The following is a 55561-nucleotide window of genomic DNA, read 5'->3' on the forward strand; positions in this document are numbered from 1 at the left end:
CCCTCACCCGGATTGCCAACCGAATTGCGAAGGGCAATTCGGGGCAATCCGACCTCTCCCCGAGGGGAGAGGAGGTCGCCGGCGTTGACGCCAGCCTCTTCTCCCCAGCGGGGAGAAGGTGGCCGCGAAGCGGCCGGATGAGGGGGCCCCCCTATGCGATAGCCCTGCCGTTGGGGGGGAGATCGCTGCTTCGCCCATCAGCGCCCCCGCCCGCCTGCCTCCAGCTTCTGCTCGGCCGCAATCAGCATCTCGACAAACCTCGTCACCTTGGGCGGGCGGAAGCGGGCGGCGGGGTAGACTGTGTAGATGCCGCCGGAGGGCAGCCGCCACTCGGGCAGGATCTGCACCAGCCGCCCGGCGGCCAGTTCGTCCCGCACCAAAAAGTCTGGCAGCACCGAGAGGCCGGCGCCGGCGCGGACGGCCGCCAGCACTGCCGGCGTTGCGTCGATTGAAATCGTTGCCTGCATGCGCACGGCCTGCTGCTCGTCGCCGCGCGAAAATTGCCATAGCAGCGGTTCGCGCAGCGCCATGTTGGCGACGAAGGGCAGCCCGGCAAGGTCTTGCGGTTCGCCGGCGGTGAAGCGGCCTTCAAACCCGGCGCGGCACAGCATGAATTGTTGGAAGGTGCCGATGCGCCGCGCCTGCAGGCTGGAATCGGCCAGCCAGCCGACGCGGATCGCCACATCGATGTGGCCGGAAACCAGGTCGATCGTCTCGTCGCCCAGCGTCAGCTCCACCCGGCAGGCGGGATAGCGCGCGCTGAAGGCGGCGACCACCGGCACCACCGCCGACGTACCGTAGTCGTTGGACGCCGCGATGCGCAGCGTGCCGGTCGGCTCGGCGGCGGCCTGCGCGAGCTCGTCGAAGGCATCCTCGGCCTGCTGCAGAACCTGCAGGCAGCGGGCATGGAATGTTCGGCCGGCCTCGGTCGGATGGACGCGGCGCGTCGTGCGGATCAGCAGCGTCGTTCCGACATCGCGCTCCAGCCGCGCCACCTGCTGGCTGACCACCGCCTTGGTGATGCCCAGCCGCTCGGCGGCCCGCGTGAACGAGCCGGCATCGACCACCGCGGCGAAATAGGCCAGCCGGTTCAGGTTCATGCGTGGCTCATGGCAGATGCAGCCCCATTGTCAGGCGAAAGCATACATTACGTCTATTTTGTCGGCCTTCAATATGCATTCCGTTTTTGCCATCTTGCGGGCATCGAGGCCGCCGAATTCCGCATTCCCAGGAGACATCCATGTTCACACGGAGAAGCATCATGAAAACCACCCTCGCCGCCGGCGCTGCCGCGGTCTTTGCTCCCGCCGGGCTTGGCCATGCGGCCAGCGGGCTTTCCTGGAAGCATTTTCCCGCCGGCGAAAACGGCTTCTTCCGCGCCCCGGTGCTGGTCTCCGGCGCCACCGAAGCCGTGCTGATCGATTCCGGTTTCACCTACCCCGACGGCCGGGCCGTGGCCGAGGCGATCAAGGCGACCGGCAAGACGCTCACCACCATCTATGTCAGCCAGTCCGACCCCGACTATTATTTCGGCCTCAAGCGGATCAAGCAGACGTTCCCGCAGGCACGGGTGATCGCCGCAGCCGAGACGGTGGCCGCCATCAACGGCAATGTCGAAAAGAAGCTCGCCGTCTGGGGGCCGCAGCTGAAGGAAAATGGCCCGCAGGCGCTGGCCGACGTCGTCATCCCGGAAGCGTTCGACGGCAAGACGCTCAGCGTCGACGGCGAGAGCATCGAGATCGTCGCCGCGGAAGGCCTCGGCAACCGGCGCTATCTGTTCGTGCCGTCGCTGAACGCGGTGTTCGGCGGGGTGATGATCTTTGCCGGCGTGCATGTCTGGACCGCCGACACCCCGACCAGGGAACTGCGCGCCGCCTGGCTGGCCAACCTCGAAAAGATCGCGGCGCGCAAGCCGGCGATCGTCGTGCCTGGGCACATGACGCCTGGGGCGGCGACCGACCTTTCGGGCGTCGAGCACACAAAAACCTATCTCATCGCCTTCGAGGAAGAACTGGCCAAGGCCAAGGACGCTGCCGCGCTGAAGAGCGCCATGGAAGCCCGCTTCCCCGGCCTCGGCATGGGGGTTGCGCTCGACATCGGCTCCAAGGTCGCCACCGGCGAGATGAAGTGGGGCTGAGATTGGCGCCAATCTCGAGCTGATCCGCACCACTTACGAAGGATACGCTCATGGTCCAGCGGGCGTTGACGCCGGGCGCCTGACGGCTGTCATCCGCCGAGACGGTTGGTGCGCTTGCTGGCTTCGGCCTTGGCCCGCGCCTCGACCGCCCTTTCGATCTCGCGCTTCAGCTCGTCCTTGATCGCCACCGTCTCGGCCATCAGCGCCTCGACCTTCATGAAATCGAGCACGCGGTATTTCGACACCGCCGGCCGGATCAGGATGTCGGGCCGGCTCTGGTTCAGCTTACTGGCGATGATCGACTGCATCATCAGCTGCGTGGCGCCGAACATCAGGTCGACGGAGGTCGGGAATTTGCGCCCGGCCTCGGTCGGCGCGCCGACCACGTCGACGGCGATGACGATGTCGGCGTCGAGCTCGATCAGATCGAACGGCACGGGATTGTAGATGCCGCCGTCGATCAGCAGCCTGCCGTCGCGCATCACCGGGCGGAACACCGCCGGGATCGCCGCCGAAGCGGCCAGCGCCGAATGCAGCTCGCCTTCGTCGAGCACCGCGAGCTTGTGGCCATAAAAGTCCGTTGCCGTCACCTTCAGCGGTATTTTGAGTTCGGCGAAGGTCTCGGGGATGGCATCGGGCAGGAACGCCTTGAGGATGCGCTCGACATTGAACTGGCTGACCCGCAAGCCGCCCTGCAACGCTTCGGCAAAGGTGCCGGGCCGCGCCCGCCACATGCGCGTCGCCACTTCGGCGCGGCGGCCGAGGATCGAGCGCGTATAGTCGTGAATGTCCTTGCCGGTCATGCCCGAGGCCATGCCGGCGCCCATGATGGCGCCGATCGACGAGCCAGCGATTGCCGCCGGCCTTATGCCCAGTTCGTCCAGCACCTCGATGACGTGGATATGCGCCAGCCCACGCGCGCCGCCGCCGCCAAAGGCGATGCCGAAGCTAGGGCCGACCGCGGAGCCTTTGCTAGCCCCCATTTCTGACACTCGATGCGGCGGTGCTATCGAAATTGGGCAAATGCCCCGTCATCCGGATTGCCGGCGGTTTGTGGCCGTAGCGCGTCTTTCCTTCTCCCCTTGTGGGAGAAGGTGGATCGGCGCGTAGCGCCGAGACGGATGAGGGGTGTTGGACGGAGTGCCGCCGATGCCAAGCTGGAACACCCCTCATCCGTCGCCTTCGGCTCCCCCTTCTCCCACAAGGGGAGAAGGGGGAGCCGACCGGGGCGGCGCCAGCGCCTGGAAAACGCGGGCAACGGCTCATCCCTTGCTTCCCAGCTTCGGCCCGACCACCATGACGGCCGGCTCGGCGGAGAGCAGCTTTTTCGCCGCTGCCTTGACCTGGTCCAGCGTCACCGCGTTTATCAGCGCGGCGCGGCGCTGCATGTAGTCGATGCCGAGCTTGCCGAGCTGGATCTCGACCAGCGTTGCGGCGATCGCGCCGGAGGAATTCAGATTGTTGATGGCATAGGCGCCGATCATGTATTTCTTGGTCGCCGCCAGCTCGGCTTCGGTCGGCCCCTCCTCGGCCATGCGCTTGACCACGTCGCGCACCACGGCCAGCGTCTCGGCCGCCCTGTCGGCGCGGGTCGAGGTGGTGATGGAAAGCGCCTCGGAATGCTGGTGGTCGACGAGGTCGGAGCTGACGCTATAGGCCAGGCCGCGCTTCTCGCGCACCTCGTCGAACAGCCGCGAGGTGAAAGTGCCGCCACCGAGGATCTCGTTCATCAGCACCGCGGCGAAGAAATCCGGCGCGTTCCGCTTCACGCCGGGATAGGCGAGTTGCAGCGAGGCCTGCGGCTGGTCGTAAACGACCTCGAGCTGCTGGCCAAGTTTCAGGTCGATGTCGGGAACGGGCGTAAGCGCCTGCTTTTCCGGCAGGCTGCCGAATACCAGGTCGAGCTTCTGCTTCAGCGTCTCGGCGTCGATGGCGCCGACCACCGCGACATGCAGACCGTCGCGGGCGAAATTCGCCTTGTGGAAAGCGCTGAGATCGGACGGCGTGATCGTCGCGATGCTTTGCCTGGTGCCCTGGTCCGGCCGCGCATAGGGATGCCTGCCGTAGATCGCGTCCAGCCATTTGCGCTGGGCGAGCGTATCGGGATCGCGCTCGTTGGCGATGATGCCGGACAGGATTTGCGCGCGGATGCGGTCGATCGGCACCTGGTCGAAGCGCGGCTGGTTGACCGCCACGCGCAGCAGGTCGAAGGCGCCGTCGCGCTGCTCGGCCAGCATGCGCATCGAGCCGTAGATTCCGTCGCGCTGCGCATCGAAGCTCATCTCGGCGCCGACATCGTCAAGCTTGACCTGGAAGGCCTCGCTGTCGAGGTCGCCGGCGCCTTCGTCGAACAGACCGCTCATCAGGTTGGCAAGCCCTTCCTTACCGGGCGGATCCTGCGTCGCGCCGCCATCGAAGACGAAGCGGATGGCGACGATCGGCACCGAATAATCCTCCACCAGCCAGGCGGTGATGCCCTTCGACGAGGTCACCTCCTGGATGTTCATGGCAGCACGAGCCGAAAGCGCCGGCAGGATGAGGAAGACGAGGGAGAGGATGAGGGTCGCTAGAAGAGGGCCGGAGCGCGCGTGCTTCCCTTCTCCCCTTGTGGGAGAAGGTGGATCGGCGCGAAGCGCCGAGACGGTTGAGGGGTGTTGGACGGAGTGCCGTTGGTGCCAAGCTGGAACACCCCTCATCCGACCGAGCTTTGCTCGGCCACCTTCTCCCACAAGGGGAGAAGGGGAGGAGCCCGGGGGAGAAGGCAGAGCGGGACCGTGCTGGTTCATCATCAAATCAATTCCCAGCCTGGGTTTGCGGCAGAAGATAGCCGGTCGTTGCGTGGTCGAGATTGAGATAGCGGGCAGCGACCGCCTTGACCTGGTCGGCGGTGACCTTGCGGATGCGGTCGGGCCATTGCTGGACGTCCTGGACGTTGCCGCCGGTGGCGAGCGTCGAGCCGTAGATGTTGGCCATGTCCTCCTGCTTGTCGCGGGCAAAGATCATCGAGCGGACGAAACGGTCCTTGGATTTTTCCAGCTCATCGCTGGTGACGCCGTCTTTCGCGATGCGGGCGATCTCGACGTCGACCGCGGCCTCGACGTCTGCAAGCTTGGCATCGCCGCGCGGCGCGCCATAGACGGTGAAATTGCTGTCGTCGAGCATGGTGCCTTGGAAGAAGGCGCCGGCCGCGGCGGCTATCCCTTGCCTGACGACAAGCTCCTGGTAGAGCCGGCTGCGGTTGCCGCCGCCGAGGATTTCGGACAGCACGTCGAGCGCTTCGGCTTCGCCGGGCTTTGCCGTGTGATAGGACGGAACCACCCACTGCGTCGTAAAGCTCGGCACGCTGACGCGCCCGTCGGTCAGCGTCACCGTGCGCCTGGTGTTCTGCTCGGGCTCGATCGGGCGGATGCGCGGCGGCAGATCCGGGCCGCGCGCGATCTTGCCATAGGTCTTTTCGGCCAGCGTCTTGACCGTTTCCGGCTCAACATCGCCGGCCACCACCAGCACGGCGTTATTGGGCGTATAATATTTGTTGTAGAAGGCCATCGCGTCGGTGCGGTTCAGCTTCTCCATCTCCTGCATCCAGCCGATGACCGGGATGCGGTAGGGCTGGTTCTGCCACAGCGTGGCGTCGATCTCCTCGTCGAGCACCGCCTGCGGATTGGAGTCGATGCGCGAGCGGCGCTCCTCGAGGATGACGTCGCGCTCGGTCTTGATGACATCGTCGTTGAGGATGAGATTGCGCATGCGGTCGGCCTCGAAGCCCATCATCTCACCGAGCGCCTGCGGCACCACTGTCTCATGAAAAGCGGTGTAGTCGTAGGAGGTGAAGGCGTTGTCCGAGCCGCCGATGGCGGCGACGGCGCGATCGAGCTCGCCGGCCGCATGGTTGCTGGTCGCCTTGAACATCAAATGCTCGAAGAAATGGGCAATGCCGGATTTGCCCGGCGGCTCGTCGGCGCTGCCGATCTTGTACCAGACCATATGGGTGACGATCGGGGCGCGGTGGTCGGGGATGACGACGACCTCCATGCCGTTGTCGAGCAAGAAATCCGTCACTGCGCCGTCGTCGGGATTGTTGTCCGCCAGAGCCGGCTCGGCCATCACCAGGGCCAGTCCCAAGAGCGTTCCGCGCAGCCATTCAGCCTGAAATGTCATAGATGGCTCCGGTTTGGGGTGGAACGATAGGCGGGGTTGCTGGTCGAGGCAAAGCGAATTGTTCGTCATTTTGAAGGCGCGGCTTCCTCGCCAATTGCGGGGCCTCACCCAACCTCGATGAAGCGGATGACCGTCTCGCCATAGTTGCGCTCGTCGACAACCGAAAAGCCCGGCCCTGCCTCGAACGGCGCCGCCGCCGCTTCCTCGACTACGCAGAGCGCGCCGGGGGCGAGCCAGCCGCCGGCCTTGGCCGAGCGCAACGCGCGTTCGCCAAGGCTCTTGCCATAGGGCGGATCGGCAAAGACCAGGCCGAATGCAGCGATGGTGCCCGCCTCGCCCAAGGCCGTCGCGTCGCGACGGAATATCTTGGTGCGCCCAGTGAGGCCGAAAGCCTCGACATTGGTGCGGATCAGGCCGCGCCCTTCGGCGGATTCCTCGATGAAGACAGCATAGGCAGCGCCGCGCGACAGCGCTTCGAGGCCGAGCGCGCCGGTGCCGGCGAACAGGTCGAGCACGCGCGCGCCGTTCAGTTTTTCGGGAAAGCGATGCGCCAGCACGTTGAAGACCGCCTCACGCGTGCGGTCGGTCGTCGGGCGGATGGCAAAGGTGCGGGGCGTCGCCAGCGGACGCCCGCGAAGCTCACCGCCGACGATCCGCATTGCTTCCTTTCGGGCCGCCACGCGGCCGGTCGCCACCGCTATCCGAACGTTCGCCACGAGGCTTGCCGAACGGCTTTGCACCGCCGGGCTTGCCATAAGACGGCTTGAAAGCGGCCTTGCGCGCCTTGTTTTCCGCCGCCTTGGCGGCGTCTGCCTCCGCCCTGCCCTTGCCGATCGGCCGCGCCCCCGGCGCCATCCAGACATTGGCCTTGCGCTGGCCCGGCGGTTCGATCGGCCGCTGCTCGCGTTCGGATTTCTTGCCGCCGAAGCCGCCACGAGGCTTGTCGCCACGGGGTTTGTCCCCGAAGTCGCCGCGTTCAGGTTTGGCGCCACGCTCGCCAAAGCTCCTCTCCGGTTTTGTCGACAGCTTGCCGAGCGCTTCGTCGCGGCTGCCTTCGCGGCGCTTGCGGTTCTTGATCAGGCCGCCCTCGCCGATCGGACGGCGTTCGCCGTCACGGGTGAATTTCGGCCGCTCGGGCTCCTCCTCCCGCTCACGCCTGACCGGCTTGTTGGAAAACGGCTTGGCGATATCGGCGTCGAAATTGGCACCGGACTCTTCGACCAGGCGCTCGCCGAGCTGGTCGCGCAGCACGCGGCCCTTGATCTCCAACACATGGCCTTCCGGCAAATCGTCGAGCTGGAACGGCCCGTAGGAAATGCGGATAAGCCGCGTCACGTCGAGACCGAGCGAGCCCAGGATGTTCCTGACCTCACGGTTCTTGCCTTCCCGCAGGCCGAGCGTCAGCCAGGCATTCGAACCCTGCTCGCGGTCCAGCGTCGCCTCGATGGCGCCATAAAAGACACCGTCAACGGCAATGCCTTCGCGCAGGCCCGCGAGCGCGCTTTCCTCGACCTTGCCGTGGACGCGCACGCGGTAGCGCCGCAGCCAGCCGGTCGCCGGCAGTTCGAGCACGCGCGACAGGCCGCCATCATTGGTGAGCAGCAGCAGCCCTTCGGTGTTGATGTCGAGCCGGCCGATGGTCATCAGCCGCGGCAGCCCGGGGGGCAGCACGTCGAAGACGGTCTTGCGGCCTTCGGGATCGCGGTTGGTGGTGACCACGCCGGCCGGCTTGTTGAACAGGAACAGCCGCGTGCGCTCGATCGGCGGGATCTCCATGCCGTCGAGATGGATGATGTCGCCGGGCATCACGTTGAAGGCCGGCGAGGTCAGCGCCCTGCCGTTGACCTTGACGCGGCCGGCCGCGATCAGTTCCTCGGCATCGCGGCGCGAGGCCAGGCCGGCACGCGCCAGCCGCTTGGCAATGCGTTCGCCGGCTTCTTCCGTTGCCTCGACGCGACGCGGACGCGGCTTGAAGCCGCCCTCCGATGCCGCCTGTGCCCTTTGTGCCCCTTGCGGCCGATCGCCGCCAAAATCACGCTTAGGACGATCCCCGAAGTCACGCTTGGGACGGTCGAAGCGCTTTTCGCCGTGCTCGCCTTCGGCAGCGGCCGGCCGGTCGCCGCGCGGCGCGTAGGGCTTGCGCGGACCTTCGCGCTTCTCATAAGGCTTGCCCTCCGGACGCGGCCCTTTGCTGAATGGCCTCTCGCTGCCTTTGAAGTCGCGCTTCGGCCGCTCGCCTTCGGCAGCTGCTGGCCGGTCGCCGCGCGGTGCATAAGGCTTGCGTGGACCTTCGCGGTTCTCATAAGGCTTGCCTTCCGGACGCGGCCCTTTGCTGAACGGCCTGTCGCCTTCGCGCTTCGGCTTGAAGTCACGCTTCGGCCGTTCGCCTTCGGCCGCCGCCGGCCGATCGCCGCGCGGTGCATAAGGCTTGCGTGGACCTTCGCGCTTCTCATAAGGCTTGCCTTCCGGACGCGGCCCTTTGCCGAACGGCCGGTCGCCTTCGCGCTTCGGCTTGAAGTCGCGTTTCGGCCGTTCGCCTTCGGCCGCCGCCGGCCGATCGCCGCGCGGAGTGTAGGGTTTTTTGACGCCGAAGGACGGCTTGCCACCCTTGCCGGGAGCGCCATCGCGACCACGCGGCCCCGCCGGTTTCGGGCCGGCCTTGCGCGGGAATTTCTTGTTTTTGTCGTCCATGTGGCCTTTGCTCGTTTGCGCGGGTAGTAACAGGATCGCGCTCTAGTGGCGAGGAGATAATCGGAATGGAAACCGCGTGAGGCGGCAGGATTTCATGGCGCTGGCGCTGAAAGAAGCCGAAGCCGCCGCCCTGCGTGGCGAGGTGCCGGTTGGCGCGGTCGTCGTCGGCGGCGATACGGTCGTTGCGAGTGCCGGCAACCGCACCCGCGAGTTCGCCGATCCGACCGCCCATGCCGAGATGCTGGCGATCCGCGAGGCCTGCCGCAAGCTTTCCAGCGAGCGGCTCAGCGGCCACGATCTCTATGTGACGCTGGAGCCGTGCACCATGTGCGCCGGCGCCATCTCTTTCGCCAGGCTGCGCCGGCTCTATTTCGGCGTCGCCGACGAGAAGGGCGGCGCAGTCGTCAATGGCGTTCGCTTCTTCACGTCACCGACCTGCCATCATGTGCCCGACATCTATCCTGGCATGGCCGAGAACGCTGCAGCAGCATTGCTGAAGGACTTTTTTCGCGAGCGACGCGGACCCTGATTTTCCTGGTTCGGCAGACGGACCGAATCCAAGTCAGCCAATCCAGTTCAGCCAATCCAGTTCAGCCAATCCAGGCCAGAACGTCTCTGGCGCCGTCAGTCTACCAGGGCAGCCAGTCGAACATGCCGCTGCTCTTGCTCTTGGCGGCCGCCTCCCTTTTGAGGCGGCGTTCCTTCTTGTACTCGTCCTCGCCGAGGTCACCCTGCGGCGCAGTGTCGGCGGCAGCGCGGTATTGCACCGGCGGCTCGCTCAGATATCTGCGGGTGGTCGGGTCGCCCTGTTTGCCTTCAGCCCGGCGGCGCATGATTTCCGCGGCGCGGTCCTTGTCCGAATCGGCCGGAGTCCAGGCTGGCGGGTGGCTCGAGCCCGACTGCTTCAGCGCGGCCTTGACCGACGCCGGATCCGTCTGCACGTCATCGATGACCTGCGCCTGGTAGGCCGGGTCGTCCTGATGCAGGGTGGCATCGGCGCGCAGGCGGGCACGGCGCTGCTCCGGCGATTCGGGCCATTCGGCACTCGCCGTCTCGATGCTTTCCTGCGGCGGCGGCAAGACTTCCTTCTGCCCCGGCCCTGGCTTCACCAGCGTGGGGCGCGGCTTGTAGTCGATACTATCCTTGCGTTTGGGTGCGAAGGAAAAAGCCCCGGTGAGGTCGCCGGCAAGCTGCGCGCCCGCGGTCTTGTCGGTCCCGTAGGTGGGCGAGCCCATGCAGCCGGACAAGGCGAGGCTCGATACGACAAGCGGCGCCAGCAGCGCGACGCGCGCGTAAGTTCTCTCGGTCATGCCAAAAAGTCCCACTGTAGACAGCCTCTCGATTGCCGCCGGCCAAAGAAAGGTCCGGCCCCCATCGCCTATGCTCTTCCGACGGAATTCCGGCGACAATTTGTCGTCCGGAGTTTCGCGTGTTTACCTCAACCACTCGTTAAGGGCAACGCACGGGGGCCGATCGGCCGCCCGCCGTGGCAATTGTGCACCGCCTTAAAGGCGGCTCAAAGCCTTCAGCTCATGCAGGACAGCTGCGTCACGGGCCGAAACATCCGGGAATTCCGGATCTGAGCCGACATCGGCGGTGTAGCGCCAGGAGCGTGCGCATTTCACCAGGCCGCGGTCCTCCGCCTTCTCGACGACCACGGCGACGCCTTTGACATCGTCGAGGGTAAAGCCGCCCGCCGGCGCCTTGCCGTGCGCGATAACCAGATCGCTGGTGATCGCCATCTCGGCCATGTCGACATCGGCGATCGCCGCTTCGAGTAGGGCATCGTCGAGAGTGACGACCGGCACCGCTTCCAGCGAAGAGCCGATGACCTTCTGCGCGCGGGCGATCTCCAGCGCGCCGGTGACGACACGGCGGACCTGCCGCACCTTGCGCCACTTCTCCGCCAGCGCCTCGTCCTTCCAGTCCGCCGGGATCTCCGGGAACTGGTCGAGATGCACCGAGACGACATCCGGATGACGGTCGAGCCAAGCCTCTTCCATGGTGAAAGGCAGCATCGGCGCCAGCCATTTCACCAGACAGTCGAAGAGATGGCGCACCACCTGCACGGAAGCCTTGCGCTTCACGCTGGAAGGCGCTTCGCAGTAGAGCGCATCCTTGCGGATATCGAAATAGAAGGCCGACAGCTCGATCACCATGAAGTCGAGCAGCGCGCGGGTGATGCGCTTGAATTCGAAGGCGTCGTAGCCCGAGCGTACGACTTCATCGAGCTCGGCGAGCCGGTGCAGCATCAGCCGCTCCAGCTCCGGCATCTTGTCCAGCGGCACCTCCTCGCCATCGTCATGGGCGAGCGTGCCCAGCATCCAGCGGATGGTGTTGCGCAGCTTGCGGTAGGCGTCGATGTTGGTCTGCAGCACGTTTTTGCCGAGCCGCTGGTCTTCCCAATAATCGGTCGTCACCACCCACAGCCGCAAGATGTCGGCGCCGGACTGTTTGATGACGTCCTGCGGCACGACGGTGTTGCCGAGCGACTTCGACATTTTCCGCCCCTCCTCATCCATGGTGAAGCCATGGGTGACGACGGTTTCGTAGGGCGCCCTGCCCCTGGTGCCGCAGCTTTCGAGCAGCGAGGAGTGGAACCAGCCGCGATGCTGATCGGAGCCTTCGAGATAGACGTCGGCCGGCCATTTCAGGTCGGGCCGGTCCTCAAGCGTGAAGGCATGCGTCGAGCCTGAATCGAACCAGACATCGAGGATGTCCATCACCTGCTGCCATTTCGAGGCATCGTGATTGCCGAGGAAACGCTCCTTGGCGCCGGCGGCGAACCAGGCGTCGGCACCTTCCTTCTCGAAGGCGTCCATGATGCGCTGGTTGACTGCCTCGTCGCGCAGGACATTGCCGTCGGCATCGGCAAAGACGGCGATCGGCACGCCCCAGGCGCGCTGGCGCGACAGCACCCAGTCAGGGCGCTCCTCGATCATGGCGCGGATGCGGTTCTGGCCGGCGGCGGGTACGAAACGGGTATCGTCGATGGCTTTCAGGGCGCGGCTGCGCAGCGTCGTGCCGTCGCCAAGCTCCTTGTCCATATAGACGAACCATTGCGGCGTGTTGCGGAAGATGATCGGCTTCTTCGAGCGCCAGGAATGCGGATAGGAGTGCTTCAGCCAGCCGCGCGCGAACAGCGCGTTTCGCTTGATCAGCTCGTCGATGACGGCCTGGTTGGCGTTGCCCTTCTTGCCATCGTCGTCGATAACGCGCGCCGCTCCACCCTCGCGGTCCGGGCCGAAGCCCGGCGCGTCCTTGGTGAAGAAGCCGGCATCGTCGACGGTGAAGGGGATCGCGGTGTCGATGCCACGCTGGCGAAGATCAGAGGCGGCATCCATCCAGGCGTCGAAGTCTTCTCGGCCGTGTCCCGGCGCGGTGTGGACGAATCCGGTGCCCGCATCGTCGGTGACATGATCGCCGGCCAGCATCGGCACAGGGAATTCGTAGCCACCACCCAGACTTTTGAGGGGATGCGAAAGCGTAAGATTTTCAAGCTCTTCGGCGCCAACGCTGCGAAGACGATTCAGGGTGACGTTGGCCTTCGCGGCAGCGTCGTCTGCAAGTTTCTCGGCAAAGATCAGCTTTTCGCCGGGCTGGGGGCCAAAGGCGTTCTCGGCCGCCGTGACCTCGTAGAGACCATAGTTGATGCGCGGCGAGTAATTGACGGCGCGGTTGCCGGGGATGGTCCACGGCGTCGTGGTCCAGATGACGACGTTGGCATCAAGCAGATCGAGCGACGTCTGCGTCAGCTTGGGATCCAGGGCTGGCTGCCCATCATCGATGTTGATGACCTGGCGAGCGAGGCTGACGACCGGAAACTTCGCCCAGATCGTGTCCGACTCATAGTCCTGGTATTCGACCTCCGCCTCGGCCAGCGCGGTGCGCTCGACCACACTCCACATCACCGGCTTGGAGCCGCGATAGAGCTGGCCGGACATGGCGAATTTCAGCAGCTCGCCGGCGATGCGCGCCTCGGCGTGGAAAGCCATCGTCGTATAGGGATTGTCGAAGTCGCCGACGACGCCGAGGCGCTGGAATTCGGAACCCTGCACCTTGATCCAGTGCGCCGCAAACTCGCGGCATTCCTGCCGGAACTCGTTGACCGGCACCTCGTCCTTGTTCTTGCCCTTGGCGCGGTACTGCTCTTCGATCTTCCATTCGATCGGCAGGCCGTGGCAATCCCAACCGGGTACATAGTTCGAGTCATAGCCGCGCATCTGGAATGAGCGGGTGATGACGTCCTTGAGGATCTTGTTCAGCGCATGGCCGATATGAATGTTGCCATTGGCATAGGGCGGGCCGTCGTGCAGCACGTATTTTTCGCGGCCGGCTGCGTCTTCGCGCAGCTTGCGGTAAAGGTCCATATCCTGCCAGCGCTTGACCAGCAGCGGTTCCTTTTCCGGCAAACCGGCGCGCATCGGAAAATCCGTCTGCGGCAGGTAGAGCGTTTTGGAATAGTCGATCGTCTCGGCGGTCTCGGTATCAGTCATTCGTCTGCCATATGCGTTGCCCGTCGGCAAAAGAGCCCGGGCGTTGAACTATCATGATCTGGAAAAAGCGCGAGAGGCCGCGCGCAAGATTCCCGGCGGCTCCGGCGGCGGTCAAGCCGCCCGGAACACCGGGCCTGTAATTCGTATCGCAGTCGCGAGAAGGCGCGAAAAGCTCGTCATGGCTGGGCTTTTAACTGAGACAGGCGATGTTGAAAAGCCCGAACTCTGATGCTTCCGCTAGGAGCGTACACCAATTGCGCCTATGTTTGTCGGTAGATGGCGTCGAGAGACCAGCATCTTCGGTTTGCATTTCACAGTTTAGCGCGCTGGAAGGACGGAATGTGACCCTGACGACTACCGAGTCCGCCTTGCGACTTGAACGCATTTCAACGATGGCGAATCGCGTTTTTGGCAACCATGAAAAGGCGCAACGCTGGCTGCGTAAGCGAAGTCGGGTTCTCAACGACGCGCCCATCGATCTCCCTCAGTCTGCAACAGGTGCCACGCTTGTGGAAGAGGAACTCAACCGGATCGGCTACGGCATAGTCGTCTGAGCCTTGCGGCTCTCCGTCGTGCACAACCCGCCCGCTCACATCGAGAAATCGAAGCGATAGGTCGTCGACACGCCGATCATGAACTGATCCCTGGAGCCCCGCTCCTTGACCAGGCTGGAATCGGCGGCCGGGCCCATCAGGCGGGAATATTCGCCGAACAGACTGGCCGTCATCGGCTCGGTCACCTTCCATGTCACCGCGCCGCCCAGGCCCGCAGATTTCACCCCGCCGCCTGGATGATATTCGCTGAGCCCCGAGGCCAGTGACTCCTTGGCATCAACGCCATAATAGGCGTCGAAATAGTCCGATGAGGCGAATGAAACGCGCGGCCCGCCGGAAATCCTGACGTCGGGCGTCACATCGTAAAAGGCGTCGGCGGCGATGTCGGCGACAAAGCCGTTATGGGCGCGAATGCCGTGCCGCAATTCGGCGCGGGCACGCAGCCAATCCAAAGGATAGAATTCGAAGAAGCCGCCAGCCTCGCCGCCCCAGCGCACCGGGTCGAGACCCTTCAATTCGTCGGCGTCACCACCATCGCGGGAAAACAGGAACTTGCCTGTCAGGCCGGCGCGGACGCCGCCATCGTCGATCAATGCCAATGAGATATTGTCGTTGCGCGAGTTGAAGCGCGCCGCGGGACCAGCCTTGCCGAGCGAGATGATCGGCGAGGCGCTGAGCAGGTACTTCTTGCCGCCCTCGAAATTCGGCGCGACCATGCCGGTGGCGCCGACCGTCAGGTACCAGTCTCCGGACAGCCAGCCGAAGGTGCCCTCGCCGGCCTTGGCAACGCCGCAGGTGCCGAGCATGAATGCGGCCAAGACCGTCGGGATCGTCGGGACTGACCGCATCGTTACTCCATACGTCGAACGCATTGGCCGATACAACCAGCCTTCATCCAAGCCATGGCGCCATTTCGGTAAAATTTGACTTAATATCCGTAACATTGGCGGCGTTGGCCCTGTTTTCCGCATAGCAACGAATCGTATTGGCGCACCAAGATCCCAGATCAAGACGTCTGGAATGCGCCAGCAGTTGCCTCGGCAAGGGTTATAAATACTCGTGGACAAACATGCCCGCGCTGTGAAGAGCGCGGCGACCGGCACTCAACCGCGCATTCCAAACCGGCCAAGCGTGAATCATATGCGGCCAAATTTCGAGACGTACTTTGACGTCAGTCGCGCCAGCGGCTTCCGCGAGCCGAGTTGCGTCCGACAACAGCGTCTCGGCCGAACCGACTTGTATAAGCATTGGGGGAAATCCGCTCAGATCGGCGAACAACGGCGAGATCAGGGGATCGCGCCGACCAACGCCATTGGGAACATAGGCGGTTGCCAGTTCCTCCAAATACGCCCGGTGGATGATGGGGTCGATTGCGTCCTTGGTTGATAGTGTCGCGCCGGACATCGAAAGGTCCGTCCAGGGCGAAACCAGCCAAAGACATCGCGGCAACGGCTCGCCTGCCGCGCGCAATATACTGACCAGGCACAGGGTGAGGTTGCCGCCCGCACTGTCTCCGCCAACCACGATGCGATCCGGCGCGATCCCTTGCCGCCTCAGAAAGCGCCATGCGGTGAGTGCGTCTTCATGTTGCGCAGGGAAAGGATGTTCCGGTGCGCGTCGATAGTCGATCGCGAGAGTGCGCATTCCCATTGCCCGACCTGCCTCTGTCACCATTCGACGATGACTTTTAGGAGAGCCGGAGCAGTAGCCACCACCGTGGAAAAACAGCAGAACCTTATCCCTGTCACTCGCAGGCGCCAGGGACCACTCTCCCTCGAGGCCATCGAAAACCACATCCTCGCATCGGATGTCCTCGGCAATCGGCCACACCGAACCAACCTCGTCGAGCCGTGCCCGGCGTTCGTCCCAGCGGACCGTTCGTGGCTTTGAGGTCAACAACCTGCGGACGGCGTTGATCTCCGTCAGATCGAGGTGTTCGTCCACGTCGCCCATTTTGCTTCCCTAGCCTCATCAAGCGTAGAAAACGGCGTACAGCAGCACGTCATCGATAAAGGGCCAATGCCAGCGCTGGGGATTTTTCGTTACACTTGCGTCATGGCGAATACACGAGACGGCGGGTCGCCCCTAAACCCACTCGTCATCTTTAGCACTCCCCTCGCATATGGTCGAATATTCCATCTGATATTTGGCCTCTTCGGGACAAAGCGGAAGTGTGGCAAGCGGATCGCTCGGGGCGTGGCGCTCGCAGCCTGCTCGCTGGACGGGCAAGGCGATCGGCGCTACCTTCCGGAACAAAGAAGCTAGGCAACCTTGAGGGAGAAGGGTGATGACACTGCACGGCGACGCCTTGAAAGACGCCATTGGCCAGACGCGGGCGAAGTGGGGATGGTTCGTCGCGCTTGGGGTGCTGCTGCTTGTCTTCGGCGGCATCGCTTTCGGCAATCTGTTCATCGCAACCGTCGCCTCCGTCTTTGTCGTGGGCTGGCTGATGCTGATGGCCGGCGTTGTCGAGATCATCCATGCCTTCGGCGTGAAGACATGGGGCCGCTTCTTCTATTGGCTGCTCAGCGGCCTCCTCTACGCCGTCGCCGGCTTCTTCGCCTTCGACAATCCGGTCCTCGCCTCGACGGTGCTAACCTTCCTCCTGGCAGTCGCACTCCTTGCTTCAGGCGTGCTCAGGGCCTGGGTCGGCTACAGCCACCGGCCGCAGCCGGGCTGGGGCTGGGTGGTCGCGGCCGGCATCATCAGCGCGCTGGCGGGACTGGTCATCGCCATGGGCTGGCCGGTCAACAGCGTGTGGGTGCTCGGCCTGTTCCTGGCCGTCGACCTGATTTTCCAAGGCTGGACCTTCATTGCCGTCGGCTTGGCGCTGAAAAAGTAGATTCAGAAAGCTATGGCCGCGTCGAGCCCGGAAAGCGGCCTGACGCCGGCGAGCAGTGCCTTCGCCTCAGCCTCATCGCGCTTCATCTGTGCGACCAGCGCATCAAGCCCGTCGAACTTCACCTCCGAACGCAGGTAGCCGAAAAAGGACACGGCACAAATCTCGCCGTAGAGGTCGCCGGAAAAGTCGAACACAAAAGTCTCCAGCAATGGTGCGCCATTGTCGTCGACCGTCGGCCGGCGGCCGAAGCTGGCGACGCCATCATGAAGCGAGCCGTCGGCGCGGCGGAAGCGGACTGCATAAATTCCGTCCTTCAGGGTGGCTTCCGGCGAAAGCCTCATGTTTGCGGTCGGAAAGCCGAGTGTCCGGCCGAGCTGCTGGCCGCCGATCACCTCCGCCTCGACGGTGAAACGGTAGCCGAGCAGGCCGGCGGCCTCGGCCACATTGCCCTCGCACAGCAGCGTGCGAATGCGGCTCGACGACACCACCTCGGCGCTTTCGTCGCGGAAGGCATCGACCAGCGTGACGCCGAAGCCGTGGCGCTCGCCGGCCGCCATCAGATAGGCCGGGCCGCCTTGGCGGTCCTTGCCGAAATGGAAATCGAAGCCGGTGACGGCGTGGCTTATGCCGAGGTTGCGCTCGAGCACGCCGGTGACGAAAGCCTCCGCCGACAAGGAGGCGAACTCGCGTGTGAACGGCTGCTCGACCAGCGCCGCAAAGCCCAGATGCGACAGCAGCCGCGCCTTCATCGGCGGTGGCGTCAACACGAACAGCGGCATGTCCGGCCTGAACACTTTTCGCGGATGCGGCACGAAGGTCAGCACCAGGGCAGGTACGCCGCGACGCTCCGCTTCGGCGCGCGCGCGTTCGAGCACCGCCTGGTGGCCGCGGTGGACGCCGTCGAAATTGCCGATCGCCACCACGCCGCCACGCAGATGGGCCGGCAGCGGTGCGGTTGCGGAAATGCGTTCGAACATTGCCGTCATAGCTTGAACCTATTGCAGTCTGGGCTTGAACCTATTGCAGTCTGGGCCTGAACTTATTGCAGTCTGGGAATCACCGCGACCGGCCTGTAGCCGTATTTTTCGAGAAAGGCCGCGAGCCTGGCCGGGTCTGGCTGCAGCGCTTCACCGTAATCGCGGGCATGGATGCCGCCCGATACGTAGAGCACGTCGAAGCCATTATCGGCCGCGCCCTTGATGTCGGTCATCATGCCGTCGCCGATGGCCAGAACTTGCGAACGCTCGACCGTGCGGCCGAGAATGACGGCGATCTCTTTCATGGCGACCTCATAAACCGGCGCATAGGGTTTCCCGGCGATCAGGGTGCGCCCGCCAAGCTGCGCGTATTCGCGGGCCAAAGCCCCTGCGCACCAGATCATGCGTTCGCCGCGCTCGACGACGATGTCGGGATTGGCGCAGATGAAGGGCAGGTTCCTGGCACGCAGCCGCCGCAGAAGATCGGCATAATCTTCCGGCTTTTCCACCTCGTCATTGAACAAGCCGGTGCAGACCACGCCGGATGCTTCGAACTCCTCGACAAGCTCGACGTCGAGACCATCATAGAGCGTGAAATCTCGATCGGCGCCTATATGGAAGATCTTTCGCGGCCCGTCGGCGATCAGGTCGCGGGTCACGTCGCCGGACGTCACGACACGATCGTAGGCGGCGGAAGGAACACCGATAGCGTTCATCTGCGCCACCACGTCGGCGCTGCGGCGCGGCGAATTGGTGATCAGCACGACAGGTATTTTCGCCGCGCGAGCAGTGATCAGCGCGGCAGCAGCCGCGGGGAAATGCCATTCGCCATTGTGCACCACGCCCCAGACATCGCACAGGATGGCTGAATAGGCTCCCGACAGGTCTGCGAGCGAACCGATGATGTCGGGCGAATCCGCCATGCCGTTGTCCCTGTACCATGATGCTTGCAAGCGCCGCGACCGACGGTCCGTAGCGGCCGGCCCGGATTAACCGAAGCGCTTCGCTCTGTCACCAGCTTTCGTTGTGCCCGCAAGATTGCCGCCCGGGGCGCCGGCGGGGAAGTGATGGCGAAAGCTTTTCTTTTCCAGCGCCTTATCCGCTTTTAGGGACTTTGCCGCGGAGAGCGCGGACCGGCATTGCCGATTGCGGACGTGTGGTTAACGGGGATTGAAAAACCGTACCGACCTTGGACGTATTTTAGCAATCGGAAATTTAAAAATGCGTGGCATCGTCCGGGAAAAATAGGGCGGGGCGGGAATGCTGAAGGCAATAATCGGAAAATTCCGACACGACAGACGTGGCAACTACTCCTTAATGACTGCAATCACCATTGTGCCGCTGATGGCCGGTCTGGCGCTCAGTGTCGATTACGGGGAGTTGCTGCGCCAAAAGCACGAAACGCTGAACGCACTTGATGCGGCCGGCCTCGCCGCCGCCCAGCAGATCGTCGCCGGCGCCAGCGACGACGACGTCAAGGCCTACGCCAAGACATTTTTCGAAACCAATCTCGCACGTATCGACCCGGCGAACACAGCGCTGACCGTCACGCTGCCCAACAACAATGCCGGCGGCGGCACCTTGAAGCTCTGCGCCAGCCTCACCTTCCACCCCTATTTTCTCCCGGCCGCCAGCCTGCTGGTCGGCGGCACGGCAAGCGACACGACCTTCACCGAATGTTCGGAACTCCGCCTCAAGAACACCCTCGAAGTCGCGCTTGTGCTCGACAATTCCGGCTCGATGAGCGATCTCGGCTCCGGCACCGGCGAGAAGCGAATAGACCTGCTGAAGTCGGCCGCCAAGCAGCTTGTCGATACGCTGGCGCTTCAGGCGCAGCAGATGAAGCAGATCACCAAACCGGTGCAATTTTCTCTCGTGCCGTTTGCGGCCTCGGTCAATATCGGCCCTACCCACGATCAAGACGGCTGGATGGATCAGGACGGCATCTCCCCGATCCAGCATGAAGATTTTGACTGGACGACGATGAGTGCCGCCAACAATCCGGACAAATATGCCGAGAAGCTCAATGGCATCTGGTACAAGCGCGGCACCGGCTGGGGCGAGACCAAGGACCAGCCGCTGACGCGTTTCAGCCTCTATGCCGACATGACGGTCGAATCGGGCCGCGAAGAGGTACCCAATTCGAAGCAATATGTCTGCGACACATACAAGAAGAACGGCACCTGCCAGTACGGCCATTGGAGCGCACCGGAATATATCTATACGACGAGCCGCTATGCGAGCTGGCAAGGTTGCGTCGAGGCACGGCCATATCCCTACAATGTCGACGACACCACGCCCGACACAGCCGCGCCGGCCACGCTTTTCGTGCCGATGTTCGCCCCGGATGAGGCTGGCACTCTGTGGCTCGATTTCAACCGTGACGGCATCAACGACGTCATCAGCACGTCTTACAATTACGGCAACAACTGGTGGGCCGATTGGCCCTATGTCGCCGGTCCTACCGCTTCGCAGCGACAGTCTGACATGCGCAAATATTTCCTGGTGAAACCGTACGGTTCGCAATCCGCAGCCGCGGGTGATGGGCCGAATTCCTCCTGCACCACCAACCCGATCACGCCGTTGAAGGACGTCAGCCAGGACGCCGAGAAGCAGGAGATCAAGGATGCCATCGACGCCATGGCGCCGAACGGCAACACCAACGTACCGGAGGGACTTGCCTGGGGCTGGCGAACGGTATCGAGCAACCCACCGTTCACCGATGGCCGGCCGAACAGCGAGAGGGGCAACGACAAGGTGGTCGTGGTGCTGACCGACGGAGCCAATACCTATAGCGCCGTCAGCGACGGCAGCTACGCCAACAACAGGTCGACCTACGCCGCCTACGGCTACACTGGCCTGACCTATCCGGGATCTGGAAGCGTGACCCGCCTGTTCATGAATACCAGCATCGGCAAGACGACCTATACCGGTGCCAACTACACGGCAGCACTCGACGAGCAGATGAAAACGCTCTGCGCCAATGCAAAGAATTCGAACATTCTGGTGATGACGGTGGCGCTCGACCTGTCGCCCACAGATACTGGCGACAAGAAGGCGATCGATGCGCTGAAGGCGTGTTCCTCGGATTCGCGCTTCCGCAAGGATCCGGCCGACCCGAGCAAGCCGGCCAAGCTGTTCTGGAATGCGACGGGCGCGACGCTGTCCGACAATTTCAAGGAAATCGCCAACGAATTGTCGAACCTGCGCATCGTCGGCTGAAGGCGATGGGATTGGCGACGTAAAGGCAGAGGGGCGCAGCGCGCTGGCGCAAAGGCACCTGCCCTCATGCCCTTGCGGGTGGGGGAAGCATGTGGTGAGTGTCCCCATCCGGAGATACGCTCTTGCCTGAACCCGCCAACCATCTCGCCTTCGCGCTGGTCTGCCTCGGCATGGTGCTGACGCCCGGCCCGAACATGATCTATCTGATCTCGCGCTCGCTGTCGCAAGGGCCGAAGGCCGGGCTGATTTCGCTGGGCGGCGTGGCGCTCGGTTTTTTATTCTACGTGCTGTCGGCGGCGTTCGGTATCACAGCGCTGCTGCTCGCGGTGCCCTTCGCCTATGACGTGCTGCGGCTTGCCGGCGCCCTCTATCTGCTGTGGCTTGCCTGGCAAGCGGTGAAGCCGGGCGGGCGCTCGCCCTTCCAGATCCGCGAACTGCCTAAGGACAGGCCGCGCAAGCTGTTCGCCATGGGCCTGATGACCAACCTGCTCAACCCGAAGGTGGCAGTGCTCTATCTGTCGCTGCTGCCGCAGTTCATCAGCCCCGGCAAGGGCCACGTGCTGTCGCAGCTTCTGGTGCTCGGTGCCACGCAGGTCGCCATCAGCCTGACCGTCAACGCCATCATCGCGGTGACGGCCGGCTCGATCGCCATCTTCCTCGCCGGGCGGCCGCTATGGCTGGTGATCCAGCGCTGGATGATGGGCACGGTGCTGACCGCGCTGGCCGTCAAGATGGCAACCGACGCGCAACGCTGATCGGTCCTACATCGGCCGCCTGACCTGCTGTGCCCGCTCCGGTTCGACCACCCTGCGGTAGAGATGCCAGGTCGCGTGGCCAAGGACGGGCATGACGACGGCAAGCCCGGCAAATAGCGGGATCGAGCCGATGACCAGGAGCACGGCGACCATCAGACCCCACAGCGCCATCTGCAGCGGGTTTGTCATAACTGCGCGCGCCGACGTCTCGACTGCCGAGACCGCGCCGACATCGCGGTCGAGCAGCAGCGGAAAGGCGACGACAGTCGTCGCCAGCACGATCGCGGCGAAGGCGAACCCGGCCAGGTTGCCGAGCAGGATCAGTGTCCAGCCCTTGCTGGTCGTCAGCACCTCGCGAATAAAGCCGACGATAGAGGTCGGAGGCTGATTGCCGTACAGGCTGGTGTAGATCGATTGCGCGGTGAACAGCCAGAGCAGGAACAGTACCAGCAGCATGATGCCGATGACCGCAATCGCGGGCAGCGCCGGCGAGTGGCGCACGTCGAGCGCATGCCACCAGGATGTATCCATGCCGAACTCGCGCCGACGGCTGATTTCGTAAAGGCCGATAGCGGCGAACGGACCGACCAAAGCGAAGCCGGACATCAGCGGATAGATGAGCTGGATGGCATTCGAGCCCGACGTCCACTGCGTCAGGATCAGGCCGACCACCGGATAGATCAGGCACAGGAACACATAATGCGACGGCTTGGCCCAGAAATCCTCTACGCCGAGACGGAGCGCATCGATCAGATCCTCGGTGCTGATGCGGCGCACCCTGGGCTGTACATGCATTCCACGCGCGTCCGCCATGACATGAAAGCCAGCCATAACCTTTCTCCCGTGTGTCGGGGCGGTCACCGCCAGGATGGCCGCCCGCAGCTGCCACTTCAAGAACGGCGATATGATAGCCGATCTCGGCGCGCTTGTCGCCACCACCCGGCGCCAGGGCGCCGGGCGGCTGAACGAACAGATTAGGCCGCGAAGCGATCGATCACCTCGGCCAGCCGCACGTGACCGAGGCAAGCGCCTGACCCGGCCGGCTTTTCACCATCCTCGATGGCCTGCGCAAATCGCACGTCCGGATCGCTTTCGATCCGGCGGCGCAACGCCGCCAGCTTGGGATAAGCTGCGCCGTCGACCGCCTTGTGGAACTCCGCCCAGCGCGCCACGCCGATCAGCGTGGTATCGGCAAGCGTCAGCCGGTCGCCGACCAGGAAATCCGTGTCGAGGATCATCGCCTCGAGCTGGTCATGGCGGTTGGTAACGACCTTGCGGCCAAAGTCACGCAAGGTTGCCAGCAGCACCGGCTCGGCCGATTCCATTTCATATGCGGCCCAGAGCGGGGTGAAAGCGGCGGTGAAGCCGGTGTTCACGAAAGCCATCAGCTGGTGCATCCGGTCGGCTTCCGGCGAGCGAGGCTCAAAGCTGATACGACGTTGCGTATCGCGGGCTTCGAGCCAAGCGGCAATCGCCATGGTCTCGGTGAGCACCCTGCCTTCGTCGGTGATCAACACCGGCGTTTCCTGACGGCCGTTGATGCTGGCATAGGCGTCGTTCTTCATTTCAGTGAGCATGTCGACTCGACACAGGCGGTAGGGCTGTCCGACGCGTTCAAATGCAGCGACGAGCCCCATCGAACTTCCCAGCGGGAAGCCATAAAGGGAGGATAGGTTCCATTTCTTTGTCTCTTCCATAATTTAGGGATTACGCTGCGCAGCGAAACTTGACCCTAAACGCTGGTCGCCCCATGTAAATTACGCACTATTCTGTAACCAGGTCCCCCCATGAAAGATGTCGTCTCACGCTGCCCGATCGAAGAGACCATCCGTGTGCTCAGCGGTCGCTGGCCCACCTTGCTGCTCTACTATCTCAAGGACGGCACCAAGCGCTTCAGCGATCTGAGGCGTGACAACCCGACCGTGTCGCACCGCATTCTGGCTCTCGAACTGCGCAAGCTGGAGGACGCCGGGATTGTGCGGCGAACGGCGCATGCCGGCTATCCGCTACGCGTGGATTACGACCTCACGACGCCCGGTCTCAAGCTTGTGCCGCTCATCGAGGCCTTGGGCAGATGGTGGGAACATACCGGGGACGACCGGGTCGGCCAGGCTCCACCGATGCCGGAAACGAGGCTAGACACAGCGGCCTAGCCGATCGTGAAAATCTGACGCTTGCTATCCGAGGCTGGACAACCGCTTTGGATAGGATCCGGCCGAATATCGGAATGCACGGACAGCGCCAGAAGCTGTCATTGCCGAGCAGATACTCTAACGTCGCGTTTGGGCCGGAAGCGGAGATCCGCTTTCGGGATGATTGGGCCAAAAAGCTGACCTTCGCGTCCAGCATAGCGTGGGCTGGTTTGCGCCACTTGCGGACCTTTGCCAATGATGCCGCGAAGGTCGCGTCTCGGACCCGTTGCTGCCCTTCGGTCACAGCTTGGGGCATATCAAAGGTGTGAACACGACAGACAAGCCAGTCGCGGAAATTGGCAACCGGGATGTCTGAACCGAAGGCGCTACCCCAGCCGGCGAACCGCTCGGTATTCGCGCGAGACGCTGAAAAAAACAGCTGTGACCACGAACGCGGCCGGCTGCTGCGGCTGAAGGGACGAGGCGTCGCGATCTGCGGCCCCCTCAGCCGGTCGACTTCTTGAAGTTGGCGAGGGCCTTGTCCCAGTTCACCACGCGCCACCATTCCTTGAGGTAGTCGGCGCGGCGGTTCTGATACTTGAGATAATAGGCGTGTTCCCAGACGTCGACGCCAATCACCGGACGCGCCCCTAGCTCGAGCGGCGTGTCCTGGTTGGCTGTGCTGACGATGTCGAGCTTCTTGTCCTTGTTCACGACAAGCCATACCCAGCCGGAGCCAAAGCGGCCAAGGCCAACCGCCGTGAGCTTTTCGGTCAGGCCCGCATAGCTGCCGAAGGTGCTGCTTATGGCGGCGTTGAGGTCGCCACCGGGCTGGTTGGGGCCCCCGGGAGTCATCAGCTCCCAGAAGTGAGTGTGATTCCAATGTCCCCCAAGATTGTTGCGCACGCCTTCCGGGACCTTGCCCAGATCTGCCAGAATAGCCTCCATCGGCGTGCTGGCGAGCTCGGGCCAAAGCGGCACGAGTTGATTGCAGGCATTCACATAAGCGGCGTGATGGCGGTCGTGATGGATCATCATCGTGGTCGCGTCGATGTGCGGCTCTAATGCGTTGTTCGCGTAGCCGAGCGGTGGGAGCTTGAAGGGTTGGGTCTCCTGCGCAAAGGCCGCGGCGCCCAACAGGGTTGTGTTGGCTGCCGCGGCCGATGCTCCTGCGAGAAATAGAAGACTCTGACGCCTGTTCATGGTGTAGCTCCGGGTGAAAGTGGAACGCCAATGCTGCATGCTGTTCGTTTACGAGGTGTCGCGACTCCAAGCATCGCTTCGCGAAATTCCCTGAGGGTTAGCCATTGTTCCGATCAGTGTTGAACGAGATAGGTTTCAATCCTGCCGACACCTGCCAGTTCTACATTACAGCGCGGTTCGAGCTTCCAGGAGGTGTGCAGGGCCTGCTTGGTTGCCTCCGAAATCTGCATGCGGTCGGCCACGCCCTGGGACTCGAGCCGGCTTGCAATATTCACGGTTTCGCCCCAGACGTCGTAGACGAACCGATGCCGGCCGATCAGGCCCGCGATCACCGGTCCCGTGTGCACGCCAATGCGGATCCGAAAACCATCGTTGCCCCACGCTAAGGGCTTCAACGCGTCCAGCATGGATTTCCCCAGTGCCACGATCCTGTCGGCATGGTCAGCTGCCGGTTCCGGAACACCGCCCGCAGCCATATAGGCGTCTCCGATGGTCTTGATTTTCTCCACGGCATGCTTCTCCGCCAAGACGTCGAACGTGCTGAATAGCCCGTCGAGGCGTTTGATCAGGTCCGACGGCGGCAACCTTGCCGCTATGCTCGAGAAACCGACAATATCGGCAAAAAGAATGGTCACTTCATCGAACCGGTCGGCAATGAACTCTTCGCCCCGTTGCAGCCGTGCCACGATCTGACCGGGCAGGATCGCATGGAGAAGCGAGTCAGCCCGCCGCTTCTCCGCCTCGATCCGCTGAAGATACTGGTGCTCGCGGTCGAGCCAACGTTTCTTCTCCAAACTCGAGTTGATCCGGGCGCGCAGCAGGACCGGATTGAAAGGTTTAGGCAAGTAGTCGTCGGCCCCCGCCTCGATGCAGCGGACCACCGCGTCCACTTCGTCCAACCCCGATATCATGATGACAGGGATATGCCGCCATCGGCGCTCCGCTTTCAATCGCGAGAGCACCTCGATGCCGTTCATGTCCGGCATTAGGACGTCCAGCAGAACTAGGTCGAACTCGTGTTCCGCGAGGTGAGTCAGCGCCGACGGACCGGACTCGGCAGTGACTACCTGATGACCGTCACGTTGCAAGCGGCGCGAGAGGAGACCGCGGTTGCTGGTGATGTCGTCGACGACAAGTATGCGGCCACCGTGACCGGAGCTTGCGTCGTGCTCTGCCTTGATCAGTGCCCGTTCGAGCCCTGCCACATCGATCTCAGCCTGATCCGTGGTCCGCGGTTCCTCGCTGTCGGGTGCGCGCGAGAGGCCGGCAATCGCATCGACATGCGCCAGCAACTCAGCCGCCGCGGCGAGCATCACCCTGACATCCTCTTCCAGCGCGTATTCGTGCAATTCTTCGGCTTCTTCACGAATCATTTCGGAATAGCCGATGATGGCGTTGAGCGGCGTTCGCAAGTCGTGGCGCAGTTTCGCCTCGATCTCGACCCCTGCCCGGTTCTGATTGTCCGCTTTGCCGTGGATCAAGCTGTCGATCAGGCTACTCAATTCGCAAGCAGCGGCGCCAACCTTCTCTAGATCCGGTCTCATGTGGGCCAGACCGAGGTCCTGCACCTGCTCGGTTAGCAACTCCTGAAATCCTGAGATTGCCCGCGCCGGTCCGGCGAGCTGTTGCGCCAGATGGACGGCGATCGCATGGCGTTGGAACTTGTTCTTAGCAGGCATATTTTCAAACCGTCGGTCCGCGCCTCATCGATTCGCGGCAAGCAATTGTTCAATTTTCTGGACAAGTCGCGACAGGTCCACCGGCTTGCTATCGTAGTCATCGCAGCCTGCCTCGAGTGCCATTTCGCGATCGTTGGCCATCGCGTGCGCAGAAAGCGCAATGATCGGGATCCCGGAGGTGGCCGGATCAGCCTTGATCCGCCGGGTCGCCTCCCACCCGTCCATGACCGGCAAGCTCATATCCATGAGGATGAGATCGGGCCTTTCCGAAACGGTGAGTTCCACGCCCGACTGTCCGTTTTCCGCAATGAGGACTTCGAACCCACGCCGTGACAACCGCCGCAAAAGCATGTCGCGGTTCAATTCGTTGTCTTCTACCAGAAGGATCCTCGTCATCTTTAGCTTCCTTCAGCCATGGGGGCGGTTCCGCGATCGGCAATGCTGGCACCTGTCGACCCAAGTGGGAAGATCTGGCGCTCGAGGGCCTCGACCAACTGAGACCGACTATTTGCGCCCTTGATTACAACCGCGACCGCCCTGTCGCGAAGCCACTTGAGCTCGTCCGCCGATAAATCCTTGGAAGTCACGACGACGACCGGAATGTTCTGAAGCTCGGGCACCTGCTGCATCTCGTTCAGGGTCTGGAACCCGTCCATTTCGGGCATCAGCAGATCAAGCAGGACCAGACGCGGTAACAACCGCTTCATCAGCTTGAGGCCGCGCAGGCCATCGCTTGCCTCGTGAACCCGCCAATCCTTCTTGATCAGGATACGCCGAAGGAAGTCGCGGGAGGCTTGATCGTCGTCAATAACAAGCACATCGCGGTTGCCGCCGCCGCAAGCCTCTATTGTTCGTATAAGCTTCTGGGTGTCGATCGGCTTCGTGAGGTATTCGACCGCACCGAGTGAGAGGCCGAGTTCGCGATCTGCAAGTATCGTCGCAAGGATTACCGGAATCTCGCAGAGCTCCTTATCGCCCTTCAGTGAGCGCAGCACTGACCAGCCGTCCTGATGCGGCATGATGATGTCGAGAACGATTGCGGCCGGGCGATGCGCTCGCGCCGCGGCTATGCCTTCCTCGCCGCTTGCTGCTTCGATTGATGCCAGTCCCGCCTCAGCCAAGGACCTGGCGATGAGAGTTCGGGCGGCTGGTTCGTCATCTATGATCAGAACCGCCTGCTCCGAGGGCCTCGACGACAGCGGCTCGGCGGGTTTCTGCTCGCCAGGTTCTTCGTCGCACTCGGCTGGAATCTCCATTGTGAAAGTCGAGCCTTTTCCGAACTCGCTTTTAACGGTTACAACGCCTCCGATCATGCGGCAGAAACTCCGGGTTATGCTGAGGCCCAATCCCGTCCCGCCGTAGTTGCGAGTGGTGGAGGCGTCTGCCTGCGTAAAAGCATCAAAGAGCCGTTCTTGCTGCTTTGGCGTCATCCCGATCCCGGTGTCGGACACTGTGAATATCAGCCAGTCGCCGTCCGATCTCCTCTCGCGTCGAATCGCCAGTGTTACACGGCCCCCCTCGGTGAACTTGGCTGCGTTACTGAGGAGATTGAAGAGGTTCTGACGCAACTTCGTCTGGTCCGAATGCATCTTCCCGAGGTCGCCCGCGAGGTCCATAACGAAACTGTTTCGGTTTTTCGCCATCAGTGGCGCGACTGTGGCCTGGACATCGCGCAACAAGTCGGCGACGTCGAAAGTCTCGAGGAAATTTGCCATCTTATTTGCCTCGATCTTCGACAGATCGAGGATGTCGTTGATGAGCGCGAGGAGATGGCGACCGGCCCCGGCGATCTTTTCCACATCTGGCACGAACTCATTCATTTGCTGGTCGCTCGCCTCTTCGATCAGCATCTCGCTGTAGCCAATGATCGCGTTCAGTGGAGTGCGCAGCTCGTGGCTCATGGACGCGAGGAAGCTGCTCTTGGCCTCATTTGCCGCTTCAGCATGACTCTTGGCCCGCTCGAGTTCGACCTCTCTCTGCTTCAGTTCCGTGATGTCGGTGTAAACGGCGACGGTCCCGCCGTCAGGGGTCTTTCGTTTGCTGACGCGGACCCAGCGTTCTCCGAAGCGACCCTCGTGGACGAAGCCTGCCGGATCCTTCTGGATGCGCAGCCTCTTCGCAATCCATTCCTCCGGCGACGCGCCCTCAAGGTCGACGTGCCCGCTCGCCAAGCGTCTTTTCAGAATATCCTGAAGGCTTTGCCCCGGCAGAGTAGCTCGGTCATTGTCGGGAAAGATTTCGCAGTATTTGCTGTTGGCAAGAAGGACCTTGTCCTCCGAATCGAACAGGACAAATCCGTCAGAAATCGCCTCGAGTGCCGCTCCGATCGTCCGTCTTTGCCGTTCCGCCTCATCCTCCAGTCGTTGCTTTGCAATTGCGCTCGCCCGGAAAAGCCGAAGCGTCCGCGCCATCGCGCCGAGCTCGTCCCCTCCCTCTGCCTGTATTTCGACGTCGTAGCGTCCTTCCGTCAGATTTCCGATTACCCGGTTCAGCCGCCGCAACGGTCCGACGATCGAGCGAAGAACAAGGATGGTGAGAAGTGACCCGATCATCACCACGATGGCCACCAGAACGGCAGCAGTAGTCGCCGTTTTCTGGGTTTCCGTTACGACCTCGTTGCGAGCGGCTTCTGCCTCGGCGCTCGCTCGGTCGACGAGTTTGTTAAGCGCAGCATCCACGTTTGCGCTGTGGGTGCGCGCCTCGGCGAGGAGAGTGTTGCCGATGATGCGGTTGTCTTGAGTATAGCTGTCTGCCGCCTCCAGCGCTGTTTTGACATAGGCATCCATCTCAACGCGGATTTCCCTGACCGCATCCGGTGATGATTTCGAAAGGCGGTCCAGATGTGCCAGTAGTCGCTCGCGCGCCTGCTCGGCATTACGCTGGGAATTCATCAACAAGCTAACCGACAGATCAGTCAGCCAGTATCGCAATTCGCCGAATGTTGCGTGCGCCGCAGCCGCAGTGGACGCGGCGTCGAAAAATGCTTTGGTCTCCGCAGTTCGATCTGCACTGCGATAAAGTGCCTGTGTGAGAAAGATTGACGATACGATAAGGCTGATAAGGCCGGCCGCTGTCAGCGCAGCTATGCGGGCCGAAATCGGTAGATGGGCAAAGGGACGCGCAAAGGGCCTCGCCGGCGCCGATACCGTTTCCACGCGGTGCGGTGATTGTTCCAAAGCGCTCATTTGAACAAGACGATGCTTATCGCGCCTCCCAGATCGCCCGCTTTGCCGCCCTCCTTTGGGTATCCTGTCACGTCGATCTCGCCCTTCGGCTCGCCGTGGCAGGAAAGACACGAGCCAGTATAGTATTCGGGCAGCAGCATTCGAAATGCAGGGCGCCCATCCGCCTCGGTGACTTCCGTGTAGGCTTCTCCCTTTGCTCTCTGCGGATCCAGCAAGACGCTTTCGATGATCCGTGCTTCCCATGCGTCCGGAAGCGATTTGCGGTTGCGCACGAGTTGCTCTGGCGCGGTCACGCGCACCCGAGCTTCGTTGCCGGCCTTGGCAGCGAACTTGTCATTCATCAGACGCGCAAACACCGCTGGCACGAAGCCTTTGAAAGCGGTTCCCGCGCGGTTGATGTTATCTTGCTGTTCGTCCACCACCTCTCGCATCGCCTCAATCTGGGCCTCAAGCAGACGCCGGTCGCGCTCGGTCAATCCGCCCGAAAGCGGGTCGTGGCCGGTGTGTTTTGAGTATGCGGCGATGGCTTCTCTCGTAATGCGCTCACCGTCGAGGTGCTTGTCGCCAAGAGCAGGATCATTGATGAGCGTCTGATAGTTCGAGATGATGCTTCGCCCCGCACGGAGCAATTCCGCGAGTCGCGTTCCCGTCACGACATCCTCGGTAACTCCCGCTCCGATGGCAGACGACACGACGAGTGCGCAGCCGACAAGAACAGCGGCAATGAAAGTCCGGGTCAACGTTGACATGGCGGACATTTCCGTTCCCTTCAAGGACGGCCTTTAGGGTATATTAGCATAACACGATAAAAGGCGGGGACCCAGCGGCAAACTTTGCTGGTTCCGCAACGAACAGTCTGGGCGACTTGCGACCCGCGAGCTCGGCCCTTTTTGTTGCGCTGTGGGTCGGCTTGAGCGAGATTCTAATCGCCTGCCCGGCAAAAGCCATGATCACCGCTATGTCAGGCGGGCATGACCGTTGCGAGAATTGAAAATTATGAAGGCAAACCAAGCCTGAACAGGCGCATGCTGCTCAGAGCTGCCGGCCTTGGCGCCCTTGCCGGGCTCGCCGCCTGCGCAACCGCCGTGCTGCCCACCGGCGAAGGCGCCGGTGTCTCTGCTTCCGCGGCCGGCACCCTGAGCGGCATTCGGGCCTCAGCCGGTCTTGGACCGCTTGTCGCCGATCCTCGTCTCGAACAGGCGGCCTTGCAGCAGGCCGGCTACATGGCGCGCCGCGGCCGCATGAATCACACCACCGGCTGGGGCAAGGACTTTGCCTCGCGCGTCAAAGACAATGGCATTGCCGGCGCCGCCGCCGAGAACATCGCCGAAGGCCGCTTCGACCAGCAGAAGCTGTTCGATATCTGGGTGCATTCGCCAGGCCACCGCCGCAACATGCTAGACCCGCGCTTCACCCGCTTCGGCCTCGCCTATGTACGCGACGGCCGCGACAACACGCTTCGCTACTGGTGCCTTGTGCTCGGAAGATAGCACGGTTTCGCCTTTGGTCGGCGGAGTCCGTGCCGGATGATCGAGCCGTCAGTCTTTGCGGCCGCCGAGCAACTCCTCGATGTCCTGCGCACAAACCGGTCTGCTGAAATGATAGCCTTGCATTTCGTCGCAATTGTTCCTGCGCAGGAAGGCCACCTGATCATCTGTCTCAACGCCCTCGGCAATGACCCTCAGGTTGAGATTTTGCCCCAATGAAATCACCGCGCTGGCCACAGCCTGGTCGTTCTCGTCGGCGGCAAGATCCTTGATGAAGGATTTGTCGATCTTCAGCCGCGCCACGGGAAAGGTCTTGAGTGCGCTGAGGCTGGAATAGCCTGTGCCGAAATCATCGATCGAGATCTGGACACCCAGGCTTTGCAGGGCGTTCATGGTCGCGACCCCCAGGTCGATATCCTGCATGATAAGGCTCTCGGTCACCTCCAGTTCGAGGTACCTGGCCTCCAGACCGCTGTCCTTCAGCGCGCTGACGATGCGATCGATCAGGTTGCGTTCCCTGAATTGCCGCGCCGACACATTCACGCAAACGGTCAAGGACGGCAGCCCTGCGTCTTGCCAGGCTTTGTTCTGCCGACAGGCCTCATGCAGAACCCAGTCGCCGATCGGTACGATCAGACCTGTCTCCTCGGCGGTCGGGATGAACATCGTCGGCATTATCGTACCAAGCGTTGGATGGTTCCAGCGTATCAATGCCTCGACCGCAAAAACCCGACCTGACCGAAGGTCCACCTGCGGCTGGTAGAGCAGCGTGAATTCCGAACGCGCCAAGGCATTTCGCAGCTCTTCCTGAAGCACGAATTTCTCATGCGCCCGGGTATTGAACTCCGGAGCGTAAAACTGGAAATTGTCGCGGCCGAACTCCTTGGCGCGATACATGGCCGCATCGGCATTTGCCAGCAGCGTATCGGGATCAGTCCCATCCTTCGGATAGTTGGCAATGCCTATGCTGGCCGTCGCCCGCACAAGATGCGCTCCGAGCCGAACCGGTTCGGCGAGTGCCGACCTGAGCTTTTGCAAGGTCTCGGAAACGAGATCGACGTTCGCCGGCTGGTCGAAAAGCACGATGACGAATTCGTCGCCGCCAAGCCGCACGACGGTATCGGTTGCCCTCACGCAGTCGACCATGCGACTTGCGACGATCTTCAGAAGCTCGTCTCCGGCATTGTGGCCGAGCGTGTCGTTGACAAATTTGAAATTGTCCAGATCGATGAACACCACCGTCACCCAGCGATCGTATCGCTGGGCGTACAGGACCGCCTGCGAAAGCCGATCCTCGAGCAAGGCGCGATTGGGAAGCCCGGTCAGCACGTCATGATTGGCCATGAAGTGGATCCGGTCTTCAGCCTGTTTGCGTTCGATGGCGATCCCGGCGATGCGCGTGGTGAAATCGATCAGGCGGGTCTCGGCCTCGGTCGGTTCGCGCACCGTCATCGAATACATCGCAAAGACGCCAAGCACCGCGCCCTGATGCGACAGGATCGGGGTCGACCAGCACGAACGCAAACCGTGCGGCCGCGCGAGTTCGCGATAATCCTGCCAAAGCGGATCCTGCATGATGTCAGCGACAATCACCGGCTCGTGCCGATAGACCGCCGTTCCGCAAGACCCCGCCCGAGGGCCGACCGCGGCGCCGTCGACGGCGTCGGTGTAGTCTTTCGCCAGGCTCGGCGCGGCGGCGTGGCGCAAGTGGCTGCCATCCTTGTCGAGCAGCAAGACCGAACCGAATATCCCCGCCAGTTGGGACTCGACCAGACGCATGAGCCGCTCGAGCACGTCTTCGAGGGGAGCGCTCTTTGCGATCATCTCGAGGATATGCGCCTGCCCGTCGCGAAGGATTTCGGCCCGCTTGCGCGCAGTGATGTCGCGGGCAATGCCGACGAGTCCGAAAATGTTGTTTTGAACGTTGCGCAACGGCAGTTTCGTCGACAGGAACCATTTGCCGGTGCCTGACGCATCGACGACGAACTCCTCCTCGTCGATCATCGGTTGTCCGTCGCGCATCAGTTGCTGCTCGATGAGGCGAAATTTCTGCGCAAGATCCGGCGCGTGAAGGTCGAAGTCGCTCAGGCCGATCATGTCGCTCGTGCTGTCTCGACCGCTGTCGGACGCAATGGCTCGGTTGGCGACGACGAAGCGGCTTTCGGTGTCCTTCACCCACATGTAGTCAGGCACCAGGTCGATCAGCGTCTGCAAGGAGATACGCTCGTCGACGACCAAGCGGTTGGCGCTGAGCTCGCTGATGTCCTCGTGCGTGGCCACCCAGCCGCCGTCAGGCATCGGTTGATGGCAGACCTGAATTGTCCGGCCATCGGCGAGCTCGGCTGTCCAGTTCCCCGAAGCAGTGCCCGAATTGACTGCCCGGGCCAACGCCAGATAGGCGTCCGCATTCATTGCCGAGGTCCCGACAGCGACGCGCCGCTCGACGATTTCGCGCAGCGCCGCACCCGGCTGCAATTGCTCCGGCGCAAGGCGATAGATTTCCGCATAGCGCCGGTTGCACAGGATCAGCCGTTCATCGGCGTCAAAAAAGCAGATGCCTTGCGAGATGTTCTCGATCGCGGTCTGGAACCGCAGTGCCTGGTCCTGAAGCGCTGCAATCGTGGCGCGAAGCTCGCGCTCGAGCGCCTCATATGAGGCAGTCGCCAGTTGTGCCAGCGTCGTCAAATTGGCGGATTCGGGCACTTCGGCGGTTTGCCTGGATGATTTCGTGGCCAAACACAGTTCCTCCCGCTGATGCTTGAGGCAAGCAAAGGAGGCTCGCCTTCAACCCAAAAGCGAGTGCATATTGGTCGGGATATACTAATGGCAGGTGAACCGGCTTAATGCCGACCCGACCGGCACAGGCAACGGAAGCCGTGAGCCAGTCGCGGTTGCCGGAGCCGTGAGACTTAGTCCATATGCGCGGCAGGCGCTCCACCGGCGGGCGGCGCAGCCTTTGGCTTGCGCAGCAGGAAAACAAACGGGACGGCAAGCAGTGTCATCATCATCAGCAGCTTGAAGTCATTGACGTAGGAGACCATCATCGCCTGGATATTGACCATGCCATCCATCAGCGACAGCGCCGTCGGATCGCCGCCCGCCGCTGCCGGCGACGCCGCCCAGAGGTTGGGATTGAACGGATTGATATAGGCCGAGAGCTCAGCGTGGTTGATCTGTGTGTTGCGTACCAGCAGAACCGTCACCACCGACACGCCGATCGACGAGCCAAGATTGCGCACCAGGCTGAACAACGCCGTGGCATCGGTGCGGAAGCGTGCGTCGAGCGTGGCGAAGGCCACGGTGGACAGCGGCACGAACACCATTCCCATTCCAAGGCCCTGGATGACGCCGGAGCTGAGGATGAGCCAGTTGTCCATCTGCGGCGAAAAGCTCGACATCGTGTAGAGCGATTGCGCGGTCAGCAGGAAGCCGATCACGACGAGGATCCTGGCATCGATCCTGTGCATGATCCGCCCGACGAACAGCATCGCGATCATCGTGCCGACACCGCGCGGCCCCAGGACGATGCCGATAGTGAGGGTCGGATAGCCGAAGATGGTCGACAGCATTGGCGGCAGCAGCGACATGCTCGCCAAAATGAGCACGCCCATGACAAAAATGAACGCCAGCCCGGTGACGAAATTGCGATCGAGGAAGATCTTCGGGTCGATAAAGGGGTGCTCCGCCGTCAACGTGTGAATGGTGAATACCCAGAAGCCGGTGATGGAAAGACCAAGCTCGATCCATATCTCGATCGAGGAAAACCAGTCGACCTCACCGCCACGATCGAGCATCAGTTGCAGCGCGCCGACACCGAGCGAGAGCATGGCGAAGCCGAAGAAATCGAAGCTGCGCACCCGCCGGGCAACGCTGGGGAGATATGCGGCCATGCCGAGGAAGGCGATGATGCCGACCGGCAGGTTGATGAAGAACACCCAGCGCCAGTTGAAATTCTCGGTCAGCCAGCCACCCAGCGTCGGGCCAAGGATCGGTCCCAGCATGATGCCGGCGCCCCAGATGGCCATGGCCTGGCCGTGGCGTTCCCTAGGGTTGATGTCGAGCAGGAAGGTCTGCGACAGCGGCACGATGGCCGCACCGAAGACGCCTTGCATCAGCCGGAAGAGAACGATGGTCTCCAGGCTCCAGGCGATGCCGCACAGCATGGAGAAGACGGTAAAGCCGACCACCGCCGTCAGGAACAGTTCCTTGCGACCGAAGCGGTCGGCAAGCCAGCCGGTCACCGGCGTCATGATCGCGGCGGCAACGATGTAGGAGGTCAGCACCCAGTTGATGTTGTCGGGGGAGGCGCCGAGATCGCCGGTCATGGTCGGCAGCGCAACGTTGGCGATCGTCGTGTCGAGCGCCTGCATGATCGTCGCCAGCATGAGCGCAACTGTGATCAGGCCGCGGTGCGGCACTTCGCGAAAGGGTTCTGGGCTGCTCATGACGTAAAACTTCCAGCAGGTAACAAAAACGTGTACATTAGGTTTCCGGACGGCGAGGCCCCGCTGTAGAGAGACCCTCATCGCGGTGGGACGCGAGCATCGATGTGGGGGTTACATCGACTGAGCGTCTCGACAAAGCGGGCGCCTGCCGCCCGGAAACCTGAGGACCGAAGATCCTGCGCGCGTTGTCTGCTCAGGCAGGCTACAGCGCAGCGCGTCTACGCATTCAACTTTTCCTGCGTCTCCCTCGGACCAATCCTGCATCCATCTCGCTGTTTGCTATGCGGCCGCTGTTCGGCCTCTTTACTTGGCCTCGCCTGCCGTCGCGCTGTGGAAAATGCTCGGCAGCCCGCGGGAAACGCCGGTGTCCACCGTGACCGTCGCGCTCATGCCGGTGCGCAGCGCCGTCTTGGCGTCGGCATCGGTCAATTCCAGGCGGACCGGAATGCGCTGCGTGACCTTGACCCAGTTGCCGGTCGCGTTCTGCGCGGGCAGCAGCGAGAACTCGGCCCCGGTGCCGGCGCCGATCGCCTTGACGGTGGCTTCGAACGTCTTGCCCGGATAGGTATCGACCATGATTTCGGCCTTCTGGCCTGGCTTCATGTTGGTGAGCTGGGTTTCCTTGAAATTGGCGTCGACCCAGGTATCGCCGGTCTCGACCAGCGAAAACAGCGGCGTGCCCGAGCCGACATACTGGCCGACCTTGAACGAAGCGGCCTGGCTGATGATGCCGTCGGCAGGCGCTTTGACTGTTGTCTGGACCAGATCGTAGGCCGCCTTGTTGCGTGCGGCGAGCGCCGCCATCACTGTCGGATGCTTGTCGGTCTCGATGTCGGGATTGCCGCCAAGTGCCGCCTTGGCGCTGACGATCCCTTGCTGGGCCACGGCCAGCTGCTGCTTGGCCTTGTCGAGGTCGTTCTTGGCCTCGTCCAGCGACGACTTGGCGTTGATGCCCTTGCGGGCAAGGTCGGCGGCGCGGTCATACTGCGACTGCGCGTACTGGACCTGGCTTTCGTCGGACTTCTCTTGCGCCAGCGCCTGGCTGTAGGCCGCACGCAGCTGCTCGACATTGAGCCGCGCGCCGGCCACCGCCGCATCGGCCTGGGCCAATGCGATCCGGTAGGGCTCGGGATCGATGGCGAACAACACGTCGCCCTGCTTGACAGACTGGTTGTCGAAAATATCGACCTGAACGATGCGGCCCGCCGTATCGGCGGCTATCGACACCTTGGCCTGCTGCAGATTGGCGTTCTCGGTCTCCTGATAGCGGCCGCCGGTCACCCAGACATAGCTGCCGCCGGCGATCAACGCAGCGGGCAGCACAAACATCAAAAGGAAGCGGCCGGCACGACGCTTCTTCTTCGGCGCCACTGGCGCCGGAGCTACCTGCGGAGCGACCGTTACCGGAGCTGCCGCCGGCTTCGCGGGAGCTTCCATCTCCAGCTTGGCCGCATTCTTATCTACTTTGGCTACCGCGTTCATGCTGCTGCGCCTTCCGTATTCTTCACTTTTTCCGAGGGCGGCGTGTCACCATCTGCAAGATTCTGCACCATTGCCTCCAGCGCCTTGACCAGGACGCGGCGATCTTCCGGCGAAACGCCAACGAGCGATTCCTCATAAACCTCGCCGGCAAGGCTCTTGACGTGGGCGTAGGCCGCGTTCGCCTTGGCGGTCGGGAAAATCATGCGCACCCGCCTGTCGGTTGCGTCCGGACGGCGCTCGATCCAGCCGCCCTCCTCCATGCGATCGACAAGACGCGAGACGCTGATCGGCTCGATTTCGAGAAGCTCGGCAAGCCGCGCCTGCGCGACACCCGCCTCCTTGGCGACGCGGACCAGAAGCCGCCATTGCGCCGAAGAAAGGCCAAAACCGCTGGCGCGCGCCTCGAAGCGCTTGCGCATCAGGCGCTGCACGTCGTGGATCAAAAAGCCCAATCTGTCGATGCCATCGGAAACCATGAGCGACATATATAATAAGCGTGCTCATAATTCAAGGAGCCGGATTATGCCAGAAGCCGGTAAGTGTGCATGGCAGTCAGTGCAGGGCGATCGTGGTTAGCAATTTATCACCCCGGGCGCTTGTGACGAGTATGCAGAAGATCGGCGTTCAGATGCTCAGACTATCGATCTCATCCAGGCGGAAAAGGCTTCGATATGCGCTTGTCGGGGGTGATTGGCTACGCAGGCAAGGTAAAAGCCATAGCCTGGCAGAGAGAGATCATGTGCCTTGACCAGCCTGCCAGCCTCAAGTTCGCCACTGACGACCACATCGCTGCAGATAGCGATGCCTTGGCCTGCCGCGACCGCGTCGATCGCGTGCAGCTCTTCGCGGAAACTTAAGTCCCATGCCTGGTTGGCATTGGGGATGCTGGGATCGATCGAGCGTGCGATCGCCAGCCATCGCTGCCAAGTCGGCGCTTCCGGGTCGCGGTTCGTCCAATTGAAATGGATGAGCGGGTATTGCAGCAGATCGGCGGCGCGCTCGATCTGTCGGTCGCCTCCTGCGAACAGCTCCGGGCTGCATACCGGAAAGAATGCGTCCCGAAAAATTTCCTGCGCGGGAACATCCCGCGGCATCCTGCGCGCATAGCGGATCGCGACGTCGGCGTCACCGGCTCGCAGGTCCAGAACGGCGTCTGTCCCGATGATCTCCAGTGGAATGTTCGGATGCTGTTCGCGCCACTTCGACAGGCGCGGAACCAGCCATCGGCTGGCAAATGCATTTGGGCTCGTCACGCGCAACGGGCGTTGGCCAACACCGGCCGAGGCTGATGCTATTGCCGCAGCGAAAGCGTCGAAGCCGCTGCAAATTACCGGGAATAGCCGTTCGCCCACGCCTGTGAGCTCGAGCGGTCGTGGGCGCCGCCGGAACAGCAGTTGCCCACAGACCTCCTCCAGCAATCGAATCTGGTGGCTGATGGCCGTTGGCGTCACTCCGAGTTCCGTCGCGGCCTTCCTGAAGCTCATCAGCCTGGCAGCGGCTTCGAAGGCGCGAAGCGACCCGAGCGGCGGAAGTTTTCTCATCCAGGCAGTTTAGATGAATTTAGCTCATCCAGCGACTGAGATATTCGATTTTGCAGCGAATAGCGCCGCATGAGATCATTATGATCCGACACATGTTCGGTGAAGCGGCCTGTCCAACCGTACCGGATCACGAAGGGTATCCCTCGATGAGCATGTTCAAGCTTATAGACGGTTCCGAGCCGACGTTGCAGGCGCCAGATATCGCCCGGCTCAGGCAGGCGATTCGCGGCGATCTGATCTTTCCGGACGACCCTGGCTATGACCAGGCGCGCAGAGTTTGGAATGGCATGGTCGATAAGAGGCCGGCGGCTGTCTTCTATTGCGCCGAATCCAGCGATGTCGTCACGGCCGTCAACTTCGCCCGATCGCAAGGCTTCCTCGTCGCCGTCCGCGGCGGTGGCCATAACGTCGCCGGCAGTTCGGTATGCGACGGCGGCGTGGTGATCGATGTGTCACGCATGAAGCGGATCGAAGTCGACCCGATCCGCCGTGTTGCGCGCGCAGAAGCCGGCTTGAACCTGGGCGAGTTCGATGCAGCCACACAGGTCCATGGTCTTGCGACGACCATGGGTGTCAACGCGGATACCGGCATAGCCGGACTGACACTCGGCGGCGGGTTCGGCAAGCTTGGCCGCAAACATGGACTGAGCTGCGACAACCTTGTCGCTGTCGAAATCGTGACGGCGGACGGCCGGTTGCTCACGGCAAACGCGGCCGAAAATTCAGATTTGTTCTGGGGCATTCGGGGCGGCGGCGGCAATTTCGGAATAGTCACGACTTTCGAATACAAGCTCCATCCCGTGGGTCCGCTCCTCATCGCGGGATCGATGCTATACCGGTACGAAGAGGCACGCGAAGCGATGCGGTTCTACCGTGCGTTCTCGAGCGGCGCCCCGGATGAGCTGAGCCTGGACGCAGCACTTGTGACGGCGCCCTCGGGCGAGCGCTTCTTCAGCATATCGGCGTGCTACATCGGCCCGCTCGACGAAGGCCAGCAAATCATTCAACCTCTGAGAGAGTATGGCGCGCCGGTTGAGCGCCGGATTGCTCCTGTCCCCTATCTTCAAATCCAATCGGCCGGGGACAGCCTCTTTCCGCGCGGGCGGCGCTACTACTGGAAGGCGCAGTTCATGCGCGAAATCACAGATCAGGCGATCGATACCATGCTTGCGGCTTACATGACTGCACCGAGCGAATCGCTTCTGGTCCTGCAGCAGGTTGGCGGCGCCATCTCGCGAGTACCGGCGGACGGAACGCCCTACGCCAACCGAGATGCACTTTACGATTGCTTCCCGATATCGATCTGGGACAATCCGTCTGACGACGAAACGCACATCCGATGGGCGCGTGACCTGTGGGATGCAATGAGACCGTTCTCGACCGGCGGCGTCTATGCCAATAATCTCGGCGAAGAGGGCACTGATCGGGTTCTGGCAGCTTACGGCGAGAATTATCCGAGGTTGGCCGCACTAAAAAACAAGTATGATCCTACCAATTTCTTTCGCTTGAACCAAAACATTAAGCCTACGACCTGAGCGACCGCCGCGGGCCGATGCCCGAAATTCTGCAGCGCTGCTACAACTCCAAATTCCAGTTCTGGCCGACCAGATCCTTACCGAAGGAATGGTGGCGCTCCTCGTTGGTCAATTTAAAGCCCGCAGCCTCATAGATGTGGCGGGCGCCGGCGAGCACGTCGTTGGTCCACAGCGTCAGTGTCCTGTAGCCCGTGGCGCGGCAGAAGCCGACACATTCCTCGACCAGCCGCTTGCCGATGCCGAGGCCGCGCGCCGAAGGCTCGACATAGAGCAGGCGCAACTTCGCCACCTCGCCCGACTCGCGCACGACGAAGACCGAGCCGACGACCTCTCCTTCCCGCTCGGCGATCCAGCTGCGTTCCCATTTCGGATCGAAGGATTTGACGAAGGCGCCGAGGATTTCGGCGACCAGCGCTTCATAGGTTTCGTCCCAGCCATATTCCTGCGCGTAGAGCAGGCCCTGGCGATGGATGATCCAGCCGATGTCGCCGACTTGCAGAGGCCGCAGTATATAGGGAATTTTGGGCTCGGCGCTTCCGCCCAGCAGACGCTGCACAGTCTGCATGGCCTTGACCAGCCTGTCCTGTTCGGCAACCGAAAGCCGTTCGAGCAAAGCCGCGACCTGGTCGTGCGAGCCCTGGTTCAGCGGTGCGAAGGCCTGCCGCCCGGCCTTGGTCAGCGCGATCGACGAGCGCCGCGCATCCGCCTCGATCGTGGCACGCTCGACCAGATCACGCTCCTCGAATTTCTTCAGCAGCCGGCTGAGATAACCGGGATCGAGGCCGAGATCGCGCCCAAGGTCCGTGGCGGTCAGGCCATCGCGATGCGCCAGTTCATAGAGCACCCGCGCCTCGGTCAGCGAGAAGGTGCTTTTCAGCAGCCCTTCGTCGAGCAGCCCGATCTGGCGGGTATAGAAGCGGTTGAAGGCTCGCACCGCGTCGATCCGCTCCTTGCCTGGGTGATGATGAATGGTCATGGCATCCTCCTGCCGGTAAGATCAGCCATTTAGTTGACTTGGTCAAGTATCTGTTTGAAGCATCCGTTTGAAGCAATTGTTCTGATGATGCTCACCGGGCGCCTTGACTCGCGCGAGTTGCCAGACTATTTCAGCGCCACGTTAGCACTCCCCCAAGATGAGTGCTAACCATGTCCGGCGCCGCCGGACGGAGGAACTGTTCTCACCATTCTCATCGAGGAATAAAAAATGGCAAAGTCGAAGTTCCGCCCGCTTCATGACCGCGTGGTCGTTCGTCGGGTCGAATCCGAATCCAAGACCGCGGGCGGGATCATCATTCCCGACACGGCGAAGGAAAAGCCGCAGGAAGGCGAGATCATCGCCGTCGGTTCCGGCGCCCGTGACGAAGCCGGCAAGCTCGTCCCGCTGGACGTCAAGGCCGGCGACCGCATCCTGTTCGGCAAGTGGTCGGGCACCGAAGTCAAGCTCAATGGCGAAGACCTTCTGATCATGAAGGAAGCCGACATTATGGGCATCATCGGCTGAATATCGGCCTCACCCTCATTTAAATCTTCGGGCTCAATCCAAGCCCCTGCCAGGAGCTAAAAATGGCTGCCAAAGACGTAAAATTCTCCCGCGACGCTCGTGAGCGCATGCTGCGCGGCGTCAACATCCTCGCCGACGCGGTGAAGGTCACGCTCGGCCCCAAGGGCCGCAACGTCGTCATCGACAAGTCGTTCGGCGCACCGCGCATTACCAAGGACGGCGTCACCGTCGCCAAGGAAATCGAGCTTGAAGACAAGTTCGAGAACATGGGCGCGCAGATGGTCCGCGAAGTTGCTTCGAAGACCAACGACATCGCCGGCGACGGCACCACGACCGCGACCGTTCTGGCACAGTCGATCGTCCAGGAAGGCCACAAGGCGGTTGCCGCCGGCATGAACCCGATGGACCTCAAGCGCGGCATCGACCTCGCCGTCGCCGACGTCGTCGCGACGCTGATCAAGAACGCCAAGAAGATCAAGACCTCGGAAGAGGTTGCCCAGGTCGGCACCATCGCCGGCAATGGCGACGTTTCGGTCGGCTCGATGATCGCGGAAGCGATGCAGAAGGTCGGCAATGAGGGCGTCATCACCGTCGAGGAAGCCAAGACCGCCGAGACCGAGCTCGAAGTCGTCGAAGGCATGCAGTTCGACCGCGGTTATCTCTCGCCCTACTTCGTCACCAACGCCGAGAAGATGGTTGCGGATCTGGAAGACGCCTACATTCTTCTCCACGAGAAGAAGCTCTCCAACCTGCAGGCCATGCTGCCGATCCTCGAGGCTGTCGTGCAGACCTCGAAGCCGCTGGTCATCATTTCGGAAGACGTCGAGGGCGAGGCCCTGGCCACGCTCGTCGTCAACAAGCTGCGTGGCGGCCTGAAGATCGCCGCCGTCAAGGCGCCTGGCTTCGGTGATCGCCGCAAGGCCATGCTGGAAGACATCGCTATCCTCACCGGTGGCCAGGTCATCTCCGAAGACCTCGGCATCAAGCTCGAGAATGTCGGCCTGAACATGCTCGGCCGCGCCAAGAAGGTGTCGATCTCCAAGGAGAACACCACCATCGTCGACGGCGCCGGCAAGAAGGCCGAGATCCAAGGCCGCGTCGCCCAGATCAAGCAGCAGATCGAGGAGACCACCTCGGACTACGACAAGGAGAAGCTGCAGGAACGTCTCGCCAAGCTGGCGGGCGGCGTTGCCGTCATCCGCGTCGGCGGTGCGACCGAAGTGGAAGTCAAGGAAAAGAAGGACCGCGTCGATGACGCCCTCAACGCGACCCGTGCGGCCGTCGAAGAAGGCATCGTTCCCGGCGGCGGCGTCGCACTGCTGCGCGCTTCGCTGAGCATCAAGGCAACCGGCGCCAACTCCGACCAGACCGCCGGCATCAGCATCGTGCGTCGCGCGCTGCAGGCTCCGGCCCGTCAGATCGCGGCCAACGCCGGTGCGGAAGCATCGATCGTTGCCGGCAAGATCCTTGAGAACAAGGGCGCGACCTTCGGCTACAACGCCCAGACCGGCGAATATGGCGACATGATCGCCATGGGTATCGTCGATCCGGTCAAGGTTGTGCGCACGGCTCTGCAGGACGCGGCCTCGGTCGCCGGCCTGCTGGTCACCACCGAAGCCATGATTGCGGAGGCTCCGAAGAAGGAGTCGGCTGGCGGCGGCATGCCTGGCGGCATGGGCGGCGGCGGCATGGGCGGCATGGGCGGTATGGATTTCTAATCCAACCCATCAGCCTTCATGTACGGAAAGGGCGGCCGAGAGGTCGCCCTTTTTCGTTGATGGGACGGAGGATGAGAGGCGGTCCGATTCCAAAGCAAGCGGAAGCATACCCCTGACCGTTTCTTCGGCGTCGGCGCAGAACGTGAATTGCAGAGCTGGAGCGTCGGCCCTTCGGCAGGGCTCCGCGCTGGCCTCGATGCCGTGGAAGCGCGAAACGTCAATGCGCCGTGACTGCGATCTCTTTCGCCGGCAATGCCCCCTCAATCAGCGCCGCGACCTCATCGGCTACCGCCAGCACCGGGGCGCGGTCGCGGGTGGCGCGTGCGATCACCATCAGCCCTTCCAGCGATGATTCGACCAGCAGCGCCAGCGCGTGCGCGCGGCGCTCGGGCACCCCTGCCCTGACGAAGGCCGCCCTGAGCAGGCCTATCCATTGCTCGAAGGCCGACCGGCACAACTCAGCCAACTCCGGCATGTCGGTCGGCGAATCCAACACCACGGGCGCGATCGGGCAACCGAGCGTGAACTGGTTGTCTTCCAGCATGCGCGCGACCGATTGGTAGATGTGGTGGACCGCCACCGCCGGATCTTTTTCGGCAGCGAGCGCGGCGTCCAGCCTCTGCGTCACATCGGCGACGCTATCGCGCGTAACCTCGACGACCAGCTGATCCTTGCCGCCCGGAAAGTGGAAGTAGAGCGAGCCTCTCGGTGCGCCTGAGGCGCTCAATATGTCGTTGAGCGACGTGCCGTGGTAGCCGCGCTGCCTTAGCAGCAGCGCCGTCGTCTCGAGTATGCGGGTGCGGGTGTCGTTCGCCATGTCAACCTCTGTCGGGAATGAGCATTATAGGCCTTGCCTCGAATATGACAACCGGTCTATATAATATGTAGATCAGTCTATATATCAGCGAGGGGCGAATGCGTAGTTACCGTCTTGAAGGAACCGGCGTGACCAAGTGCCTGGTGATGCGCGACGGGACGCAGCCGACGCCGAAGCCGCACGAGATCGTCGTGCGTGTCCGCGCCACATCGCTCAACCGCCGCGATACGATGATCCTCAACGGCACCTATCCGCTGACGCCGCGCCAAGGCGTTATCCCGCTGAGCGACGGTGCTGGGGAAGTCGTTGCCGTCGGAGATGCCGTCACCCGCTTTGCCGCCGGCGACCGCATCACCGGCAGCTATTTTGCACGCTGGATTGATGGCCGCATCAATGCCGGGCTGATCGACCAGCTTGGCTGCACGCTGGACGGGATGCTGACTGAATACGCGGTGCTCGACGAGCAATGGGCGGTGTGGCTTCCCGATTATCTCGACTGGCATCAAGCGGCGACACTGACCTGTGCCGGCCTGGCCGCTTGGAATGCCGTGACGGCGGCCGAGATGCCGAAGCCCGGGCAGTGGGTTCTGGTCATCGGTTCAGGTGGCGTCGCGCTGTTTGCGCTGCAATTCGCCAAGCTGCTCGGCTGCCGGGTCGTGGCCGTCAGCTCGCGCGGCGAGAAGCTGGACCGGCTGCGGGCGCTGGGCGCCGACCTCGTCGTCTCGACGGCCGACATGCCGGAATGGGGTGCAGCTGTGCGCGAGCAAACCGGTGGCATCGACCTCGTCGTCGAGACCGGCGGCCCGCCGACCTTCGCGCAATCGATGATCGCCTGCGCGCTTTACGGGCGCATCGTGCTTCTCACCATACAGGATGCGAAAGGCGGGACGGTGCAGATCCCCGGCCCGGTCTACCAGCGCAGCCTCGCCACCATCAGCCGCCTCTTCGTCGGCAATCGCACCAACCTCGAAGCCATGCTGCGCGCCATCTCGGTGCATCGGCTTAAGCCTGTCATCGACAAGGTGTTCGCCTTCGACGAGGCCCAAGACGCCTACCGTTATTTCCAGCAAGGCGACGTCTTCGGGAAAGTGGTCGTCGACGGCGCCTGACTGGTTCGCCCCCAAAATCTGATTGACCCCCTCAAATCAAAGGAGAGACACAATGACCATTCGTGAAGCAGAGGCCCAATGGCAGGGATCGTTGAAAGAAGGTTCGGGCCGGCTGAGGCTAGGCAGCGGCGTATTCGAAGGCGCCTACTCCTTCCCGTCGCGTTTCGAGAACGGTCCCGGCACCAACCCGGAGGAATTGATCGCGGCGGCGCATGCCGGCTGCTTCTCGATGGCGCTGAGCGCCATCCTGGGCCGCGAAGGTTATACTCCCGCACGCATTCACACAATCGCGAAAGCGCATCTCGGCGCCACCGCGGCCGGACCGACGATCACCCGTATCGAGTTGGAGACGGAGGCAAGCGTGGCCGGGCTGGCTGCCGGGGATTTCGAGCGGCTGGCGCAGACGGCCAAGGAGAGCTGCCTCGTGTCGCGGGCGCTGGCCGGCGTCGCGGCGATCACGCTCAAGGCCCGCCTCGTCGAAACCGTTGCTGATCACTGAAGGGAAGGAATATCCAATGACACAGGAACTCATCATCGACATCGCCGCGGCAAAACGCTCCGCCGAAACGGCCGAGATCATGCGGCGCTACAACGACGTCTTCCAGCGCCACGACGCGTCGGCGCTCGACGATCTGGTGGCGGAAGATTGCGTGATCGAGAACACCACGCCGGCCCCGGACGGCGCCCGCCGCATCGGCAAGGGCGCCTGCGTCGAACTGTGGTCGGCGATCGCGACCGGACCCGGCATGCGCTTCGACATCGAAGAAACCTTCGTCGCCGGCGACCGGGCGACGATCCGCTGGCGCTACTGGATGGCCGACGGCAATTCGCTGCGCGGCGTCAACCTGATGCGTGTGGCGGACGGGCAGATTGTCGAGGCCATGGGCTACGTGAAGGCATAAGGCTGTCTACCGGTCCGCCAGCGCCAGTTTGGCGCCGAGCATGACAAAGGCTCCGGCGAAGGTGCGGCGCATCCAGGTCAGCACCTTTGGTCGCGACACGACATGGCTGCGGATCGACGCCGCGAAGATGCCGTAGCCGACAAAGACCACGAAGGTGAGCAGCATGAAGACGCTGCTGAGCTCCAGCATCTTCGACAGCGCATGCGATTCGGTGGTGCTGACGAATTGCGGCAGGAAGGCAAAGAAGAAGATCGACAGCTTCGGATTGAGGATGTTGATGAGGATGCCCGAAGTGATCACTTTGCCGGCCGAGCGCGGCGCGACATTTTCGTCGACGCTCAGGCCGCCCTTCTCCTTCAGCGTGTTCCAGGCCATGTAGAGCAGGTAGGCGACGCCGAGATATTTCAGCGTCTCGAAGGCGACGGCGCTGGTGTGCAGCAGAGCCGCGAGGCCGGTGATGGCGGCCGCCATATGCGGAATGATGCCGAGCGTGCAGCCGAAAGCGGCAATGATGCTGGCACGCGCACCACGCGAAAGCCCGGCGCTCAGCGTATAGAGAACGCCAGTGCCGGGCGAAGCCACGACAATCAGCGACGTCAACAGGAATTCGATGCTCACAGATGGTCTCCCGGTGCTGGCCCTGCCGCCGGCAGCGTAATCAGCGAAACGTGCGGGCACAAGCCAGCCTGAGAGCCTATCCGCATTCAGATCATGCTATTGGCGTGCAGCTTGCTATCCGCGATGGGTTGCCGAACTTCCCAGTGTTCGACGAGCTTACTTTCGTTCAGCCTGAAAATGTCGACGATGGCCAACCCCTCCTCTTCGGGTTCGCGTTTTGCGTGCATGTGCACGATGACGAAATCCCCTTCGGCAAAAATCCGCTTCACCTCTCCCCTCACGAGGGGAAATGACTGTTTGAGCTGCTGCAGATAGGCTTTGAAGCCGTCCGCACCATCCGCAATGTTCGGATTATGTTGGATGTAGCGTTCGCCAAAATGCATCGAAGCAGCTTCGATGTTGCCTTGGTTTACTGCTTTGTCGATGAAGTCCAGGACGATCGTCTTGTTGGTTTCGAGCGAATTATGACTCTTGGCTGTAACTGGATTTGATGGTTCGTCACGCATGTTTTGCTCCGTGAGGTGGCTGCTTCCGCCTGTTGTGGACAGGAGCGTCCGCAGGCCGACATTGCCAACATAATCAGCCACGCTTGTGAGATGGTCGATATGCCATTCCGCTAGATTCTTATCCAATCGTCTAATATCGTTGTCCGATTCATCATCGGAGGATGGTTCTCATGGATGCCTTGTCCGAAGTTCTTGCTTCGCTGAGATTTGGCAGCGCCATGATCGGCAGCGCGACCCTGCATCGGCCATGGGGTATTTCGGTCGATCCGACAAGGAATGCCGCCATCCACGTCATACAGAACGGCGAATGCTGGCTGCGGCTAGCCGGTGAAAAGGAGCCGATCCGCTTAAGCGAGGGAGACGTCATCCTTGTCGCGAGCGGTATCGGGCATGCCCTTTGCAATCCGGCGGATGCACCGACGGCATCGATATCCGCCGTCCTTTCCGCAAATCGGAGCGGACTGGAACCGAAAAGCGAGAGCGGCGCGACAACTCTTCTTTGTGCGAGATATTCACTCGACGGCGTCGGACCATATCCGATGGTTTCGCTGCTTCCACCGCTGATCCATTTGACCCGAAATCAGATCGACACCAGCGAGCCGCTGCGGCTTGCCCTGGAACTTCTGCAGGTCGAAGCAAAAAGCAATCTCGGCGGTCACGACATTGTCGCCCCACGTCTTCTCGACAGCACGTTGATCTTCTTATTGCGTGCCTGGATAGAACATCAGCCTCTCGGAACAGGCGGATGGTTTGGCGCCTTACGCGATAAAGGCATTGCGCAGGCTTTGCGCCTGATCCACGAGCGGCCGGATGGTCCCTGGACTATCGCTTCCCTTGCCAGCGGCGCGGCACAGTCCCGGGCCACCTTCGCGCGTCGCTTCGCTCAACTCGTGGGACAGCCGCCGCTGTCCTATGTGACTCGCTGGCGGATGAACCTTGCCGCCAAGGCTCTGCGGGAAACGAACCAGAACATTGGCGAGATCGGGCGCGCCGTCGGATATGAGTCGGTGCCGTCGTTCTCGCAGGCATTCAAACGGTTGACCGGACGATCGCCCGGCCTCTACCGCAGCGACTTTCGCTCATCTGACTGACGAATTTCAAAAGTGAGACGCCAGCCCGAGGGCGTCATTACAGCGTCGGCAGTCCGTGAGCCAGGCGCGCCATCAGGCAGTCGTCATCGCCCGGCATGCAGGCGCGGCAGACGTCGGGACGGATCTCGTAGATGCCGCAGGCGGTCGACTTGCCGACCTCGCCGCACAGTGCCGAACAGCGCGCGCCGTCGCAGCGCATGCCGGCTTCATCGGCAGCCACGTATTTTTGCGGGATAAGGTCGAGTTGCGCGTCATCCTCGGTTGAAAAGCGCGGCCATCTTGACGAGTAGGCGCAGCAGGCGCCACAGGTCTGGCAATCGAAGGCAACCGGATCGGCGCCCTCTTGTGGCGACAAAAAATCCTCTGCGACCGCCAGGGCAAGCAGCCTTGGCGCAGATTTCCGGCCGGCATTTTGCTGCAAGGGTGCTATTTCTTCTTCGGCTTGCGCGGCGGTGCTTCGGCCGGCGACCTGAACAGATCGGTACCCGCTTCGGCGGCTTCACCGGTTTTTGGTGCGGCGGCCGGCTTGGCCGGCTTCACGGCGGCAGCAGGCGCGGCTGGCTGGCCCTTGGCGGAAAACTTGATTGCCATATCAATCCTCGTCAGAGAAACGCGATGATGGCGCATTCGGATTGCGAAGGCGGCCGATGAGCGCCGAAACGGCCGTGATGTTCATTTCTTCGGGCGACCAGTTCCTGGCTTCCTCGATGTGCCGGGGCGCCAGCTCGCGATGCGTGCTGCCGCTGTAGGCGGCGTCCTGATAGGTCACGCGCTCGTGCGTCTTGGCGTTTTCCCGGACGTATTCGATCAGATAATTGGGGCATTCGGCACGGCCGCGCACGCCGAGCCGCACCTGGGCATCGCCGTGGACACGCCGGCAGCGCTCGAGCTTTTCGAGCACGCGCCGGACATATTCGACCGGCTTGTCGAGTTCACCCACGACATCGGCGATGGTCGAATCGGCGGCGATCGCCTTTTGAGGCACGCGTTTGGTGGCCATCAGCGTTTGCCCGCGCGTTTCGGCGAGGCCGCGAGCGCTGCCGCCATGTCGTCGGCTTCCTTTTCCAGGCGCAGTTCGCGCAGCCGCGCGGTCTTGGCTTCGCGCGCCTGGCTGACGGCATCCCGTTCGGAATTGATGCGGTCGAGCGACATCGACTGGGTCCGCGTCTTGCTAAAAATGGATTCGGCCTGGTCGCGGGGTCTTTTTGAAGTTGCGGTCAAGGTCTTTCTCCCGGTTCGGAGCGCGCCGCCGAAAAGTGGCGAGACTGGTCTTTCGGCCAGGATCCCGCACAAAGCAATACGGCAGCCGGTTTCAAATTGCTGGAACGTCCTCAGAGACCGTTTGGAAATTCTACTCTGACGGCCGTCTGATGGCCGTCAGAGCGAATTTCGAAACAGCCTCTTAGCACGTCCGGGCCGTCGAGCAGCGCTCTTTCGGCGGTCGAAGCGCAAAAATGAAAAAGGCCAGGCACCGCCTGACCTTCCATGAGAGCGCATGCGCATCCCGAGAGACGCGCAAAGAAACGTTCTTCTCATGCGCATGAACGGGGACTTAACCTCCCGCGATCATGTGCTGGAATTTGCCATTCACCGGTGCCAGTACATCCGTGGTCACCGGTGAGGCTGAATTCCGTTTTAGGCCGCCTTCAACTGGTCGGCGGACATCTTGCCCGACTTGTTGTCGCGGACCATCTCGTAGCCAAGCTTCTGGCCCTCGACGATGTCGCGCATTCCGGCGCGCTCGACGGCTGAGATGTGGACAAAAACGTCGGCAGAACCGTCGTCAGGCTGAATAAAACCAAAACCCTTGGTGGCGTTGAACCATTTAACTGTGCCTGTGCTCATAACGAACCCTTTCCATGGCAAATATTCGTTCGCCGTCATGCGGATGCACAACAACGTTTGTCTCGATTTTGATGGGGAAGTTCGTCAAAGGCGCGCCTCGGCACGCGGATAACAAAAGTCGGTCAAACAAACATCGACAAAATTCTTGTAGACTTCTTTGCGCGCTGTGTCAATTTTTTGATTTGCAACACTCGTGGAGATGCGCGGCGGCGGCAAATACGACAGCGAAAACCGGGCTATTGCCCGCCGAAAAAAAAACTTAGCCGGGAACCATTTTGGCGCCGGAGCATTTTTTCGGTGTCGAACGCCGTTCTCGAAAGAGCGATCTTGAGAAAAGGCGGACGATCACCAGGACGCCCCCCGCGCAGATAAAAGGCACGAGGGGCGTTCCTGTGTGATGCGACCATTCGCGCCGCCGCCCCTGCTCCTCACACCATGCCGCGACTGAGCCCGCCATCCACCGGCAAAGCCACGCCGGTAATATAGGCGGCGGCGTCGCTGGCCAGGAATGCTGCAACCGCACCGAATTCGGCGGGAGTGCCGTAGCGCTTTGCCGGGATATCGGCCTGACTCTCGGCGGCGATCACGGCAGCGTCGACACCCCTGTCGGCGGCGTCCATGGCGTCGAACTGTTTGGTCCGGTCCGTCGCAAAACGGCCAGGCAGCAACAGGTTGACGGTAACGCCGTCCGCCGCCACTTCGCCGGCCAGCGTCTTGGCCCACCCGGCGAGCGACGCACGCAGCGCATTCGAGGCGGTAAGGCCGGGGATCGGCTCGCGGACGGAAGTCGAGGAAACGGCGATGATGCGTCCCCAGCGCCGCGCCCGCATGCCTGGCAGGAAAGAAATGGCAACGCGCATCTGGCTCAGCACCATGCTGGTGAACTGCTTCTCCCAGACGCTCGCATCGAAGACGCTGGCCGCGAAGGGCGGCGGGCCGCCGCCATTGAGCAGGACGATGTCGATCCGCTGATGCTCGTCCTCGACGGCATGGATCAGCCGGGAGACGCTGTCGTGGTCGGAGAGGTCGGCGCTGAAGGTCGAGCAGATGTGGCCGGCGGCCTCGATCGCGCGCCGCGCCACATCCAGGGTCGCCTCCCCTCGTCCGACCAGGATGATCTCGGCGCCTTTCGCCGCGAGCGCTTCGGCAACGCCGAAACCGAGGCCCTTGCCTCCGCCGAGAACAAGCGCCCTCCGCCCCTCAAGATTTGCATCCATCAAGCCAAGCCTCCTGCTGGTTTCACTGGCTATTTCGAGCGACTTCCCTAGCGGACATGCACGATAGCGTCGGCTTCGACCGGAACATTGGCCGGCAAGCCGGCCATGCCGAGCGAGCAGCGGGCGTGCTCGCCACGCTCGCCGAAAACATGGAGCAGAAATTCGGATGCTCCGTTGCCGACCTCCGAATAGGCCGAAAAGCCGGCCGTCGCATTCACATAGACGGTCAGCTTGGCGAATTTCACGACACGGTCAAGATTGCCGTCCAGTTCCTTGTCCAGCCAATAGACGATGTTGGCCGCGCAGAGCCGGGCGGCGTTCTGCGCAGCAGCCAGATCGATCTCTCTGCCGACCTGGCCGATCGCGGCGATCTCCTGCGCGATCTCGGGAATCTGACCGGAGACATAGACGATGTCGGCGACCCGAACCGTCGGCGAGAACGGCAAAGCAGGCCGCTCGAGCGACGGCCAGGCGACACCGAACTCCTCAAATCTTCTTCTGTAGGACAAGGTGGCTGCTCCTGTTTTCGTTCGTGCGAGCGGACCTTGAATTCAGATCGGGCTTTCGGATAGCCTGATAGTGCTGACACAGCTATCAGGAATTCTTATGACTGGAGATATCGACGTCAGGCTGCTGCGTGCCTTCGTCACCGTGGCCGATACGGGAACGGTGAGCCGGGCGGCCGATCGACTTGCCCGCACCCAGGCGGCGGTGAGCATGCAGCTTCAGCGCCTCGAGGGTGAAGTCGGCGCCGAGCTGCTGCGCCGTTCGCCGCGCGGCGTGACGCTGACCGAGGCCGGCGAGATCCTGCTCGCCTTCGCCCGCAAGGCCATCGCGATCGGCGACGATGCCAGGCGCGAGATAGAAGGCCGCAGGCTGGTCGGCCGTGTCCGGCTGGGCATCATCGAGGATTTGGCGGTGACACGGCTGCCGCTGATCATTGCCGACTTCCGCCGCCGGCATCCTTCCGTGGAGATCGAGCTGACATCGGCCAGCAGCGCCGATCTCAGCAAGTCGCTGGGCGAAGGAAAATGCGACATCGTCATGGCCGATCCGGCGCGCTTCACAAAGGCGCCGCGAGGTCATCTGTCACGACAGCTGGTCTGGGCGGCAAGCCGCATGATCGAGATCGATGACGAGGTCGAGCTTCCGCTGGTCATCTTCGAAGGCGCCTGCTCCTGGCAGGACAGAATGCTGGCCTCGCTCGCCGAGGCCGGGCTCGGCTGGAAGATCGGCTGCCGCGTGTCGACTTTCGCGACGCTGATCTCGGCGCTGAGGGCCGGGCTTGGCATCGGCCTTCTGCTGCAGGAAGGACTGCCGCCCGACTGCCAAAGCCTCAACGGACGCTTCAACCTGCCGCCGGCGCCGATGGCGGATTTCGGCGTCTACCTTGCGAGGGACCCGTCCCGGCTGGTCGAGGAGTGTGGCGATTTCCTGCGGGCGGGATTCGAAGTCTAACGAAACGATCCGACGTCATTCACCGTTCCTGGTCGGTCGGGCGGATGACGATCTCGTTGACGTTGACGTGCGCCGGCTGGCTCACGGCGTAGAGAATGGCCGCGGCGATGTCCTCGGCGGCCAGCGCCTCCATGGCGGCGAGCCGCTGGTCGAGCCCAGTCTTCGCCGCCGGATTGGTGATATGGTCGCCGAGCTCGGTGCGCACCAGGCCGGGTTCGATGACGGTGACGCGAACCTTGTCGGAGTAGACTTCGCGGCGCAGCGATTCGGAAAAGCCGACGACGCCGAACTTGGTTGCGGCATAGCCGCTGGCGCCGGGATTGGCGACGCGGCCGGCGACCGACGAGACATTGACGATGTGACCCTTGGCGGCCCTGAGATGCGGCAGCGCCGCTTTGGTGACACCCATCAGCGCCAGCAGGTTGAGCTCGACCATGCGGCGCCAGTCATCGAGCACCGCCTCGGCGGCCGGCGACAGAAGCATCACCCCGGCATTGTTGACGAGGATGTCGAGGCGGCCCCATTCGGCGACAACCTTGTCGACCATGGCGGTGACATCGTCGTTGCTGGTGACGTCGGCCGCGATACGGAGTGCCGTGCCGCCGGCCTTTTCGATACGCGCGGCCAGCGCTTCGAGGCGATCGGCGCGGCGGGCGGCAATCGCCACCTTTGCCCCGGCGGCCGCCAGCGCCACAGCGGTTGCCTCGCCGATGCCCGACGAGGCGCCGGTGACAAGCGCGACCTTGCCGGCCAGTGCGGAAGAAACAGCTGTCATTGTGAAGTCTCCAAAGCCCCTGCCCGATCTTCAGATAGGCCGCGGGCCGCGAAGTGGAAGACCAGCTCGCCGGTTGCTCGGCTCATTCGTCGGGGCCGGGCTCCGGCCATGGCTCCTTCGCCGCCTCCGCATACCAGTGGCGCATCGCCGGCATCGAAAGCACGGCATCGACATAGGCGCGGGTGTCGGGCGCCAGCGTGCCGCCATAGGTGTCGAAGCGGGTGACGACCGGCGCGTACATGGCGTCGGCCGCGGTGAAATGGCCAAACAGGAACGGCCCGCCTTTGCCGTATTTTTCCCGGCATTGCCGCCACAGATCCTCGATGCGCGCCCGTTGCGCCTCACCTTCGGCGTCGAGCGGCTTGTGGCCTTTTGGCCGGCGCAAATTCATCGGCCAGCCATAGCGGACCTCGCGAAAGCCGGAATGCATCTCTGTCGCCGCCGAGCGGGCGTGCGCGCGAGCGCCGATATCGGCCGGCCAGAGCTTCTTGTCGGGAAACAGGTCGGCAAGATATTCAAGGATGGCAAGGGTTTCCCAGACGATCCGGATCTCGCCATTCGGCAGCCGATGGTTCAGCACCGGCACCTGGCCGGTCGGCGATATCCTGGCCAGATTGGCGGCGGTCTCGGGCGTGCGCAGGCGCACAAAACCTTCCTCGAACGGGATCTGCAGATGCTTCATCGCCAGCCATGGCCTCAGCGACCAGGACGAGAAACATTTGTTGCCGATGAAGAGCGTGAATTCAGCCATTGTCCCTCCGGCCCTGTCTGCCCGGGCTTCTCGCGCACCCTATCCTGTCGGCTTCGCGGCCGGAAGCCGGCCCAACTCGACCAGCCGAACCCGGAACCTAAGCGATCCGCGACCGTTTCTTCAGGCGAACGGTTCAGGAGATGCGAGATGGTGAACAAGGATCAGGTTGTCGGCGTTGCCAAGCAAGCCAAGGGCTCGGTCAAGCAGACCGCCGGCAAGGCCACCGGCAACAGGCGCACGGAGGCCGAAGGCGACGTCGACAAGGCCACCGGCAAGATGCAGAAGGCTTACGGCGACGTGAAGGACAAGGTAAAGAAGGCGCTTTGACGCTGGCCCTTTGCAAACCAGGAACAAGGCGGCTCGGCCGCCTTTTTTGCGTCCTCTCTTACACGTCAGAAAGTCAGGCTTTTGCTGTACGCATTGGTGAAGGTGACCTCGCCATGATTTCCGGCGGCTTCGCCCAGCACCACGTCGATGCTGTTGCCGGTCACCCGCGCCAACGCAAAGCCGCCCATGAAGGCAGCCTTCGGCTTGAACAAATCGAGCCCGTCACGGTGGTAGATCATCGGCGTCGCGTGCTGGTGGCCATGGAAGATGCCGACGACGTTGTAACCCTTCAGCACAGCCAGCAGCGCCTGCCTGTCGGCTTCGCTCCACCAGTGCGGTGGACCCGTGCCGTTGTCGTCAAAGGTTCTTTCGGCGGCGTCCCATTTTTCAATCGAAAAAGTATCC

The 55561-nt window shown here is 62.5% G+C and carries 56 protein-coding genes (1 of these 56 cut by a window edge); 18 read left to right on the forward strand and 38 right to left on the reverse strand.

Translation table 11 applies throughout. The features are described from left to right. Nucleotides 1-197: 197 nt before the first annotated feature. Nucleotides 198-1100, reverse strand: a complete 903-nt coding sequence (locus NKH71_RS21930; RefSeq protein WP_352792103.1) for a LysR family transcriptional regulator — start codon at nt 1098-1100, stop codon at nt 198-200. 140 nt (nt 1101-1240) lie between these two features. Between NKH71_RS21930 and NKH71_RS21935 the strand changes: the two genes are divergently transcribed. Further along, nucleotides 1241-2137: an MBL fold metallo-hydrolase gene (locus NKH71_RS21935; RefSeq protein WP_031193462.1), complete on the forward strand. Its 897-nt coding sequence runs from the start codon at nt 1241-1243 to the stop codon at nt 2135-2137. 89 nt (nt 2138-2226) lie between these two features. Here NKH71_RS21935 and NKH71_RS21940 read toward each other — a convergent pair whose 3' ends face one another. The 5 genes from NKH71_RS21940 to NKH71_RS21960 form a co-directional block, all read right to left on the reverse strand. Further along, the gene (locus tag NKH71_RS21940; protein WP_023717135.1) at nt 2227-3120 is read right to left on the reverse strand and encodes a patatin-like phospholipase family protein; all 894 of its coding nucleotides are present in this window, start codon (nt 3118-3120) and stop codon (nt 2227-2229) included. 279 nt (nt 3121-3399) lie between these two features. Next, the gene (locus tag NKH71_RS21945; protein WP_036244232.1) at nt 3400-4644 is read right to left on the reverse strand and encodes a M16 family metallopeptidase; all 1245 of its coding nucleotides are present in this window, start codon (nt 4642-4644) and stop codon (nt 3400-3402) included. A gap of 286 nt (nt 4645-4930) precedes the next feature. Then, entirely contained in the window at nt 4931-6295 is a 1365-nt protein-coding gene (locus NKH71_RS21950) for a M16 family metallopeptidase (protein WP_023717133.1), read from the reverse strand. 104 nt (nt 6296-6399) lie between these two features. Further along, nucleotides 6400-6954, reverse strand: a complete 555-nt coding sequence (gene rsmD, locus NKH71_RS21955; RefSeq protein ID WP_023717132.1) for a 16S rRNA (guanine(966)-N(2))-methyltransferase RsmD — start codon at nt 6952-6954, stop codon at nt 6400-6402. Beyond that, nucleotides 6935-8986 carry a pseudouridine synthase gene (locus tag NKH71_RS21960; RefSeq protein ID WP_352495534.1) on the reverse strand — a complete coding sequence of 684 codons (2052 nt, stop codon included), beginning with the start codon at nt 8984-8986 and terminating at the stop codon, nt 6935-6937. The genes rsmD and NKH71_RS21960 overlap by 20 nt, the downstream gene beginning before the upstream one ends. A 76-nt stretch (nt 8987-9062) precedes the next feature. Here NKH71_RS21960 and NKH71_RS21965 point away from each other — a divergent pair, with 76 nt between their 5' ends. Next, the gene (locus tag NKH71_RS21965; RefSeq protein ID WP_023717130.1) at nt 9063-9515 is read left to right on the forward strand and encodes a nucleoside deaminase; all 453 of its coding nucleotides are present in this window, start codon (nt 9063-9065) and stop codon (nt 9513-9515) included. A gap of 100 nt (nt 9516-9615) precedes the next feature. On the opposite strand, the gene NKH71_RS21970 is transcribed toward NKH71_RS21965, so the two are convergent. Together NKH71_RS21970 and ileS are read right to left on the reverse strand one after the other, a co-directional pair. Beyond that, nucleotides 9616-10296 carry a hypothetical protein gene (locus NKH71_RS21970; RefSeq protein WP_023717129.1) on the reverse strand — a complete coding sequence of 227 codons (681 nt, stop codon included), beginning with the start codon at nt 10294-10296 and terminating at the stop codon, nt 9616-9618. A 195-nt stretch (nt 10297-10491) separates the two neighbouring features. Beyond that, nucleotides 10492-13482: an isoleucine--tRNA ligase gene (gene ileS, locus NKH71_RS21975; protein WP_352895332.1), complete on the reverse strand. Its 2991-nt coding sequence runs from the start codon at nt 13480-13482 to the stop codon at nt 10492-10494. Nucleotides 13483-13525: 43 nt separating this feature from the next. Between ileS and NKH71_RS21980 the strand changes: the two genes are divergently transcribed. Both NKH71_RS21980 and NKH71_RS21985 read left to right on the forward strand, forming a co-directional pair. Further along, nucleotides 13526-13711, forward strand: coding sequence for a hypothetical protein (locus tag NKH71_RS21980; RefSeq protein WP_023717127.1), 186 nt, complete (start codon nt 13526-13528; stop codon nt 13709-13711). Nucleotides 13712-13823: 112 nt separating this feature from the next. Continuing rightward, on the forward strand, nt 13824-14036 hold the full coding sequence (locus NKH71_RS21985) for an antitoxin Xre/MbcA/ParS toxin-binding domain-containing protein (RefSeq protein WP_352495538.1): 213 nt from the start codon (nt 13824-13826) through the stop codon (nt 14034-14036). 35 nt (nt 14037-14071) lie between these two features. Here NKH71_RS21985 and NKH71_RS21990 read toward each other — a convergent pair whose 3' ends face one another. Beyond that, nucleotides 14072-14884, reverse strand: a complete 813-nt coding sequence (locus tag NKH71_RS21990; protein ID WP_023717125.1) for a MipA/OmpV family protein — start codon at nt 14882-14884, stop codon at nt 14072-14074. 199 nt (nt 14885-15083) lie between these two features. Beyond that, entirely contained in the window at nt 15084-15989 is a 906-nt protein-coding gene (locus NKH71_RS21995) for an alpha/beta hydrolase (protein ID WP_352791605.1), read from the reverse strand. Nucleotides 15990-16323: 334 nt separating this feature from the next. Between NKH71_RS21995 and NKH71_RS22000 the strand changes: the two genes are divergently transcribed. Next, the gene (locus NKH71_RS22000; RefSeq protein WP_023717123.1) at nt 16324-16878 is read left to right on the forward strand and encodes an HdeD family acid-resistance protein; all 555 of its coding nucleotides are present in this window, start codon (nt 16324-16326) and stop codon (nt 16876-16878) included. 2 nt (nt 16879-16880) lie between these two features. On the opposite strand, the gene NKH71_RS22005 is transcribed toward NKH71_RS22000, so the two are convergent. Further along, the gene (locus tag NKH71_RS22005; RefSeq protein ID WP_023717122.1) at nt 16881-17864 is read right to left on the reverse strand and encodes a bifunctional riboflavin kinase/FAD synthetase; all 984 of its coding nucleotides are present in this window, start codon (nt 17862-17864) and stop codon (nt 16881-16883) included. Nucleotides 17865-17917: 53 nt separating this feature from the next. Further along, nucleotides 17918-18778: a TIGR01459 family HAD-type hydrolase gene (locus NKH71_RS22010; RefSeq protein WP_023717121.1), complete on the reverse strand. Its 861-nt coding sequence runs from the start codon at nt 18776-18778 to the stop codon at nt 17918-17920. A 337-nt stretch (nt 18779-19115) separates the two neighbouring features. Here NKH71_RS22010 and NKH71_RS22015 point away from each other — a divergent pair, with 337 nt between their 5' ends. Together NKH71_RS22015 and NKH71_RS22020 are read left to right on the forward strand one after the other, a co-directional pair. Then, complete coding sequence (locus tag NKH71_RS22015; RefSeq protein ID WP_352895333.1) at nt 19116-21077, forward strand: pilus assembly protein TadG-related protein; 1962 nt, start codon at nt 19116-19118, stop codon at nt 21075-21077. A 122-nt stretch (nt 21078-21199) separates the two neighbouring features. Next, the gene (locus NKH71_RS22020) at nt 21200-21832 is read left to right on the forward strand and encodes a LysE family translocator (protein WP_023674336.1); all 633 of its coding nucleotides are present in this window, start codon (nt 21200-21202) and stop codon (nt 21830-21832) included. A gap of 6 nt (nt 21833-21838) precedes the next feature. Here NKH71_RS22020 and NKH71_RS22025 read toward each other — a convergent pair whose 3' ends face one another. Both NKH71_RS22025 and NKH71_RS22030 read right to left on the reverse strand, forming a co-directional pair. Beyond that, the gene (locus NKH71_RS22025) at nt 21839-22663 is read right to left on the reverse strand and encodes a DUF2189 domain-containing protein (protein WP_023717118.1); all 825 of its coding nucleotides are present in this window, start codon (nt 22661-22663) and stop codon (nt 21839-21841) included. Between the two features lie 143 nt (nt 22664-22806). Then, nucleotides 22807-23529 carry a glutathione S-transferase family protein gene (locus NKH71_RS22030; protein WP_352548758.1) on the reverse strand — a complete coding sequence of 241 codons (723 nt, stop codon included), beginning with the start codon at nt 23527-23529 and terminating at the stop codon, nt 22807-22809. 90 nt (nt 23530-23619) lie between these two features. On the opposite strand from NKH71_RS22030, the gene NKH71_RS22035 reads away from it, so the two are divergent. Further along, nucleotides 23620-23985, forward strand: coding sequence for a winged helix-turn-helix transcriptional regulator (locus NKH71_RS22035; RefSeq protein WP_023717117.1), 366 nt, complete (start codon nt 23620-23622; stop codon nt 23983-23985). A 483-nt stretch (nt 23986-24468) separates the two neighbouring features. Here the strand turns inward: NKH71_RS22035 and NKH71_RS22040 are convergent, their stop codons facing one another. The 5 genes from NKH71_RS22040 to NKH71_RS22060 form a co-directional block, all read right to left on the reverse strand. After that, nucleotides 24469-25167: a superoxide dismutase gene (locus tag NKH71_RS22040; protein WP_084642425.1), complete on the reverse strand. Its 699-nt coding sequence runs from the start codon at nt 25165-25167 to the stop codon at nt 24469-24471. A gap of 113 nt (nt 25168-25280) precedes the next feature. Then, complete coding sequence (locus NKH71_RS22045; RefSeq protein ID WP_352481731.1) at nt 25281-26846, reverse strand: adenylate/guanylate cyclase domain-containing protein; 1566 nt, start codon at nt 26844-26846, stop codon at nt 25281-25283. A 24-nt stretch (nt 26847-26870) separates the two neighbouring features. Beyond that, nucleotides 26871-27242: a response regulator gene (locus NKH71_RS22050; RefSeq protein ID WP_023717114.1), complete on the reverse strand. Its 372-nt coding sequence runs from the start codon at nt 27240-27242 to the stop codon at nt 26871-26873. A 2-nt stretch (nt 27243-27244) separates the two neighbouring features. After that, nucleotides 27245-30031 (reverse strand): ATP-binding response regulator, encoded by a 2787-nt coding sequence (locus NKH71_RS22055; RefSeq protein ID WP_352481732.1) that lies wholly within the window; start codon nt 30029-30031, stop codon nt 27245-27247. Beyond that, nucleotides 30028-30789 carry a Tll0287-like domain-containing protein gene (locus NKH71_RS22060; protein WP_023717112.1) on the reverse strand — a complete coding sequence of 254 codons (762 nt, stop codon included), beginning with the start codon at nt 30787-30789 and terminating at the stop codon, nt 30028-30030. The genes NKH71_RS22055 and NKH71_RS22060 overlap by 4 nt, the downstream gene beginning before the upstream one ends. Before the next feature lie 213 nt (nt 30790-31002). On the opposite strand from NKH71_RS22060, the gene NKH71_RS22065 reads away from it, so the two are divergent. Then, complete coding sequence (locus tag NKH71_RS22065; protein WP_023717111.1) at nt 31003-31521, forward strand: CAP domain-containing protein; 519 nt, start codon at nt 31003-31005, stop codon at nt 31519-31521. Between the two features lie 48 nt (nt 31522-31569). Here NKH71_RS22065 and NKH71_RS22070 read toward each other — a convergent pair whose 3' ends face one another. The 5 genes from NKH71_RS22070 to NKH71_RS22090 form a co-directional block, all read right to left on the reverse strand. Next, the gene (locus NKH71_RS22070) at nt 31570-34254 is read right to left on the reverse strand and encodes an EAL domain-containing protein (RefSeq protein ID WP_352791610.1); all 2685 of its coding nucleotides are present in this window, start codon (nt 34252-34254) and stop codon (nt 31570-31572) included. Between the two features lie 173 nt (nt 34255-34427). Continuing rightward, nucleotides 34428-35963: a DHA2 family efflux MFS transporter permease subunit gene (locus NKH71_RS22075; protein ID WP_352642906.1), complete on the reverse strand. Its 1536-nt coding sequence runs from the start codon at nt 35961-35963 to the stop codon at nt 34428-34430. A gap of 303 nt (nt 35964-36266) precedes the next feature. Next, the gene (locus NKH71_RS22080) at nt 36267-37445 is read right to left on the reverse strand and encodes an HlyD family secretion protein (RefSeq protein WP_352791612.1); all 1179 of its coding nucleotides are present in this window, start codon (nt 37443-37445) and stop codon (nt 36267-36269) included. Then, nucleotides 37442-37921 (reverse strand): MarR family winged helix-turn-helix transcriptional regulator, encoded by a 480-nt coding sequence (locus NKH71_RS22085; RefSeq protein WP_352715241.1) that lies wholly within the window; start codon nt 37919-37921, stop codon nt 37442-37444. Before NKH71_RS22085 ends, NKH71_RS22080 begins: the two co-directional genes overlap by 4 nt. Before the next feature lie 156 nt (nt 37922-38077). Beyond that, a complete protein-coding gene (locus tag NKH71_RS22090) occupies nt 38078-38986 on the reverse strand; it encodes a LysR substrate-binding domain-containing protein (RefSeq protein WP_352791614.1) in 909 nt (302 codons plus the stop codon). Between the two features lie 146 nt (nt 38987-39132). On the opposite strand from NKH71_RS22090, the gene NKH71_RS22095 reads away from it, so the two are divergent. Then, nucleotides 39133-40521, forward strand: a complete 1389-nt coding sequence (locus tag NKH71_RS22095) for an FAD-binding oxidoreductase (protein WP_352791615.1) — start codon at nt 39133-39135, stop codon at nt 40519-40521. Between the two features lie 40 nt (nt 40522-40561). Here the strand turns inward: NKH71_RS22095 and NKH71_RS22100 are convergent, their stop codons facing one another. After that, on the reverse strand, nt 40562-41497 hold the full coding sequence (locus NKH71_RS22100; RefSeq protein ID WP_352791617.1) for a bifunctional helix-turn-helix transcriptional regulator/GNAT family N-acetyltransferase: 936 nt from the start codon (nt 41495-41497) through the stop codon (nt 40562-40564). 228 nt (nt 41498-41725) lie between these two features. On the opposite strand from NKH71_RS22100, the gene groES reads away from it, so the two are divergent. After that, nucleotides 41726-42022, forward strand: coding sequence for a co-chaperone GroES (groES, locus tag NKH71_RS22105; RefSeq protein WP_006333965.1), 297 nt, complete (start codon nt 41726-41728; stop codon nt 42020-42022). Between the two features lie 62 nt (nt 42023-42084). Further along, nucleotides 42085-43740: a chaperonin GroEL gene (gene groL, locus NKH71_RS22110; protein ID WP_352481739.1), complete on the forward strand. Its 1656-nt coding sequence runs from the start codon at nt 42085-42087 to the stop codon at nt 43738-43740. Between the two features lie 217 nt (nt 43741-43957). Here the strand turns inward: groL and NKH71_RS22115 are convergent, their stop codons facing one another. Continuing rightward, nucleotides 43958-44557, reverse strand: a complete 600-nt coding sequence (locus tag NKH71_RS22115) for a TetR/AcrR family transcriptional regulator (RefSeq protein ID WP_352495553.1) — start codon at nt 44555-44557, stop codon at nt 43958-43960. Nucleotides 44558-44685: 128 nt separating this feature from the next. On the opposite strand from NKH71_RS22115, the gene NKH71_RS22120 reads away from it, so the two are divergent. Genes NKH71_RS22120 through NKH71_RS22130 form a run of 3 tightly spaced genes read left to right on the forward strand, consistent with a single transcriptional unit; the run spans nt 44686 to nt 46568 of the window. After that, nucleotides 44686-45666, forward strand: a complete 981-nt coding sequence (locus NKH71_RS22120) for a zinc-dependent alcohol dehydrogenase family protein (protein WP_352895334.1) — start codon at nt 44686-44688, stop codon at nt 45664-45666. Nucleotides 45667-45718: 52 nt separating this feature from the next. Further along, nucleotides 45719-46165: an OsmC family protein gene (locus NKH71_RS22125; protein WP_023722760.1), complete on the forward strand. Its 447-nt coding sequence runs from the start codon at nt 45719-45721 to the stop codon at nt 46163-46165. A gap of 16 nt (nt 46166-46181) precedes the next feature. After that, the gene (locus NKH71_RS22130; RefSeq protein WP_352495556.1) at nt 46182-46568 is read left to right on the forward strand and encodes a nuclear transport factor 2 family protein; all 387 of its coding nucleotides are present in this window, start codon (nt 46182-46184) and stop codon (nt 46566-46568) included. 6 nt (nt 46569-46574) lie between these two features. Here NKH71_RS22130 and NKH71_RS22135 read toward each other — a convergent pair whose 3' ends face one another. Beyond that, a complete protein-coding gene (locus NKH71_RS22135; RefSeq protein WP_023722756.1) occupies nt 46575-47186 on the reverse strand; it encodes a LysE family translocator in 612 nt (203 codons plus the stop codon). A gap of 86 nt (nt 47187-47272) precedes the next feature. Further along, nucleotides 47273-47818, reverse strand: a complete 546-nt coding sequence (locus tag NKH71_RS22140) for a nuclear transport factor 2 family protein (RefSeq protein WP_023722755.1) — start codon at nt 47816-47818, stop codon at nt 47273-47275. Between the two features lie 44 nt (nt 47819-47862). Between NKH71_RS22140 and NKH71_RS22145 the strand changes: the two genes are divergently transcribed. After that, nucleotides 47863-48783: an AraC family transcriptional regulator gene (locus NKH71_RS22145; protein WP_031195262.1), complete on the forward strand. Its 921-nt coding sequence runs from the start codon at nt 47863-47865 to the stop codon at nt 48781-48783. Between the two features lie 37 nt (nt 48784-48820). Here the strand turns inward: NKH71_RS22145 and NKH71_RS22150 are convergent, their stop codons facing one another. The 7 genes from NKH71_RS22150 to NKH71_RS22180 all read right to left on the reverse strand — a co-directional run bounded on the left by NKH71_RS22150 (nt 48821) and on the right by NKH71_RS22180 (nt 52354). Continuing rightward, the gene (locus tag NKH71_RS22150) at nt 48821-49138 is read right to left on the reverse strand and encodes a YkgJ family cysteine cluster protein (RefSeq protein ID WP_036245865.1); all 318 of its coding nucleotides are present in this window, start codon (nt 49136-49138) and stop codon (nt 48821-48823) included. A gap of 71 nt (nt 49139-49209) precedes the next feature. Continuing rightward, nucleotides 49210-49374 carry a hypothetical protein gene (locus tag NKH71_RS22155; RefSeq protein WP_023722752.1) on the reverse strand — a complete coding sequence of 55 codons (165 nt, stop codon included), beginning with the start codon at nt 49372-49374 and terminating at the stop codon, nt 49210-49212. 1 nt (nt 49375) lies between these two features. After that, nucleotides 49376-49783 carry a hypothetical protein gene (locus tag NKH71_RS22160; RefSeq protein ID WP_023722751.1) on the reverse strand — a complete coding sequence of 136 codons (408 nt, stop codon included), beginning with the start codon at nt 49781-49783 and terminating at the stop codon, nt 49376-49378. Continuing rightward, on the reverse strand, nt 49783-50004 hold the full coding sequence (locus NKH71_RS22165) for a hypothetical protein (protein ID WP_031195260.1): 222 nt from the start codon (nt 50002-50004) through the stop codon (nt 49783-49785). Before NKH71_RS22165 ends, NKH71_RS22160 begins: the two co-directional genes overlap by 1 nt. 414 nt (nt 50005-50418) lie before the next feature. Continuing rightward, nucleotides 50419-50628, reverse strand: coding sequence for a cold-shock protein (locus NKH71_RS22170; RefSeq protein ID WP_010915421.1), 210 nt, complete (start codon nt 50626-50628; stop codon nt 50419-50421). 428 nt (nt 50629-51056) lie between these two features. After that, on the reverse strand, nt 51057-51845 hold the full coding sequence (locus NKH71_RS22175) for an SDR family oxidoreductase (protein WP_023722748.1): 789 nt from the start codon (nt 51843-51845) through the stop codon (nt 51057-51059). 47 nt (nt 51846-51892) lie between these two features. Continuing rightward, nucleotides 51893-52354 (reverse strand): RidA family protein, encoded by a 462-nt coding sequence (locus NKH71_RS22180; RefSeq protein WP_031195259.1) that lies wholly within the window; start codon nt 52352-52354, stop codon nt 51893-51895. 97 nt (nt 52355-52451) lie between these two features. Between NKH71_RS22180 and NKH71_RS22185 the strand changes: the two genes are divergently transcribed. Continuing rightward, nucleotides 52452-53303, forward strand: coding sequence for a LysR family transcriptional regulator (locus NKH71_RS22185; RefSeq protein ID WP_352481751.1), 852 nt, complete (start codon nt 52452-52454; stop codon nt 53301-53303). A 19-nt stretch (nt 53304-53322) separates the two neighbouring features. On the opposite strand, the gene NKH71_RS22190 is transcribed toward NKH71_RS22185, so the two are convergent. Both NKH71_RS22190 and NKH71_RS22195 read right to left on the reverse strand, forming a co-directional pair. Continuing rightward, the gene (locus NKH71_RS22190) at nt 53323-54078 is read right to left on the reverse strand and encodes an SDR family NAD(P)-dependent oxidoreductase (RefSeq protein ID WP_023722745.1); all 756 of its coding nucleotides are present in this window, start codon (nt 54076-54078) and stop codon (nt 53323-53325) included. Between the two features lie 82 nt (nt 54079-54160). Continuing rightward, nucleotides 54161-54829: a glutathione S-transferase family protein gene (locus NKH71_RS22195; protein ID WP_352791301.1), complete on the reverse strand. Its 669-nt coding sequence runs from the start codon at nt 54827-54829 to the stop codon at nt 54161-54163. A gap of 147 nt (nt 54830-54976) precedes the next feature. On the opposite strand from NKH71_RS22195, the gene NKH71_RS22200 reads away from it, so the two are divergent. Beyond that, on the forward strand, nt 54977-55156 hold the full coding sequence (locus tag NKH71_RS22200; RefSeq protein WP_352791299.1) for a CsbD family protein: 180 nt from the start codon (nt 54977-54979) through the stop codon (nt 55154-55156). A 65-nt stretch (nt 55157-55221) separates the two neighbouring features. On the opposite strand, the gene NKH71_RS22205 is transcribed toward NKH71_RS22200, so the two are convergent. Next, nucleotides 55222-55561 carry the final stretch of a metallophosphoesterase gene (locus NKH71_RS22205; protein WP_352791297.1) on the reverse strand. It continues 791 nt past the right edge of the window, so only the last 340 of its 1131 coding nucleotides appear in the window; its start codon lies off the right edge, out of view; it ends in the stop codon at nt 55222-55224.

Source organism: Mesorhizobium sp. M0983, from assembly GCF_040318975.1.
In the GTDB taxonomy this organism is placed as follows: domain Bacteria; phylum Pseudomonadota; class Alphaproteobacteria; order Rhizobiales; family Rhizobiaceae; genus Mesorhizobium.

What these genes read in the sequence shown, in the direction of transcription:
- NKH71_RS21930 (WP_352792103.1), bottom strand. Translation starts at nt 1,100, where the DNA reads ATGAACCTGAACCGGCTGGCCTATTTCGCCGCGGTGGTCGATGCCGGC.
- NKH71_RS21935 (WP_031193462.1), top strand. Translation starts at nt 1,241, where the DNA reads ATGTTCACACGGAGAAGCATCATGAAAACCACCCTCGCCGCCGGCGCT.
- NKH71_RS21940 (WP_023717135.1), bottom strand. Translation starts at nt 3,120, where the DNA reads ATGGGGGCTAGCAAAGGCTCCGCGGTCGGCCCTAGCTTCGGCATCGCC.
- NKH71_RS21945 (WP_036244232.1), bottom strand. Translation starts at nt 4,644, where the DNA reads ATGAACATCCAGGAGGTGACCTCGTCGAAGGGCATCACCGCCTGGCTG.
- NKH71_RS21950 (WP_023717133.1), bottom strand. Translation starts at nt 6,295, where the DNA reads ATGACATTTCAGGCTGAATGGCTGCGCGGAACGCTCTTGGGACTGGCC.
- rsmD (WP_023717132.1), bottom strand. Translation starts at nt 6,954, where the DNA reads ATGCGGATCGTCGGCGGTGAGCTTCGCGGGCGTCCGCTGGCGACGCCC.
- NKH71_RS21960 (WP_352495534.1), bottom strand. Translation starts at nt 8,986, where the DNA reads ATGGACGACAAAAACAAGAAATTCCCGCGCAAGGCCGGCCCGAAACCG.
- NKH71_RS21970 (WP_023717129.1), bottom strand. Translation starts at nt 10,296, where the DNA reads ATGACCGAGAGAACTTACGCGCGCGTCGCGCTGCTGGCGCCGCTTGTC.
- ileS (WP_352895332.1), bottom strand. Translation starts at nt 13,482, where the DNA reads ATGACTGATACCGAGACCGCCGAGACGATCGACTATTCCAAAACGCTC.
- NKH71_RS21990 (WP_023717125.1), bottom strand. Translation starts at nt 14,884, where the DNA reads ATGCGGTCAGTCCCGACGATCCCGACGGTCTTGGCCGCATTCATGCTC.
- NKH71_RS21995 (WP_352791605.1), bottom strand. Translation starts at nt 15,989, where the DNA reads ATGGGCGACGTGGACGAACACCTCGATCTGACGGAGATCAACGCCGTC.
- NKH71_RS22000 (WP_023717123.1), top strand. Translation starts at nt 16,324, where the DNA reads ATGACACTGCACGGCGACGCCTTGAAAGACGCCATTGGCCAGACGCGG.
- NKH71_RS22005 (WP_023717122.1), bottom strand. Translation starts at nt 17,864, where the DNA reads ATGACGGCAATGTTCGAACGCATTTCCGCAACCGCACCGCTGCCGGCC.
- NKH71_RS22010 (WP_023717121.1), bottom strand. Translation starts at nt 18,778, where the DNA reads ATGGCGGATTCGCCCGACATCATCGGTTCGCTCGCAGACCTGTCGGGA.
- NKH71_RS22015 (WP_352895333.1), top strand. Translation starts at nt 19,116, where the DNA reads ATGCTGAAGGCAATAATCGGAAAATTCCGACACGACAGACGTGGCAAC.
- NKH71_RS22025 (WP_023717118.1), bottom strand. Translation starts at nt 22,663, where the DNA reads ATGGCTGGCTTTCATGTCATGGCGGACGCGCGTGGAATGCATGTACAG.
- NKH71_RS22030 (WP_352548758.1), bottom strand. Translation starts at nt 23,529, where the DNA reads ATGGAAGAGACAAAGAAATGGAACCTATCCTCCCTTTATGGCTTCCCG.
- NKH71_RS22035 (WP_023717117.1), top strand. Translation starts at nt 23,620, where the DNA reads ATGAAAGATGTCGTCTCACGCTGCCCGATCGAAGAGACCATCCGTGTG.
- NKH71_RS22040 (WP_084642425.1), bottom strand. Translation starts at nt 25,167, where the DNA reads ATGAACAGGCGTCAGAGTCTTCTATTTCTCGCAGGAGCATCGGCCGCG.
- NKH71_RS22045 (WP_352481731.1), bottom strand. Translation starts at nt 26,846, where the DNA reads ATGCCTGCTAAGAACAAGTTCCAACGCCATGCGATCGCCGTCCATCTG.
- NKH71_RS22050 (WP_023717114.1), bottom strand. Translation starts at nt 27,242, where the DNA reads ATGACGAGGATCCTTCTGGTAGAAGACAACGAATTGAACCGCGACATG.
- NKH71_RS22055 (WP_352481732.1), bottom strand. Translation starts at nt 30,031, where the DNA reads ATGAGCGCTTTGGAACAATCACCGCACCGCGTGGAAACGGTATCGGCG.
- NKH71_RS22060 (WP_023717112.1), bottom strand. Translation starts at nt 30,789, where the DNA reads ATGTCCGCCATGTCAACGTTGACCCGGACTTTCATTGCCGCTGTTCTT.
- NKH71_RS22065 (WP_023717111.1), top strand. Translation starts at nt 31,003, where the DNA reads ATGACCGTTGCGAGAATTGAAAATTATGAAGGCAAACCAAGCCTGAAC.
- NKH71_RS22075 (WP_352642906.1), bottom strand. Translation starts at nt 35,963, where the DNA reads ATGAGCAGCCCAGAACCCTTTCGCGAAGTGCCGCACCGCGGCCTGATC.
- NKH71_RS22080 (WP_352791612.1), bottom strand. Translation starts at nt 37,445, where the DNA reads ATGAACGCGGTAGCCAAAGTAGATAAGAATGCGGCCAAGCTGGAGATG.
- NKH71_RS22085 (WP_352715241.1), bottom strand. Translation starts at nt 37,921, where the DNA reads ATGGTTTCCGATGGCATCGACAGATTGGGCTTTTTGATCCACGACGTG.
- NKH71_RS22090 (WP_352791614.1), bottom strand. Translation starts at nt 38,986, where the DNA reads ATGAGAAAACTTCCGCCGCTCGGGTCGCTTCGCGCCTTCGAAGCCGCT.
- NKH71_RS22095 (WP_352791615.1), top strand. Translation starts at nt 39,133, where the DNA reads ATGAGCATGTTCAAGCTTATAGACGGTTCCGAGCCGACGTTGCAGGCG.
- NKH71_RS22100 (WP_352791617.1), bottom strand. Translation starts at nt 41,497, where the DNA reads ATGACCATTCATCATCACCCAGGCAAGGAGCGGATCGACGCGGTGCGA.
- groES (WP_006333965.1), top strand. Translation starts at nt 41,726, where the DNA reads ATGGCAAAGTCGAAGTTCCGCCCGCTTCATGACCGCGTGGTCGTTCGT.
- groL (WP_352481739.1), top strand. Translation starts at nt 42,085, where the DNA reads ATGGCTGCCAAAGACGTAAAATTCTCCCGCGACGCTCGTGAGCGCATG.
- NKH71_RS22115 (WP_352495553.1), bottom strand. Translation starts at nt 44,557, where the DNA reads ATGGCGAACGACACCCGCACCCGCATACTCGAGACGACGGCGCTGCTG.
- NKH71_RS22125 (WP_023722760.1), top strand. Translation starts at nt 45,719, where the DNA reads ATGACCATTCGTGAAGCAGAGGCCCAATGGCAGGGATCGTTGAAAGAA.
- NKH71_RS22130 (WP_352495556.1), top strand. Translation starts at nt 46,182, where the DNA reads ATGACACAGGAACTCATCATCGACATCGCCGCGGCAAAACGCTCCGCC.
- NKH71_RS22145 (WP_031195262.1), top strand. Translation starts at nt 47,863, where the DNA reads ATGGATGCCTTGTCCGAAGTTCTTGCTTCGCTGAGATTTGGCAGCGCC.
- NKH71_RS22155 (WP_023722752.1), bottom strand. Translation starts at nt 49,374, where the DNA reads ATGGCAATCAAGTTTTCCGCCAAGGGCCAGCCAGCCGCGCCTGCTGCC.
- NKH71_RS22160 (WP_023722751.1), bottom strand. Translation starts at nt 49,783, where the DNA reads ATGGCCACCAAACGCGTGCCTCAAAAGGCGATCGCCGCCGATTCGACC.
- NKH71_RS22170 (WP_010915421.1), bottom strand. Translation starts at nt 50,628, where the DNA reads ATGAGCACAGGCACAGTTAAATGGTTCAACGCCACCAAGGGTTTTGGT.
- NKH71_RS22175 (WP_023722748.1), bottom strand. Translation starts at nt 51,845, where the DNA reads ATGGATGCAAATCTTGAGGGGCGGAGGGCGCTTGTTCTCGGCGGAGGC.
- NKH71_RS22185 (WP_352481751.1), top strand. Translation starts at nt 52,452, where the DNA reads ATGACTGGAGATATCGACGTCAGGCTGCTGCGTGCCTTCGTCACCGTG.
- NKH71_RS22190 (WP_023722745.1), bottom strand. Translation starts at nt 54,078, where the DNA reads ATGACAGCTGTTTCTTCCGCACTGGCCGGCAAGGTCGCGCTTGTCACC.
- NKH71_RS22195 (WP_352791301.1), bottom strand. Translation starts at nt 54,829, where the DNA reads ATGGCTGAATTCACGCTCTTCATCGGCAACAAATGTTTCTCGTCCTGG.
- NKH71_RS22200 (WP_352791299.1), top strand. Translation starts at nt 54,977, where the DNA reads ATGGTGAACAAGGATCAGGTTGTCGGCGTTGCCAAGCAAGCCAAGGGC.